The organism is Corallococcus sp. CA049B, assembly GCF_003611685.1.
Classification (GTDB): domain Bacteria; phylum Myxococcota; class Myxococcia; order Myxococcales; family Myxococcaceae; genus Corallococcus; species Corallococcus coralloides.
Window position 1 is genome coordinate 1 of sequence record NZ_RAWC01000002.1, and the last position, 57,671, is coordinate 57,671.

Here is a 57,671-nt window from a genome sequence, read left to right on the forward strand (position 1 = left end):
CAACGACCCCAACCCCATCCCCACGGAGAGCCCGGGCCTGGGTGACTACGCGGCGCGGGCCGAGTGGGAGCTGAAGCTCAACGCCGCGCGCGCCATCCAGGGCGTGCCGGGCGTGCCGCACAACGACATCCCGGACGGCCTGGACACGTACGACCACTTCCTGCACGGCAACGGGGCGGACCGGCACTTCGACTACGAGCGCTTCGTCAGCACGGACCCCGCCGGCCAGGCGGTGCTCACCAACTCCACGCGCGACACGCAGCAGGCGGCGGAGGCGACCTACAACCAGATGATCGCCCAGGACCCGTCGCTCGCGGGCAAGCCGGTGACGTTCCAGATTACCGGCTCGCAGATTGGCGTGGGCTCCAGCGAGCAGTTCCCCTACCCGGAGACGGAGAACTGGCAGAAGGCGATTGGCGGCCACTCCGTCTGGAACAGCGCGACGGTGACGGTCTACCCGCCGGAGACGCCGGGCGGGAAGCCCCGCTTCGAGATGGACATGACGCTCCACGCGGAGGACCGCTACAACTTCAACCCGGGCCAGCAGGACATCAACACCGGCACGCCGGACGCGGCCAACGGCCGGCTGGAGCAGACGGGCCTGGGGCACCAGTACACCAACTACGGCACGCTCCAGCGGCACGTGACGTGGGACCAGGGGAGCCCCGAGAATGCGACGTCGCGGCCCATCGGTGGCCGTTAGGCGCACGCTGGCGACCACCCTGCTCGCGGGGTGTGTTTCGCTGGCCTGCGACAAACCCTCAGGGGGGAATGCATCCATGACGACACAGACGGCCGCGCCTGCGGCGAAGACGGGAACGGACCTGGAGACGCTGGAGAAGACCGTGACGCTGCCGCGCCGCCCCCAGGCGGTGCAGTGGCGCATGTCTCCGCGCGGCGTCCCCGGCGGCCTGGGCCCCACGGACACGCAGTTGCTCGCGGTGCTGGAGTACCCGGCGGCGGAAGCCCAGGCGCTCCAGGCCGGGCTGAAGCCCACGCGGCTGACGGTGAAGCTGGAGGACGGCGGGTGGCTGCCGGAGGCCACCCGGGAGGCCCTGAAGGGCGCCACCGCCTACGACGCGGCGCCCTTCTTCAAGGGCTCGCTGCGCCAGGGCACCGTGTTCCAGCTGCCCCAGTCGAGCACCTTCGTGCTGGTGCTCTTCAGCAGCTGAGAGCCCGCGCGGCGCGCAGGAAACAGCAGGGCCCGGCCGCGGACACCCGCGCCCGGGCCCTTCGCCTCTCGGGGGCTACGTCGTGCCTTCGGGCCGGCCCGTCTTCTGGGGCGTGGCCCCCGTGTGGCGGACGTTGCCCCGCGCGCCGGACTTCCCCCCCGCGCGGCTGTCCGAGCTGTTGATGATGGCGCTCGCGAGCAGGAAGGCGTTGAGGCGCAGCTGCATGAAGTTGTGCTCCACCTTCGGCGGCTGCTGCATGCGCAGGGTGCGGTCCTCCCCCTGCTGGTGCCTGGGCCACTCCGTCGCGGACGCGGGCGCACCGGTGCGGGCGAACTGGAGCATCCAGTTGCTCACCTGGCGCGAGTACGCACGGTCCTCGTCGGTGAGCACGTCCTGGGTGGGCGGGCAGCGGGCCACCGTGTCCAGGAAGTACGGGATGTCCGAGCCGTGCGGGACGCCGTCGGGGTACTCCGGGCGCAGCTCGGCGGCGGTGTACTCGAAGTAGAAGCGCCACGCGTCGGAGACCTTGTTGTGCAGGTCCGCCACCTGCCGGGGGATGAGCGTGAAGACGATGTCGCGGCACACCTGCCGCGCCAGCTCCTCGTCCGGTGACACGCCCGGGTAGAGCAGGCCGATGGGGACGTTGTTGTCCCGGAGCGCCTGGAGGATCTCCATGGGGTCGCGGCCCATGGCGGTCATCACGCTCACGTCATCGCTGGTGCTGCCCAGGATGAGCGGCACGCGCGCCTGCTGCTGCGCCTTGAAGGTGGACAGGATGGACTGGGGCAGCACCGTGTCGCCGCACACGGCCACGGGCGCCAGCGAGTGCTCCGGCGCCTGCTGCCAGAAGGACTCCGCGGACAGCTGGCGCATGCGCTCCGGCGTCGCCTCCGCGTCCGGCACGCCCATGTCGCGGATCAGCGCCTGGCCCTTGAGCAGCGCCTTGTCCAGCGGCATCTCGTCCAGGCCGTACACGCTCATCGCGACGCCCCGGTGGAACAGCGGCTTCGCGGACTCCATGCAGAAGAGGGACAGCACGCTCTTGGCGCCCGCGGACTGGCCCATGAGGGTGACGTTGCCCGCGTCCCCGCCGAACTTCGCGATGTTGCGGTTCACCCACTGGAGCGCGGCGACCTGATCCAACAGGCCGAAGTTGGCGGCGCCGCCGCCCGGCTCCTTCTGGAGCGCCGGGTGGGCCAGGAAGCCCAGGTGGCCCAGGCGGTAGTTGAGCGTGACGAGGATGGCGTCCCGGGACGCCATGGGCACGCCGTCGTACGGGGGCAGGCCGCTGGCGCCAATCACATACGCGCCGCCGTGGATCCACACGATGACGGGCAGCTTCGCCTGGGGGTCCACGCGAGGCGTCCAGACGTTGAGGTAGAGACAATCCTCGCCCATCGGGTACGGGTCGCCGCCGCCGCCCGCGATGCAGCCGTCGCGAGACTGGAGCGAGGACTTGCCGAACGTGGACGCCTGCCGGAGGTGCTTCCAGGGCACGACCGGGGCGGGAGGACGCCACCGCAGCGCGCCCACGGGAGGCTGGGCGTAGGGAATGCCCTTGAAGGCATACACCCCTTCTTCCACGACGCCTTGGAGCTGTCCTTCGACCGTGCTGACGACGGGAGCCGACTGCTGGACCATGTTTGGAACCCCCCACGAGACCCGGCGCCAGGGCCGGGCCGGTGCGAAGTAGAGGTTTCATCCATGCGAGTCAATGCATTGGATTCCAAAGGAAATCACCCGTCCGCCAGCCGACGCGCCCCCCGACTCCAGAGCATCAGGGCAATGCCCTACCGGCTTCCCGTGTCATGGCGGGCCTCCGCGAGGATTCCAACCTGGGAGAATGTCAGACTCAGCACATCCTGTTGGGACCCAAAGGCGATGCTGTAACATCCTGCATGTTGTCCGAGCGCCGACACCCCAGCCAGACGCCAATCCCTGATTCGCCAAGGCTTTCCGGCAGTTCCTGACAAGAGACAGCCCTGTGTCAAAAACAGACAAACTCGCCTTCCCGGACCCACCGGACGTGGGCCCCGTTGCGTCCGCAGTGCGGGAGGAATCGCCGTGGCTCACGGACCGGGTGTCGGCCCGGGCCCTTGAGGCGCCCGAAAGCCTGGCATTGGCCGGGGAGGACGAGCGGCTGACGTATGGCCAGTTGGAGGCGCGAGCGGAGGCCCTGTCGGCCCAGCTCCAGGCGCTGGGCGTGGGGCCGGAGGACCGGGTGGGCGTGTGCGCGCGGCGCGGCTCCGAGCTGCTCATCGCGCTCCTGGGCACGCTCAAGGCGGGCGCCGTCTACGTTCCGCTGGAGGGCGCGTGGCCGGCGGAGCGGCTCTCGAACGTGCTGGAGGACGCGGGCGTCCGGGTGCTCGTGCTCGACTCGCGGCAGGCGTCATTGCCGGGGCAGGGAGAGCGGCGCACCGTCACCGTCGACCGTTCGGTGGCGCTGCCCGTGGGCGACCGGGCCCGCGCGGCGCCGCGAAGGCCCCTCACGCCGGAGCGGCTCGCGTACATCATCTACACGTCCGGGACGACGGGGCGCCCCAAGGGCGTGGCCGTCACCCACGGGGCGGTGCGGCACTTCGCGGAGGCGTTCGGGCGCGAGTTCGCGCTGACGTCCGATGACCGCGTGTCGCTCCTCGCGTCCCCCGCGTTCGACGCCTCCGTGCTGGAGGTGTGGCCCGCGCTGTCCGCCGGCGCCAGCCTCCACGTCGCGGACGACACCGTGCGGCTGGTGCCGGAGCGCCTCCAGCAGTGGCTGGTGCAGCGGGCCATCCACGTCTGCTTCCTCACCACCGCGTTGGGGGAGCAGCTCGCCTCACTGCCCTGGCCCGCAGCTCCAGCCCTGCGCGCGCTGCTCATCGGCGGCGAGTCCCTGCGCGTCCGTCCCCATGCATCCGCGCCCTTCGCGGTCTTCAACTGCTACGGCCCCACGGAGACCGCCGTCTTCGTGACGCGCGAGCGGGTCCTCCCGGAGGGTTCCGGTTCACCCTCCATTGGCAGGCCCCTGGAGGGCGTCTCCATCCACCTGCTCGACACGGCGCTGCGGCCGGTGGCGCCCGGAGCGCCGGGGGCCCTCTTCATCGGAGGGGCGACCCTGGCTCGCGGCTACTGGGGCGACCCGCCCCACACGGCGCGCCAGTTCCTGCCGGATCCCTTCAGCAGCGTGCCGGGAGCGCGGATGTACCGCACGGGCGACCTGGCCCGGCTGCGTGATGACGGCGCGCTGGAGTTCCTGGGCCGCGCGGATCACCAGGTGAAGCTGCGCGGGTTGCGGATCGAGCTGGAGGAGCTCGACACCGCCCTGGCCCGGATTCCGGAGGTGCGCGCGAGCGTGAGTGTCGTGCGTGAGGATCCAGGCACGGAGCGCCGGCTGGTCGCCTACGTCGTCGCCCGCGGAGCCGTCACGCCCGCGACGCTGCGCCAGGGCCTGCGCGCGATGCTGCCCGAGCCGTGGGTTCCCTCCGCGTTCGTGTTCCTGGAGTCCCTGCCACTCACGGCCGCCGGCAAGGTGGACCGCGCCGCCCTCCCCGCTCCAGAAGCCGCGCCACGGCCTGTTTCCTCCGACGCTGGCCTCACGCCCACCGAAGCGCGGCTGCTCCCCGTGTGGCGTCAGGTGCTGCGGCTGGAAGCGATTGGCAGGGACGAGCACTTCATGGACCTGGGCGGGCACTCGCTGCTCGCCGCCCGGCTGGCGACGGAGCTCCACCGGCAGCTGGGCCGGGACGTGCCGCCGCGCGCCGTCCTGGAGGCAGGGACGCTCGCGGGACTGGCCCGCTGGCTGGACGCCGGCCCCGCGTCGCCGCCGCCTCGGGTCCTGCGTGCTCCGGACGCGGACGGCCCGCTGTCGTTCGCGCAGGAGCGGCTGTGGATCATCGACCAGCTCGTCGACGACGCCGCGCTCTACAACACGTCCGTGCGGCTGCACTTCCACGGGCCGCTCGACGTCGCCGTGCTGGAGCGTGCCCTCACCGAGGTGCTGCGCCGCCACGAGGTGCTGCGGACGGGCTTCGTCTCCCGCGACGGCCAACCCCGGCTGCGCGTCGTCCCCCCTGGCCCCTTTCCGCTGACGGTGGTGGACCTGGACGGGGTCGCGGATGCCGCGGCCACCGCGCACGCGCGTGAGCAGGCGCAGGCGCTCCACCCCTTCGACCTGCACCAGCCGCCACTCCTGCGGGGGCTGCTGCTGCGGTGGGACGCCCGCCGCGCCCAGCTGCTGCTGACCGCGCACCATGCGGTCTTCGACGGCGCCTCCGTGGACCTGCTGCTCCGTGAGCTGGAGGCGCTCTACCCCGCCTTCGCGCGGGGGCTCGCGTCGCCGCTGTCGGCCCTCCCCGTCCAGGCGCGCGACGTCGCCGCATGGGAGCGCGAGCAACTCCAGGGCGCCACACGGGAACGGCTGCTGTCGTACTGGACGGAGCACCTGGGCGGCGAGCCGCCGGTGCTGACGCTCCCCACGGACCACCCGCGTCCGCCCGCCCAGACGTTCCGTGGCGCCACGTTGACCCGCGATGTGCCCCGGGGCCTGCTCGCGGACCTGGAGGCGCTGGGACGGCGCGCGCAGGCCACGCCGTTCATGGCCCTGCTCGCGGCGTTCTCCGCATGGCTGTCGCGCTACTCCGGCCAGCGGGACGTGGTGGTGGGCACGCCCTACGAGTCCCGAGCCCCCTCCGAGGCCCGGGGGTTGATGGGCTTCTTCGTCAACACGCTCGCGCTGCGGGTGGACCTCCAGGGCACTCCGTCGTTCCGCGAGCTGCTCGTGCGCGTGCGCAAGGTGGCGCTCGATGGCTATGCGCACGGCGCGCTGCCCTTCAACGACGTCCTGGGGGCCTTCGGCGCGCGGCGCGAGCTGTCCCATGCGCCGCTGTTCCAGGTGATGCTGGTGGTGCAGGACCGCGTCGCGCCGGCCACGCTCCAGCCGGGGCTGACCGCCGCGCCGGGCGGAGAGGTGCACACCGACAAGGCCCGCTTCGACCTCACGCTCGTGGTCGACTTCCCTCCGGGGGGCCCCACCTTCTCGCTCGAGTACAACACCGACCTGTTCGCGCCAGGGACCGCCGCGCGGATGCTGGAGCACTTCACGGCGCTCCTGGGCGCGGCCATCTCCAGGCCGGATGCCCCCTTCGACACGCTGCCCATGCTCTCCATGCAGGAGCGCCAGCGGATGCTGGAGGCCTGGAACGACACCGGCCATCCGCCGCCCTCGGGTTGCAGCCACACCCTCTTCGAGGCCCAGGCGCGCCGTGAGCCCGGGAAGGTCGCCGTGCGGTCCGGGGGCGTGTCCTGGACCTACGGAGCGCTGGAGGCCCGCGCGAACCAGGTCGCCGCCCACCTGCGGAGCCTGGGCGTGGGGCCGGAGGTGCGCGTCGGGCTGTTGATGGAGCGCAGCCCGGAGCTGGTCTGCGCGGTGCTCGGCATCGCGAAGGCGGGCGGCGTCTACGTCCCGTTGGATCCCGCCCATCCCGACGACCGGCTCACGTTCATGATGACCGACTCGCGAATGCGCGTCGTCGTCTCCGGCTCCGGGCTGGGCGCTCGCGCGGACGCCCTGGCCGCGGGCCTCGCTTCCAGGGGAGGCCTTGCGCCGGCGGTGGTGGACGTGGTGCGCGACGCGCAGGTGCTGGCGAGACAGCCGGCGGCGCCCCACGACAGCGGCGTGGGACCGGAGCACCTCGCGTACGTCATCTACACGTCGGGTTCCACGGGACGGCCCAAGGGCGTGGAGGTGGAGCACCGGGCCTTCTACAACCTGGTGCTCGCGAAGATTGACGGCTTCGGCATCTTCCCGGACAGCACCGTGCTGCAGTTCGTGTCGTTCGGGTTCGACGTCTCCGTGTCGGACGTGTTCATGACGCTCGCGGTGGGCGCGACCCTGCTCCTGCGCCCCGCGGACGTGGTGGGCGGCGCGGAGCTGGCCACGCTGCTGCGCGACGAGGCCGTCACCGTCATCGTCCTGCCCGCGTCGGTGCTGGCCACCCTGCCCGCCACGGAGCTGCCCGCGCTCATGTCCGTCATCGCGGGCGGAGAGGCGTGCTCCGCCGGGCTCGTCGACCGCTGGGCGCCGGGCCGCCGCTTCATCAACGCGTATGGCCCCACGGAGACGACCATCTGCACCACCATGGCCCGCTGCCAGCCCGGCGGCGGCGCTCCGCCCATCGGCCGTCCCATCCCGCATGCCCGGGTGTACGTGCTCGACGCGCGGCTGGAGCCCGTGCCGCCCGGCGTCACGGGCGAGCTCTACATCGGGGGCGCGGGGCTCGCGCGCGGCTACCTGGGCCGGGCTGACCTCACCGCGGACCGCTTCATCCCCAACCCCTTCGCGCGCGTGCCCGGCGAGCGGCTGTACCGCACGGGCGACCTCGCGCGCTTCCTGCCGGACGGCTCGCTGATGTTCGTGGTCCGCGTGGACGACCAGGTGAAGCTCCGCGGCTTCCGCATCGAATTGGGCGAGATTGAAGCCACCCTGCGTCAGCACCCTGGCGTGCACGAAGCCCTGGTGACCGTGCACGAGCGGGGCCCGGGCGGCCAGCAGCTCATCGCCTACGTCCTGGGCACTCCCGGCACGCCCGTGGCCCTGGACGGGCTCCCGCGCTTGCTGCGCGAGCGCCTGCCCGAACACATGGTGCCCTCCGCCTTCATCGCCCTGGACGCGTTCCCCCGCACGCCGAACGGCAAGGTGGATCGCCGCGCGCTGCCCGTGCCCGCGCATGACGCCAACGCACGGAGCTCGCCGCCCGTCGCTCCACGCACCCTCACCGAGGAGATCCTCGTGGAGCTCTGGTGTGAGGTGTTGCGCCTGCCCACGGTGGGCGTGGAGGACGACTTTTTCGCGCTGGGCGGCCAGTCCATCCTCGCCGCGCAGGTCATGGCGCGCGTGCGCGAGCGCTTCGAGGTGCCCCTCTCCGTGAGGGCGCTCTTCGAGTCCCCCGTCCTCGCCGCGCTCGCCGAGCGCATCGAGCAGGCGCTGATGGCCGACATTGATGCGCTCAGCGACGAAGAGGTCGCCGAGGCGCTGGCCCCCGGCGCCTCCCGCGCATCCTGAAGCACCGCTCCCTCCTCGCCACCCCCGAGAAGCCATCACGATGAGCGACCCCAATCCGAGTTTGGATGCCCGCAGGGCCTTGCTGGAGAAGCGCCTGGAGAAGGCGCGGGCGAAGGAAGCCCGCGCGCCCGTCATTCCACGCCGTCCCCCGAACGAGGAGCCGCCCATCTCCTCCGTGCAACGGCGGCTGTGGTTCCTGGGTCAGTGGGAAGCGGGCAGCGCCGCGTACAACATCCCGCTCGCGCTGCGCCTCACCGGAGCCCTCCACGCGGAGGCGCTGGAAGCCGCGCTCCAGGAGATCGCGCGCCGCCATGAGGTCCTGCGCACGACCTACGCGACCCGCGACGACGCCCCCGCGTTGGTGACACATCCCGCGGGCCGGGTGACGCTCACCCGGCACGAGGTGACACCGGAGCGCTCCGGCCTCGAACAGGTCCAGGCCGCCGTCGAGGCCCGTGCGCGCCATCCCTTCGCGCTGGAGCACGACCTGCCGCTGCGCGCGGACCTGTGGCGCGTGGGCGACGCGGAGCACGTGCTGCTGCTCACGCTGCACCACATCGCCGCGGACGGCTGGTCCATGGGCGTGCTGCTGAAGGAGCTGGGCGCGCTCTACGCGGCGTTCGTCGCGGGCCAGCCCTCGCCGCTGCCGGAGCCGGCCCTCCAGTACGCGGACTTCGCGCACTGGCAGAACGCGAGCATGTCTGGTGACGCCCTCGCATCCCACCTGGCGGCATACCAGGCCCGGCTCCAGGGTGCGCCCGCGCTGCTGGAGCTGCCCACGGACCGGCCGCGTCCACCGGTGCGCACCTCGAACGGCGCCATCGAGCCCTTCGACCTCACGCCCGCGCTGTCCCAGGCGGTGCGGGCGCTGGCGCAGCGAGAGCGAGTCACCCCGTTCGTCGTCCTGCTCTCCAGCCTGAGCGCCCTGTACCACCGATACACGGGCCAGGAGGACCTCGTCCTGGGCACGACCGTGGCCGGGCGTGACGCCTCCGGACTGGAGGGCCTGGTGGGCTGCTTCGTCAACACGCTGGCCCTGCGCACGCGGCCCGTGGGCAGGGCGAGCACGCGCGAGTTGCTCCAGAAGGTGCGCGAGGAGTTCCTCGCCGTCGCGGACCACCAGGCGCTCCCGTTCGAGAAGCTGGTGGAGGCGACGACGTCCGGGCGCGACCTGGCGCACGGCCCGCTCTTCCAGGTGCTGCTCTCCGTCAACAACATCCCCCGGAGCACACCCACGCTCGCGGACCTGGGCGTGGAGGAGCTGCCGCTCGACACGCGCACGTCCAAGTTCGACCTGAGCTGGTCCGTGGACGACGTGGACTCGGGCCTCACCGGCTCCGTGACGTACAACACCGACCTCTTCGAGCGGGACACCGTCGTGCGCATGGTGGGCCACCTGCGCGAGCTGCTCGCGGGCATGGCGGCGCGGCCGGAAGCGCCCCTGTCCACCCTGCCCCTGCTGCCTCCTGACGAGTACGCCCGCATCGTCCGCGACTGGAACGCGACGCGGGCGGAGTACCCGCCCGCGCTGGACGTGGTGCAGCGCTTCGAAGCCCACGTGGACCGCACGCCGGACGCCCCGGCCGTGGCCTTCGAGGGCCGCCGCTACTCCTACCGGGAGCTGGACGCGCGCGCATCGCGGCTGGCGCACCACCTGCGCGGCCTGGGCGCGGGGCCCGAGTCCCGCGTGGGCCTCTACCTGGAGCGCTCGCTGGACACGCTGGTGGGCGTGCTCGGCATCCTGAAGGCGGGCGCGGCCTACGTGCCCGTCGACCCGTCGTACCCGGCGGACCGCGTGCGCTTCATGCTGGAGGACGCGGGCGCGCGCATCGTCGTCACCGAGGCGCACCTCGCGGATGCGCTCCAGGGCTCGCCTTCACTGGGCGCCGTCTGCCTGGACCGGGACGCGGATGTCCTCGCGCGCCAGCCCGCCACGCGGCCCGCGCGGCGCCACGGGCTGGAGCACCTGATGTACGTGCTCTTCACCTCCGGCTCCACGGGCAAGCCCAAGGGCGTGGCCGTGGAGCACCGCACCTACGGCAACTACCTGGAGGGCATCCTGCGCCGGCTGGACGCGCCGCCCGCCAGCCACTTCGCCATCGTCTCCACCTTCGCGGCGGACCTGGGCACGACCATGGTCTGGGGCGCGCTCACGACGGGCGGCTGCCTGCACGTCCTGTCGCACGACCGCGCGGCGGATCCCGCGGCGTTCGCGGACTCCCTGAAGCACCACCCCATCGACGTGCTGAAGCTGGTCCCCAGCCACTTCGAGACGCTGCGCTCCCTGCGCGCGCTGCCGGACCTGCTGCCCCGCGCGAGGCTCGTCTTCGCGGGCGAGCCGTGCCCGTGGGAGCTGGTCGCCGCCATCCGGCAGGCCGCGCCGGACCTGATCATCCAGAACCACTACGGCCCCACGGAGACGTCCGTGGCCACGCTGACCTACGTGCCGCCGCCCTCGCCGCCCGCGCACCGGGGCCCGTCGCTGCCGCTGGGCAGGCCCCTGGGCAACACGCGCGTGTACGTGCTGGACGCGCGGGGACAGCCCGTCCCCGTCGGCGTCCCGGGCGAGTTGCACGTCGGCGGCGCGGGCGTCACGCGAGGCTACCTGGGGCGTCCGGCCCTCACCGCGGAGCGCTTCATCCCGGACCCCTTCGGCGACACGCCGGGAGGCCGCCTGTACCGCACGGGAGACCTGGCGCGGTTGGGGCCGGACGGCACGGTGACGTTCCTGGGCCGCATCGACCACCAGGTGAAGATCCGCGGCTACCGCATCGAGACGGGTGAAATCGAAGCGCTCATCCAGGTCCACGCGGGCGTCCGGGACGCGGTGGTGCTGCTGCGCGAGGACACCCCCGGAGACAAGCGGCTGGTGGCGTACCTGGTGCTCGAGGAAGCCGGGGCCTCCACGGCGGACGCGGTCCTCACGGCCGTGCGCACGGGCCTGCGGGCCGCGCTGCCGGACTACATGGTGCCTGGCGCCTTCGTGGTCATCCCCACGCTGCCCCTCAACCCCAACGGCAAGCTGGACCGCTTCGCCCTGCCCGCCCCCAGCGCGGAGCGCGCGCCGTCCGCCGGGCCCCGCGTGGCGCCGCGCGACGAGTGGGAGGCCCACATCGCGACCGTCTGGGCCGGCGTGCTCGGCGTGAGCGAGGTGGGCATCGACGACAACTTCTTCGAGCTGGGCGGCGAGTCCTTCAAGGCGGTGCGCGCGGTGCGCGGCATGGGTCGCGACGTGAGCGTGATGGACCTGTTCCGCTTCCCCACCGTGCGCAAGCTGGCGGAGCACCTGTCGCGAGGCACCGCGCGGAAGCAGGGCCTGCTCCACCGGCTGACGAAAGCGGACGCGAAGCCGGACGGCGTCACCTGGGTGTGCGTGCCCTTTGGCGGAGGCAGCGCCATCTCCTATCTCCACCTCGCGGAGCGGATGGCCGCGAAGGACGCGCTCTACGCGGTGGAGCTGCCCGGGCACGACTACGCCCGCCGGGACGACGCGCTCCAGCCCTTCGACACCGTCGCGCGCCAGGTGGCTGAAGAGGTCATCCAGCGCGTTACGGGCCCCATCCTGCTCTATGGCCACTGCCTGGGCGCGGCGATGGCCGTGGCGGTGGCGCGGCACCTGGAGGAGCGCGGGGCACCGCTGCTGGGCATCATGGTGGGCGGCTCGTTCCCGATGCCGCGACTGCCGGGCGCGTTGTTCGACATCATCAGCAGGGTGCTGCCCACGGACGGCCTGGTGTCCACGCGCTCCATCGTGGACGGCCTGCTGGTGACGGGCGGCGCCTCTGGCGGCGAGGACCCGGCGGAGCTGGAGTTCCTGGCGCGCAACATGCGCCACGACGGCCGGGAGGCGGAGGACTTCTACACGCGCGCCTACCGGGGCGAGACAGGCCCGCCCCTGCGCACGCCCCTGGTCTGCGTGGTGGGCGAGCGCGACCGCGCGACGGAGTTCCACCAGGAGGAGTTCCTGGAGTGGAGCCGCTTCAGCCGGGCCATCTCGCTGGAGGTCATCCCCCACGCGGGCCACTTCTTCCAGAAGCACCAGGCGGTGGAACTGGCCACGCTGGGCCAGCGCCAGGCCGCGCGCTGGAGGCAGGGCCCCACGGCGGTCGTCGAGCCCGCGCCTGGCCCCGAGGCCCTCGCCACCGGGCGCACGGTCGCGCCGGGCCTGGGCACGTTCCTCACGGTGACGGTGGGACAGCTCGTGTCCATGGTGGGCACGGGCCTGTCCACGTTCGCGCTGGGCGTCTGGGCGTATCAGCACACGGGCGCGGTGTCCGGCTTCGCGCTGATGTCCACGCTGGGCCTCTTGCCCGGCATCCTCGCGCTGCCCATCGCGGGGGCGCTCGCGGACCGGTGGGACCGGCGGAAGATCATGCTCGCCTGTGACGGGCTGACGCTGGCCACGGCCGCTGTCGCCGCCGCGCTGTCGTGGTCCGGGGCGCTCCAGATGGGGCACTTGTATGTCCTGGCCGTGGTGAGCGCGGTGACGAGCGCCTTCCGGCAGCCCGCGTACACGGCGGCCGTGGCCCAGCTCGCGCCCAAGCGATACCTCGGCCACGCGAACGGCTTCGCGCAGCTGGGCGGCGCCACGGGCGTGATGCTGTCGCAGATGCTGGGCGGCGCGCTGATGCTGGCGCTGGGGCTGCACCGCATCCTGCTGCTGGACGTGGCCACCTACGCCGTCGCGCTGGTGACGCTGCTGGCGGTGCGCTTCCCCTCCGCCCTCTTCCGCAAGCAGGAGGAGCCCTTCCTCCAGGAGGTGACGCAGGGCTGGCGCTATCTCCAGAAGCGCCAGGGCCTGCTGGCGCTGGCCGTGTTCTTCGCGCTGGGCAACTTCCTGGCCAGCGTCGCCAACGTGCTGGTGACGCCGCTGGTGCTGTCCTTCTCCTCGGCGGCGCGGCTGGGCTCGGTGATGGCCATGAATGGCGCCGGCATGCTCCTGGGCAGCCTGGTGATGAGCCTCTGGGGCGGCACCCGGCGGCGCATGGACGGCATGATTGGCTTCATCGCGCTGTTCGGCGTCTCCGCGGTGGGCATGGGCCTCAGGCCCGCGCTCGGCTTCCCCATGGTGGGCATGCTGGGCATCGGCGTGTGCACGGCCTTCATCAACGCGCACTGGCTGTCATTGGTGCAGGTGAAGGTCGGGCTGGAGTTGCAGGGCCGCGTGCTGGCGGCGAACCAGATGCTGGCGCGCTCGCTGATGCCGCTGGGGGCGTTCGCCGCGGGCCGGCTGGTGGATGGCGTCTTCACGCCGCTGCTCGCGGATGCACGCGTGGCGTCCGCGCTCGCGCCGCTGTTGGGCGAAGGGCCGGGGCGTGGCATCGCGCTGCTGGTGGTGCTCACCGGCGTGCTGTCCCTGCTGCTGACCGTCCTGGGCTTCCTCTACGCCCCCCTGCGCCGCGTGGAGGACGCGCTGCCGGACGCCATTCCCGACCCCGTCATCCTGGACAAGGACGCCCTGCAACAACAGGCCGACCTCCAGCTGTCGAAGGCCGCCTAGGCACCGCCCCCTTCGAGGACCCCTCCATGCGCGTTCACCCCGACGACGCTTCCTGCTGGCTGTTCGACCTGTCCGACCTCTCCGGCGACCAAGACGCCCCCCCCGGCACCGACCTGCACGTGGCCCGGCAGGCGGTGCACTGGGCCCGCGCGTACCTCGGCGCGCCACACCCGGAGCTGGGACGGCCGGGGCTGGTGTGTCCCTTCGTGCCCCGCTCCCTGGACCTGGCGCTGTTCTTCCCCACCGTCCGCCGCGGCGCGGACCTCACGCCCGGCGACATCGAAGCGACGGTGCTCCGCTACCGCGACTGGTTTCTCCATTTGGAACCGCGCGAGGGGCGGGACGCGCAGTACAAGTCCATCCTCCTCCTCTTCCCAGACCTGCGGCCGGAGGACTACGCGCGCCTCATCGACGGCCCGCAGGAGCGGCTCAAGCCCGCCTTCGTGGCGGACGGGTTGATGGTGGGCCAGTTCCACGGCGCGCCGCCCGCGAACCCCGGCCTGTGGAACCCGGACTTCCGGCCGCTGAAGAGCCCCATGCCCATGCTCGTCATCCGCCACATGGTGACCAGCGACCTGCCCTTCCTCACTGACGCACGCCCGCTGGTGGAGTCCTACGTGGCCCGCTTCAACGGAAGGCTGTCGGCGAAGCAGCAGGAGCTGATTGCCCGGCTGCACCCGGGCGTCCTCGAGCCGCGCTGAGGGACTCGCCCCTGTGCTGAAAGCACGCATGGGACCCGGGTCCAGGCGGCCCGCTCTTTCACTCCGCGCACTGTCTCAGGCGGCGCCGTGCCGGGCCCTCGCTGGCCCGGTCCCCTCCAGGGTGCGCGAGCCACCCGGGCCTGTCTCATGGCGCGCACAGAGGAGCGCTGAACCCTCAAGGTAGGGTCCAGGGACAGGACCCGTGTCACGCCGGCCGTGAGAACAATTTCATGTTTTACGATTCTATCCGGTCCCTCCGTCTGTGTTGTGAACAGCGCGTGAAACGCAGCGGCCGGAGGCACGGCGGGGAGGCATGAGGGACCCATTTTACTTTTGACCCCCTCACGCTGGAGCATGCGTCTCGAATGCGTCGCTCCCGTGTCTTCGCTCTCGACCTACAGCTCCGGCTCACTTCCTTCCGCGGCCCCCGGAAGCCCCTCGCCTCGTGGTTCACGGCGGTGGGGTCCGCGCTGCTGATGCTCCTCGCGTTCGTGCCCGTGGCGCGAGCAGAAGCGACGGCGGCGGCCCAGCCCGCGCTCGACGGGTGGCGCTATCGGTGGGGCGACTCGCCGCTGGACGCTGACGGCGTTCCCGCGTGGGCGACGGAGCCGGAGGACGCGGCGGGCTGGCAGGCCGTGACCGCGCTCCAGGAGCCGCCGGGCCGGGGGACGAACACCTTCCTCTGGCTGAGCATCCCCGTGCCCCAGGGCCCGTGGCTGGAGCCCGCCCTCTTCCTGGGCAACGTCGCCAACGCCTTCGAGCTCTATGCCGGCGGCCAGCGCGTCTACTCCAGCGGGACGCTGGCCCCCGACGGCCAGGAGCTCATGGAGAACATGGTCTGGCACCTGGTGCCCGTGCCGCCCGCGTCGATGGGCCACCGCGTGCTCCTGCGCATCCAGGCCCACGGGCCCGCCATCGGCGTCACGCGCGACGCGAAGGTGGGCTCGCGCCAGGAGCTGCTCGCGGAGGTGACGCGCCTGGGGCTGGCGCCCTTCGTCATGGGGACGCTGCTGCTCGGCATTGGCGCGGTGTCATTGTTCGCCGCCGTCCTGCGCCGCCAGTGGCGGATGCTCGCCGCCCTGACCGTGTTCTCCGCGGGCTCGGGCGCGCTGATGCTCGGCTCCAGCGGCCTGTTCACGGCGCTCTGGGGCAAGGCGGCCACCGGCAGTGTCCTCACGCTGCTGGGCTCGTACGCCATCCTGCCCGCCCTGGCGTGGTTCATCTCCGATACCGTGGGCACGGACAGGCTGCGCTGGTTCCGCCGGGGCGCGGCGGTCGTCACCGTGCCGGCCATCCTCCAGGCGATCATCGTGGTGATGGATCTGGGCTCCGCGTGGCGGCTGCTCTCCGCCTTCATCCTCTACTCGCTGCCCGGGCTGCTGGTGTGCGTGGGGGTCGCGGTGGTGGAGGCCTTCAAGGGGAACAAGGACGCGCGCATCTTCGTCGCGGGCCTGGGGGTCCTCACCGTCGTGCTGCTGCTCAGCACCCTGCCGATGCTGGGCGTGATGGAGGCCACCGACAGCCAGGTGCACTGGGGCTTCTTCGCGCTCACGCTGTCGCTCGTGGCCATCGTGGCGCGGCGCTCCGCGGAGGTGGTGCGCTCGCTGGCGGAGTACACGCACCAGCTGGACGCGCGCCGCAAGGACGTGCGCCTCCTGGCTGAAGGCATGGGCCGCGGCGCGGACGAGCTCGCCGCCGTCGTGCAGCAGCTGCACACCAGCAGCGAGGAGCAGACGGTGGGCATCAGCCGTCAGGCCGCCGCGCTGCGCGAGCTGGAGGCGACGGTGGAGGAGATCCGCCAGGGCTCGCACCTGACGGCGGACAAGGCGCGCGTGCTCGCGGCGTCCGCGGAGAGCGCGGAGGCGGTGGGGCGCGAGGGCGGCGCCGCCCTGGAGCGCACGCTGGCGGACCTGGCCGCCATCCGCACGGAGGTGTCGGGGATGGCCGCGCGCATCCTCGCGCTCGACGAGCGCACCCGCGAGGTGTCCAGCATCGTCGACGACGTGAAGACGCTGGCGGACCAGTCCAACATGCTGGCCATCAACGCCGCCATCGAAGCGGTGCGCAACGGCGACAGCGGCAAGGGCTTTGGCGTGGTGGCCAAGGAGATGCGCCGGCTGGCGGACCAGTCCATCCGCGCCACCGAGCGGATCCGCGACGTGCTCGACGGCGTGAGCATGAGCATGCGCGAGGCAGCGCAGATGAGCGGACAGGGCGAGGCGCGCGTGCAGGTGAGCCTGGACGCGGTCCGCAACTCCGGCGCGCAGCTGCAGAAGCTGACGAGCATCATCGGCGACACCACGGGCAGCGTGCGGCAGATCACCCAGGCGGTGGCGCAGCAGGACTCGGGCACGCACCAGATTGCCCAGGCCATCCAGGAGCTGTCCGGCCAGATGCAGCGCACGCTCCAGGCCGTGGAGGAGACGCGCACCGTCACGCGCTCCGTGCAGACGCTGGCGGAGGTCATGTCGGGGGCCGCGAGCAAGGCGCTGCGCTCCGGCACGCTGGACGACCAGCAGAAGCCTGCGGCGGCGTGAAGCCCGGGCCCGGCCCGGCTACACTCCGGGCCATGGTGCCCCTGACCGACCACTCCGGGCTGTCCCCCGAGCGGCGAGCCGCCCTGGAGCGGCGGCTCGCGCCGCTCACGCTGCTCCAGGACGTGGTCCGCTGGGGCTTCGCGAGCAGGCCGCCGCGCGACGTGGCGGCGGTGGTGGTCCAGGACGAGTTCACCCACGACGTGGTGCTGCCCTGGGACGAGGAGCGCTACCTCGTCTTTGACACCACCTGACTGGGCGGAGTGACTTCGGTCTCCGTGTGGGACCACTGCCCTACCGCGGATGAGCTGCTGGACGCGAGGCTGCGCGCCGGCTGGACGCCTACGCCGACGAGCACCGTCGACGGGGACGTCGTCCTGGGCCACGCCGCGTGCCGGGTGCCGTCCGGGGCCCCGCGCTGACGTCCGGGCGACACTCGTCCGGGGCGATGCGTGGAGAACGCGACGTCCGGGGCGCGAAGGCGCGAACGCGCTGACGAAGCCATGACGTGCGGGAAGTACGAGCACCGCCATGGAAGAGAGTGTGAAGCCCCGGTTGCGAGGCCTGTCCCACGTCATCGCGTTCGTGGCGGCGATGGTGGGCTGCGTGAGGCTGGCGCAGCTGCCGGTGCACGGCCTGCAGTACGCGGCGAACCTGGTGTTCGGCGGCAGCCTGGTGCTGATGTTCGGCGTGAGCGGCGGCTACCACTGGCCCACCTGGAGCGCGGCGACGTACCAGCGGATCCGCCGGTTCGACCACGCGGCCATCTTCATCCTCATCGCCGGGAGCTTCACGCCGCTGGCGACGCTGGACCCCCTGGGGGGCCTGAGCCAGAGGCTGCTCTGGGTGATGTGGGGCGCGGCGCTGACGGGCGCCACGCTGACGCTCGCGGGCATCTCCGCGTCGCGAGGACTGCGCTCGGGGCTCTACGTGGCGCTGGGCTGCGTGGCGGCCCCGGTGTTCTGGAACCTGCCCGGGGTGATGGGCCAGGGCCGCGTGGGCTGGCTCTTCTTCGGGGCCATGCTCTACGCCGTGGGAGCGGTGGTGTACGCGCGCCGATGGCCGGACCCCATCCCCCACGTCTTCGGCTACCACGAGCTGTTCCACGTCATGGTCGTCGCCGCGGCCGCCACGCACTACGCTGTCCTGCTGGACTTCGTGGGGCGGTAAGAAGAGGCCTTGGCCATGCGTTTCCGCGCGTGCATCGCAATCCTGCTGTTCCTTTCGGGCTGTGCGGCGACGGAGCCCATCACGAAGGAGCCTGCCGCCCGCGACCGGCGGATTGCCAACCTCCAGCGAGCGGCGGCGCTGCCCTGGAGGGACGATGGGCGGTGCGTCGTTCGCGAAGCGTCCCAGCCCTGGCCCGAGCTGGTGGAGAGGTGCTATCCGGCGCTCGACCACGACCGGGTCGAGTTCCATGACACCACGGGAAGGTGCGCGATCGCGTCCACTGGCGCCGCTGCCATGGGGCTCGGGTTCTGCGTGCTGGCGGCCCCTGAAATCGCAGTGGGAGCCGTCATCGTCCTGGGCGTGGTGGTGGTCGCCGTCGCCATCACGGAGGCACTGGATGCGTATGAACTCCGCCACCTCTATCCCGAGGAAGCAGGAACCGCGCGAGGAGCGAAGGCGGCGCCTCGGGAAACCGTAGCGAAGCGCAAGCCCGAGCTGGAACCGGAGCCAGCAGGCCAGGGCAGACAGCCCCCGGTGCCCCCAGTGCCCGTGGACCGGACTGGACGCGCCAGCTGCGAGCCTGTTCCGGTGCCACATGCGGGCGAGGACGACGCGCACAACGAATGCGCCGACACGTTTCCGCCCAACCGATATCCCGGTCACGACGTGCTCGTGAACGGCAAGCGCTTTGATGCGCTGCAAATCGGCGTTCGGGTGCTTTGGGAGATCAAGACCCACCAATTCGACACGTACAGTGACTTTCTGCGGGATCGGGTGATTGAAGAACAAGTGGAAGAGCTTCAGAAGGACCGAGCCATCGCGGAGGCATGCGGGTATGACTTCATCGTGGGAGTGAGCAGTGCTGCACACAAAGCAGCGCTGGTTCTACAGGATCCACGCCTCAACGTTGTTGTCACGGGGTGCAAACGATGACCACGCGAAAGCGCCTCGAATTGACCGTCTACGCCCCTCCACTCGCGAGGCGCGACGGCCGTCCACTCGCTATCGTCCGCGGCATGGAACTGGCGCTACCCGGCTTGCGCCTGGAGTGGGAGGTCGACAAAGAAGGCCGCCCCATCCCGCTACCGCAACGCGAGGCCTGGCTCGCTGAGGCAGCGACACGCGGAAAGCTGCCGCTGCTATGCAACGGCGACGAGAGCTACCCCGTGACCATTTCCGGGATGCACCGCATTGCCAGTGCAAGCGCTGGCCGCCAACCGCAGTTACAAATAAATGCGAAGCTACCGCAGGACGCGACCGTGAGCGCAGCAGCGGCGGATATGCTTGAAGCCGTGTCGGAGGGCGCACGCGCATTCTGGGGGCGTGCGGCGCCAGACGACGCTGCGCTGGACATCGCTTATCAGATCGCCCCCACGCGGGAAGGACCGCCGGCGCCCCCTCGGGGGCTGCCGGCCCTGAAGCTCTTCGAGCACATCCGCTCGCCTGAGATTCCCTACTACCTCGGGTGGCTGAACTACTGGTCGCCCGCTTCCGCAAAAGCCATCGGGTTCCCGGACCCTGCGCGCGACACCGAATTGCTCTCACGGTCGCGGCGCACGGCGACGGGCGGGTGGATCGTGCAACTGACAGAGGCGCCCCTCGACCTGGACGACCCTGCCCACCTGGAAGCGCTCAAGCGGGCCTACGAGCGCTTCCCTGAGATCGGCGGGCGCGCGGCGCCTTGACCCGGGCGCCAAGGGCTCTGGATGAGTCGGACACCGCACGCCGCATCGGCCGCGACTCCAGATGCCGCGCCCCATGGTGGGACGGATCCTTCGTCCGAGGAGGCTCCACCATGGCCGACCCCATGCTCACCACACAGTGCTGCATCGCGGGTGGAGGTCCGGCGGGAATGATGCTCGGGTTGCTCCTCGCCCGGGCCGGCGTGGGGGTGAAGGTGCTGGAGAAGCACGCGGACTTCCTCCGCGACTTCCGGGGCGACACGCTCCACCCGTCCACGCTGGAGCTGATGCACGAGCTGGGCTGGCTGGACGAACTGCTCGCCCTGCCCCACTCGAAGCTCCTCGACCTACGCTTCCAGGTCGGCGAGCACGAAGTCACCGTGGGGGACTTCCGCCACCTCCCCACGCACGCGCGCTACCTGGCCTTCATGCCGCAGTGGGACCTGCTCGACTTCCTCGCGCGCAAGGCCGCCATGTACCCGACCTTCCAGCTGCTTCGCCGCACGGAGGTGACGGACCTCGTGCGCGACCATGGGCAGGTCATCGGAGTCCTCGCGCGGACGCCTGAAGGCCCACTGGAGGTGCGCGCATCGCTGGTGGTGGCGGCGGACGGCCGGAAGTCCACGCTGCGTCGGCAGTCCGGCCTGGAGGTCCAGAACCTGGGCGCCCCCATGGACGTGCTCTGGTTCCGCGTGACGCGCAGGCCCGATGATCCCAGCCCGCCCCTGGGCCACTTCGAGCGCGGAGCACTCTTCCTCCTCATCAACCGGGGCGACCAGTGGCAGTGCGGCCGGGTCATCCCCAAGGGAGGCATCGCGTCCGTCCAGGCACGCGGCCTGGAGTCCTTCCGAACCGAGCTCGTGAAGCAGGCGCCGTTCCTCGCCGACCGCGCCGGTGAGCTCCGAAGCTGGGACGACGTGAAGTTGCTGACCGTGCGCGTGGATCGGCTGCGCACCTGGCATCAGCCCGGCCTGCTGTGCATCGGCGATGCGGCGCACGCGATGTCGCCCGTGGGCGGCGTGGGCATCAACCTGGCGGTGCAGGATGCCGTGGCCACCGCCAACCTGCTCGCGGGTCCCCTGCTCGCCCGGCACGTCACGACCCAGGACCTGCGCCGCGTCCAGCAGCGCCGCGAGCTCCCCACCCGCTTCACCCAACGAGCGCAGGTGCTCATCCAGAACCGCGTGGTGGACCCAGCGCTCCGGAAGCGCGCTTTCAGCAACGGCCGGCTGCCCCTGAGCCTCCGCCTGGTGAAGCGCTTCCCCGCGCTGCGCCGCATCCCCGCGCGCCTGATAGGCCTGGGCGTTCGCCCCGAGCACATCCACACGCCGGCCGCTTCACCCCTGAACTGAGGACCGCCGGAGCGCCGGTTCCTCCGCCCCGGCTCCAGTCACGGTTGTCCCGGCGCATCCCGGCCCAAAGCTTCGCGGGGAGTGCCTGACGCCCATGCATCACCCTCCTGCGCGTCAGGCCAGGAGGAACCATGGCGAGTTCACGAACGACGGCCCTTCAAGAAATCCGCTCCCAGACAACCGAGGCCCGTGAGGAGCTCCGCGCGAGCCAATGGAAGCTCACCGCCGCGGTGGTGGTCGCGGGAACGATGATGTCCGTGGGGCTGAAACGCCGCTCGCCTGGGGGCACGGCGGTGGCCCTGGCCGGCGGCGCCCTGCTCTACCAGGGCCTGCAATCCCAGCGGCGTGCGCTGTCCGCGGTCGCCCGGTCGGCCCGCCGCGCATTGACAGGCGAGGAGGCCCGCCACGGACAGCTCATCGAGGTGGAGCACACCCTCACGGTGGGACGTCCGATCGAGGAGCTCTACCGCCTGTGGCGCGAGCCCTCCACGCTGAGCCGCCTGGTGGAGCACTTCGCGGACGTTACGCCCACAACCGGCGGCGGCCAGCACTGGCGGATCCACGGCCCCCTGGGGCGAGACGTGAGCTGGGATTCACACCTCGTGGAGGAACGCCCGCCGGAGTTCCACGGCTGGGAGTCCACGGAGGACAGCCCCATGAAGACGCGCGGATGGGTGCGCTTCCGGCCCGCTCCGGCGAACGAGGGCACGGAGGTGACGTTGCACCTGGCCTTCCTCCCCCCGGGCGGCGCGCTGGCCGAGGCGCTGGCGCAGCGGATGCGCGGCCTCCCCGCCATGCAGGTGGCGAAGACGCTGCGCCGCTTCAAGAGCCTGGCGGAGACCGGAGAGATTCCCAAGGAGGACGCGCCGAAGGGCTACGAGCTCATCAAGCAGAAGGTGGATGGCTACGTGCGGAACGTGTTCACTTCTTGAGCCGCGGGCGTCCTGCCCCTCCCACGACTCAACGTGTCCGTGGGCTCCGCGAGCAACGTGGCCGAGCACGGCCTGAAGGAAGAGGAGCGCCGCGCCAACATCCTGGAGATCAACCCGGACGGCTCGGGCGAGCGCATCTACGCGGACGGCCTGCGCAACCCCGTGGGCATGGGCTGGGCCCCGGGCACGCGCACGCTGTGGACGGCGGTGAACGAGCGCGACGACCTGGGCGAGGACCTGGTGCCGGACTACCTCACGCACGTGGAGGACGGCGGGTTCTACGGCTGGCCCTACGCGTACTTCGGAGCGAATGAGGATCCGCGCATGGCGGGACAGCGGCCGGACCTGGTGGCGAAGACGCTGGTGCCGGACGTGCCCCTGGGCTCCCACACCGCGTCGCTGGGACTGGCGTTCTACGAGGCCCAGGCGTTCCCGGAGAAGTACCGGGGCGGAGCGTTCATCGGGCAGCACGGCTCATGGAACCGCGCGGAGCTGTCCGGCTACAAGGTCGTGTTCGTGCCGTTCAAGGACGGGAAGCCGTCCGGCCCGCCGGAGGACTTCCTCACGGGCTTCATCGCCGACAAGGACCAGGCCCGGGTGCATGGCCGGCCGGTGGGCGTCACGGTGCTGCCGGACGGCGCGTTGCTGGTCGCGGATGACGCCAGCAACACGCTGTGGAAGGTGGCCGCGAAGCGCTGAAGAGGCAATGACTAGCAGCCCATGCAGACCGGCCGGATGACCTGCCACTGACCGCAGCCGTTGTCGCCGCAGCACGTCTGGTAGAGCGTGCCGCTCCGGCCGTAGGAACCATTCGGCCAGCTGCCGTCACCGCCCACCTCGCGACACGCGCCGCAGGTCTCCGACCAGATGACCTGATCCGCCACGTATTCGCCCATGGCACAGTCGGGCGTCCTGCCGATGCCCTGCTCCACCTGCGCCGCCTCACCGGTGGACGGCGACGCATCCTGCTCCGACGCTGGCCCACAGGCGGAGAGGAGGCCCACGGAGAAGGTCGCCAAGAACAAACCACGGATCATGTTTCGCATGCAGGAGGCTCCAGCGGACGGAGGCGGAGATGCCTCGCGTCCCCGCAGTCCGGCAGAAAGCGATATCCTGCGCAACCGGGACGTTTGACTTTGACCCCCGCTGTTCCTTTACTGCCCTGGTGCTCGCAATGACTCTCTTCCGTCCGTTGGCGGTGTTCCCTTTCCTGGCGCGGTGGAGTCTATGTCTCGCCATGGTCACGACGGCCGGAGCCTGCCGCTCCGAGAACAAGGCCGAAGCACCGCCCGCGCCGGAGCCGACCATGGAGCTCCATGGCGTCGGGGGTGTCGAAGGCGAGAATGCCGCGTATGACCGCGCCCGGCAGCCCGCCCGGTTCGTGGCCGCGCTGGGGCTTGCTCCGGGACAGCGGGTCGCGGACGTCGGTGCGGGGCTGGGGTACTTCACGCAGCGGCTCGCGGAGGCGGTGGGCCCTACTGGCCAGGTGGTCGCCACCGACATCAACGACCAGGCCATCCAGCGGCTGCGCGCGCGGGTCCTCGGACGCAAGAACATCGAGGTGCGGAAGGTGGCCCCGGACGCGCCGGGGCTCGAAGCAGGCGCGTACGATTTGATCCTCCTCTCGGAGGTGGATCACTTCTTCGGGGACCGGGTGGACTACCTCACCCGGCTGCGTCCCGCGCTCACGCCCCAGGGCCGCATCGCGGTGACGCACCTCAGGGCCATGCGTCCCCCGCTCGTCGCCGCCGCGCAGTCAGCGGGCTACGCCATCGCCTCCGAGTACAGCGACCTGCCGGACCACTACCTGCTCTTCCTGCGGCCCGTCGTGAGCCCCTGACGCCCTCAACCGTCCAGAACCCAGGCCTTCGCGCGCGCGAGCGTCCACTCCCCGGCAGAACCCGGCCCCTGTCCGCCAACAGGACCGCCGCGCTCCGGTGAGCGCCCTACCCTTCCGCCGCGCGAACGCAAACGGACGCGGCACGGTGCCGCGCCGCGCATGGGGAGACAGGACGCCATGGGTATCAGCAAGGGCAGTGCGCAGTGGAACGGCGGGTTCAAGGACGGCAAGGGCTCGATGAAGCCCGGTCACGCCGCGGAGGTCCCCTTCTCGCTCGGCACCCGCTTCGAGGGTCAGCAGGGCAGCAACCCGGAGGAGCTCATCGGCGCGGCGCTCTCCGGGTGCTTCTCCATGGCCTTGTCGGTGGGGCTGGAGAAGGCGGGCCTGAAGCCCACGCGCATCCAGACGAACGCGGACGTGCACCTGGACAAGCAGGGTGACGGCTTCGCCATCACCACCATCGACCTCACCACCGAGGCCACCATCCCCGGCGCCAACGACGCCCAGTTCCAGAAGATCGCCGAGGAGACCAAGAAGGGCTGCCCCGTCTCCAAGGCGCTCGGGGGCGTGAACATCACGCTGAAGGCGAAGCTCGCGACCTGACGGGCCTCGCGCCGGCCTTCAGCCGCCGGCACACGCGTCACGGCAGTCCTGCCGGCACGCGACGACCTCGGGCGTGTTGCCCACGCAGGTCGCGTAGCACTGGCTCAGGCACGGCGTGAGCTCATGCTCCGCCGCGCCAGGCTCCTCCCCGGCCGGATCCTTCGCTTCGAACGGAGGGTCCTCCGCCGGGGGGGCCTCCGCGGGGCCGCAGGCCGCCAGGAGCCCTCCCGCCGCGGCCAGTGCCATCATCCATTTCCGCCGCATGTGCCACCCTTCCTGTTGGACGGTGAAGGCTTCACACCCGCCGCGAAAGCCGTGGAAGAATCCCGGACCGTGGCCGATTCGCCCACCAGGAGGTCTTCTGCGCAGGTGGGTGAGACGGACGATGTCACGGACGCGGTTCGGCGCGCGACGAGGGGGGAGTCGTCCGCCTTCAGCGAGCTCTACCGTCGCACCCGCCCCTTGGTGGCCCGGCTGGTCGCGGGTTTCGGCACATTGGATCCCGACGAGGCGGAGGACGTCCTACAGGAGTCCTACGTGCGGGCGTTCCGGGGGTTGGCCCAGCTGAAGTCGGCGGGGGCCTTCACCCCGTGGTTGTTGACCATCGCGCGCAACCGGGCGCGCACGCGGCTGGAGCGCCGCAGCCTGCTCCAGCGGATGGAGGAGGAGCTGACGGACCCGACGCCGGAGACGGTCCCTGCCCTGCCACCCACGCTCCAGGTGGAGCGGGACATCCAGGTGGTGCGGCAGCTCATCGCGGAGCTGCCCGAAGGCGAGGAGAAGAAGACCGTGCAGCTCTTCTACATCGAAGGTCAGCTCTCCGCGCGAGAGATCGCCGAGCAGCTCGGCGTGGGAAAGAGCACGGTCACCATGCGGCTGGAGCGGTTTCGCGGGCGCATCAAGCGCGAGCTCCTCCTACGGGTGCTCGCCGGACGGTGGGATTGAAGCCATGAGACACCTGGATGCCACCGCGATGGCCGAGCTCGCCGGGCGCGACCCCGCCGCCGTCGCCTGGTTCCGCGAGCACCTGGCCTCGCCCTGCGAGGTCTGTGAGGCGTTCCTCGCCACACACGCGGATCCGCTCGACGGGCAGACGGACGCGCTGCTCCTGGCGCTGGCGCCCGAGAGGAAGACCGAAGCGGAAGTCATCCCGCTGCGCGCCCCGCCCCGCGCCCGCCGCTTCGCCCCGCCGCCAGTCCGGTACCTGGGATGGATGGCCGGCGCCATCGCGGCCTCCGTGCTGATGGTGGTGCTGGTGCCGCTGGTGAAGGGGCCCGCGAACGGTGCCAACGGGTGGACCGGTGAGAAGGGCACGGGCCGGATCTCCCTGGAGCTGGCCGTGGTCGCGCGGAGCACCGACGGCGTCCTGCGCCGGCTGGACTCCGGGGCGGACGTCACCCGCGACGAGGTGCTGCTCCTGCGCTACCACGCCACGGAGTCCGGCACCGCGCTGCTCTACCAGCAGCAGGAGCAGCAGGGGCCGGAGCTGCTTGGCCGCTTCCCCCTGACCGCGGGGACCCACGACCTGGAGGGCCCGGACGGCCTCGCGGGCGTGAGCCTGGAGTCGGACCAGGGCCTGCTGTCGCTGGCGCTGGTGGCCTTCGCTCCCGGTGAGCCCGCCTCGGAGCAGGACGCACTCGCCGCGCTCGCCGCGGACGGAAGCCCGGAGGCACGCCCGGGGACCGTGGTGAGGTTCGACGTGCGGGTCCAATCCGGTCAGACTCTGGCCCCGTGAGGCGCCTCCTTCCCCTGCTGCTCGTCCTCCTCTGCGCCTGCGCGGGCCCGTCCGCCACGGCCGGAGACAAGGGCGGGCTCGTGCCGCTGCGGCTCGACGCCGCGGACCTGTCGCGTGCGTACACCCCCCGGCGGCTCGCGCTGCTCGTGGGCGTGTCGTCCTTCGATGATCCGCAGTGGCGAGCCCTGCGCTTCTCTTCCAAGGACGCCAGCGACCTGGCCGCGGCGCTGAAGGACCCCGCGCGGGGACACTTCGACCAGGTGCGCGTCCTCACGCGCCCGGAGGAGACGACCCGCGACGCCATCCTCGCGGCGCTGCGGCAGCTGCGGCGTGAAGCCACCCGGCCCGACGACGTGGTGATGGTGTACCTGTCCGCGCACGGCACGCTCGCGCGCGACGGCCGCGGGGAGCTCACGCGCTACCTCGTCACGCGAGACGCGTCCTACCGCGCCATCCCGCAGACGGCGCTCTCCATGGACGCGCTGAAGGCGGAGTTCGAACAGCTGCCCAGCCGGCGGCGGCTGCTGGTGCTGGCCACCTGCCACAGCGGCAGCGGCAAGTCGCTCTTGCCCCTCGAGCTGGAGGTGGAGCTCGCGGGCATCAAGTCCGGCTTCTACGCGAGGCCCCTGGAGGAGTCGTCCCGGGCCTCCATGGTGTTCGCCGCCAGCGACTGGGGCGAGACGGCGCGCGAGGACGAGGGCCTGCGCAACGACATCTACACGTACTTCCTCATCGAGGGACTGGGAGGAGCGGCGGACCGCAACGCGGACGGCGCCGTCACGGCCACGGAGGCGCACGACTACTCGCGCCGCCGCACCTTCACCTTCACGGAGGGACGCCAGCGGCCGTCCGCGGAAATCATGGAGGTGGGCGCGGATCCGGTCATCCTCGCCGGCCGCATCGACCGCACGGGCCAGCCGGAGCTCTTCTCCTACAACCCGCGCCTGGATGGCTTCCTGCTCAAGGTGGACGGAGAGCCGCGCCTGGAGCTGCCGGGAGGCGCCGCGGTGGGCCCGGGCCGGCGCACGGTGGAGCTCACCAAGGGCGACGCCGTCCTCGTGCGGCGTGAAGTGGACGTGGCCCGGGGCGAGCGCCTGCCGCTGGAGCGCCTGCTGTCGGACGCCATCCCGCGCCGCGCGCTGTCGCTCGTGGGCGGGATGATGTCCTTCGCGGACGGCAGGAGCCGGCGCGAGCTGTTGCCCGCCTCGCCCCAGGTGGGCGTGGTGCTGCGGCTGGAGGACCTGCCGCTCCAGGACCTGGGCCTGATGCTGGACCTGGGGCTGGGGCGTGGGCGCCAGAAGCTCCAGGTGGCGCCCGGCAGCGAGGTGCCCTTCGGCTACACCACGTTCACGCTTGGCGCGGCGGTGCCGTACCTGTGGCGCTGGGAGCGGCTGACGCTGTTCGCGGGCCCGCGTGTGGCCGCGCTGTACCTGGGCAGGTCTTTCGACGTGGAGGCCTATTCGGGAGGCCAGCGCTACTTCACCGTCAGCCCCGGTGTGGTGGGTGGACTGGCGTTGCGCCTGGGGGAGCGGTTGGAGCTCACCGCCCAGGGCCACGGGATGCTGACGTACGTGGTGGTGGACGGGCAGGGACAGGCCGTGGGCTTCATCGGCGGAAACGCCGGCGTGGGGTACCGCTTCTGATGCGCCGCCAATGCCTGATCCTGACGCTGTCGTCGCTCGGCCTGGGCCTGGGCGCGTGCGGAAGCCTGGACAACGAGCCATTCCGCGCGGGCACCGTGCGCGGCCGGCTCACGGAGTTCGACCCCGCCGTCGCGCTGGTGACCGTGCTGGGCGCGCCCGGCGTGCGCAGCGGCGTGGACGTGCAGGGCCGCTTCACGCTGGAGGACGTGCCCGCGGGTCCGGCGGAGCTCTTCGTCCTGGCCACCTCGGACAAGGCCGCGCGCGTGCCGCTCACCGTGCAGGGCGGCCAGTCCGTGGACGTCGCGGACGTCTCGCCGCGCGCTGGCGGCACCTTCTTCGTGAAGCTCCACGCCCGGGGCAACCGGAGGGTGGCGGAGGCGACCGTGACCGTGGAGGGCACCCCCATCGAAGCGTCCGGGCTCGATGACAATGCCCCCCGGCACGTGGGGCCGCTGCCAACGGGCTGCTACGGCCTCAGCTTCTCCGCGCGCGGCTTCATCTCCACGTCCGTGCAGGACTGCGTGGACGCGGGCAAGCAGACGGTGCTGAACGTGGAGCTCGTCCCCGACGGCTCCTCCGCCGAGGAGCGCTGCGCGTTGACGGGCTGTGGCGGTGACGGCCGTTCCGCGATGGAGGGCCGCGGCGTGAAGAGCCCTGAAGACAGCCATTGAAAGTCGTCGCCGGTTCGCGACGGCTTCCGCTGTGAAGAGAGCTTTCCGCAAAGCCACACATATCCAGACCGTCCGTCGCCTCACACTTCGCGGCCCGTCTGGAGTTGTGGCCACCTCGCGAGCACCCGGGTCTTCCTGACAACGAGGCACTCCGCTCCCCGAGCGGCCCCCCACCGCCTCGTCACACAGGAGGATGACCATGCGTATCCCGACCGCTCGCTCTTCCGCGGCATGGCTGGTGTTGTGCGCGACGATGCTGTCCCTGGGCTGCGGAGGCCCCACGGAGTCGGAGGATCCGTCGCTCGTCACGGGCGATGACAACCTGGGCGGCGCCGCCGGAGAAGCGCCCGCCGCGGATGGCGGCACCGCTCCCGGTGACCTGGGCCGCGTCACGCTCTGCCACATTCCGCCCGGCAATCCCGCCAACGCGCACTCCATCACGGTGGGCCTGCCCGCGGTGGCCGCGCACCTGCGCCATGGCGACACGGTGGGCCCGTGCGACGACGAAGGCGAAACGCCCACGGATGGTGGCACCAGCGAGCCCGACGCGGGCACGACGGACGGCGGCTCGGGCGGCGACGTCGACGCCGGTCCCCAGTGCATCCCCGAAGGCAATGAGTGCTCCGTCGAGGGTGATGACACCTGCTGCGATTCGCTGTCGTGCCAGGAAGGCCGCTGCTGGCCGGCCATCGGCTGAGCCAACGTCGTGGCCGGTCCGGACGCGGGAGGGTCTCCTCCCGCGTTCTTCCCTGAATCCAACAAAGGCTGACCCATGAAGACCCTGCGACACCTGACTTCAAACCTGCTCCTGGCCACGGGACTCCTGTTCCTCGCGGCCTGCGGCGACAGCAACGCCCGCGTCACCCTGAAGCTGACGGACGCCCCCGGCGACGGCATCGAGAAGGCCGTCGTGACCATCTCGAAGGTCTACCTGAAGGGCAGCGTGGACGGAGACAAGGACGGCAAGGGAGACGTGGTGCTCCTGAGCGAGCCTGTCACCACCGACCTGCTCACGCTGGCCAACGACACCGCGGACCTGGTGAAGGACGCGGAGGTGCCGGCGGGCACGTACAAGGAGCTGCGCTTCGTCATCACCGGCGGCTACATCCAGGTGAAGCAGGACGGCACCAGCCGCATCTTCGCCACCTCCGCCAACTACGAGGGCCTGCCCGAGGGGGCCCAGGTGGACGGCGACCTGCACATGCCGAGCGCCAGCAGCTCCGGCCTCAAGGTGAAGTTCGACAAGGACGCGGACGTCACCATCACCAGCGATGACGACCAGAAGGTCATCCTGGTGGACTTCGACGTGGCGCAGAGCTTCGGCAAGGAGGCCGGCAACTCCGGCAAGTGGGTCATGCGTCCCGTCATCAAGGGCGCGGACCTGGAGTTCTCCGGCAACGTGGAGGTGACGCTGGAGGCGGGCAGCGTGTCCGTGCCCCTGGGCATCACGCAGCTGGGCAGCTTCTCCGCGGTGCTCATCAACGCCGACGGCAGCCGCGAGACGCTGGCCTTCAGCGCCAGCACGGCCACCACCTACGTGGCGGACTTCAAGTACCTGTTGCCCGGCACCTACCAGGTGGACCTGGTGGGGCCGGAGGGCGTGACCTTCAGCACGGACATCACGCGCCCGGCGACCGCCACGGTCGGCTCAGGCGCGGAGTCCAACGTGGACTTCGTCCTGACGTCCTTCGACGTCGTCGAGTAGCACTCCGGGGTTCAGGCCGCCTTCTCGCCCGGCTGCGCCTGGGCGGCCTGGACCTCGAGGGCGATTTCGATCTTCTCGCCCACCAGCACGCCGCCCGCCTCCAGGGCCTGGTTCCACGTCAGGCCGAAGTCGCTGCGGTTGATGGACGTCTTGGCCTCGAACGCGGCCTTGGTGTTGCCCCAGGGGTCCTTGGCGATGCCCAGCTGCTCGGCCTCCAGGACGACCTCGCGGCTGATGCCGCGAATGGACAGCTGGCCCGTCACCTTCAGGTGCTTGCCGGAGGGCTCCACCTTCGTGCTCTGGAAGGTGATGGCCGGGAACTTCTCCACGTCGAAGAAGTCCGGCGAGCGCAGGTGGTTGTCGCGCTGGTCGACGCCGGTGCTGATGCTCGCCGCCTCGATGGAGACGGTGACGGCCGACGCCGTGGGGTTCGCGTCATCCAGGGTAATGGTGCCGCCGAACTTCGTGAAGCTGCCGCGCACCTTCGCCACGACCATGTGGCGGACGCTGAAGTGGATGCCGGTGTGCGTGGTGTCGATGTTCCAGGAGGTGGTGGCCATGGTCGTCTTCCTCGTCGTGAGCGCCGCGTTGGCGGCGGTGTGTTTCAACGAGGCGTAAGGTAGCGGCCCCCCACGTTCCGGATTAGACGGGACGAACAGGATGCACTGTTCCACGGCTGGAACAGTCCTGCGCCTGCACGAGGGAAGGGCCATGGACCTCAACGAACTCCTCGTCTTCGCCCGGGTGGTGCAAGCGGGCAGCTTCACGGCGGCGGCGAAGGCGCTGCGCATGCCCAAGTCCACCGTGAGCCGCAAGGTGTCCGAGCTGGAGGAGCGAGTGGGAGCGCAGCTGCTTCAGCGCACCACGCGCACGCTGCACCTGACGGAGGTGGGCCGCGCGTACTACGCGCACTGTGAGCGCATCGTCGCGGAAGCGGAGGCCGCGGAGCTGGCGGTGACGCGGCTTCAAGCGGGCCCACACGGGCTCCTGCGCGTGACGACGCCCCTGTCGGTCAACTTCCTGGCGCCGCTGGTGGCGCGCTTCATGGAGCAGTACCCGGAGGTGCAGCTGGAGCTGCTCTGCACGGACCGCGCGGTGGACCTGATGGAGGAAGGCTTCGACCTGGCGGTGCGGGCCGGAAAGCTGCCGGACTCATCGCTGATGGCGCGGAGGCTGGGGGACATCGAGCGCGTGGTGGTGGCCTCGCCCGAGTACCTGGAGGCGCGGGGCGCGCCGCGTGTGCCCTCGGACCTGGCGAAGCACGACTGCCTCTTCTTCGGCAAGGCGCTGGAGGGCAACGTCTGGACGCTGCACGCGCCCGGGCGTGCGGTCGAGGTCAAGGTCGCCGGGAGGCTGGCGGTGAACGAGCCGGACATGCTGCATGCGATTGCGCTGTCGGGCTCTGGCATCGCGTTGCTGCCCGGATTGAACTGCATGGAGGACCTGGGCACGGGCCGGCTCCAGCGCGTGCTGCCGGACTGGAGCTCCACGGGAGCGCCGGTGCACGCCGTCTACCCGCCCACGCGCCACCACGTGCCCAAGGTGATGGCCTTCGTGGACTTCCTGCGCGAGCACTGGCCCGCGAACGTGGGGACGAGCAAGCGGGCGAAGCGCTGAGACAGTGCGGGCGTTTCGTTCCGTGGATGGAACGATGTGTCCCGAGGTTCGCGTCTGGCCAGGGGGCGTTCCGGAGCGCATGTTGTGCCTCGAAAGGAAACACACACCATGATGAACGTTCGCCCTTCCGAAGCACGCGGTCACGCCAACCACGGCTGGCTGGATTCGCATCACACCTTCTCGTTCGCGAGCTACTTCGACCCCGACAACATGGGCTTCCGCTCCCTGCGCGTCATCAACGAGGACCGCGTGCAGGCCGGCGAGGGCTTCGACACGCACCCGCACCGGGACATGGAGATCATCACCTACCCGCTGAGCGGCGCCATCGCGCACCGTGACAGCACGGGAGGCCAGGGGCTCCTGCGAGCCGGTGAGGTGCAACGCATGACGGCCGGCACGGGCGTGATGCACAGCGAGATGAACGGCTCCAACGAGGACGTCCACTTCCTGCAGATCTGGATCATCCCGGAGAAGAAGGGCCTGAAGCCCGAGTATGAGCAGAAGTTCTTCCCGGAGAAGGACCGGCAGGGACGCTGGCGCGTGGTGGCCAGCCCCGACGCCCGAGACGGCAGCCTCACGGTGCACCAGGACGTGGTGCTCAACAGCACGCTGCTGAGCCCGGGAGAGAAGGCGGAGTACACGCTGCCCAAGGGGCGTCACGCCTGGGTGCAGATTGCACGCGGCAGCGGCACGCTCAACGGAGTGGCCCTGAAGGCCGGTGACGGAGTCGCCGTGTCCGACGAGTCGAGCCTCGTGCTCACCGCCTCCGAGCCGCTGGAGGCCCTGCTGTTCGACCTGGCCTGATGCGCCGGCCACGAAGAAGGCCCCTGGATCTCTGAGAGGATCCGGGGGCCTTGTCGTTTCCAGGAATGCAGGTGGCCGGGGTTCAGTCTCAGCCGCCCCACCGGATGCGGTACGAGCAGGCGTGGCCGTCGAAGTCGAAGGGCTCCACGCGAAGGTTCTTCGCGCCGGCCTTGGCCAGCCCCGCTTCGATGAGACCGCGCAGGTAGCCCGGGTTCCCGTTGCACTCGTTGACGCGGATGATGTGGTGCCCGGGGCCCTGGGTGAGCAGCTCCGACCGCATGTAGTTGTTGACGGTGGAGAAGCTCTCCTGGATGCGCACCACGACGCGCTCCGGCCCGAAGATGGGCCACATGGACACGAGCGACTTACCGAGCACGGTCTGCTCCATCCCCTGGATGATGCCGATGCCCAGGCGCCGGAAGCCCTCGCCCACATCGAGCTGCGGGTACAGGTGCTCGACGGTGACGCGAAGGGCCTCCGCGAAGGTCTTCCGAGGGGTGTGGTGCGGAGACTGAGCGTCCAGGTCCAGGCCCACGTCCTTCAGCTTCGTCCGGAGCTCCAGAGTGAGCCGGTCACCAATGGAGCGGAACACCCCCTCCACCGTGTGGCGATACACGATCTCTTCTTCCACGAAACACCCCGGCCCAGCCCGGCGGTCCCATTCCGCCGTGTCGCAAAGAAGCCTACCCCATCCCCCCGACAAATCCGAAGCCCCCAGCCGGGACGAGACGTTCTACCGATGTCTCACGACCGGTTCCGATGCTTAATCATGGATTACTCGAACTTGATGACTCGGCGGGTCTGAGCAGCCCCGGTGAGCCCCGCCACGGAGACGTGGAACACGGCGAAATGAACGACCTCCCCAGTCGGGGGCACCTAGTCATCCATGAAACCATACGGCACATTGGCCTTCGCCAATAACACACAAACCAAAATGGACACATCCGGCACCAGTGGCACCCGGATGCTTATATTTCGATGAACTCCGCAACGATGGCCGGGCCCAATTCGCCTATTGCCGGATCCTGGTGCCAAGCGGCCATGGACCGGCGTCGCCACCGACAGCCTCCCCGGTGTTCGTGGACACACCCAGGGTCAATGGCCACCACATTGGCCTGAAAGGGCTAGCGGTTTTCCCTGACAACGGCCTTCGACCCGCCGTGACATGACAGGAATTGACGGCATTTGGTAGACCCTCCCGCCGGGGGCCATGGACAAACAGTCCTGCTCGCGCCCAACCTTGGAGACGCCGAATGCGTACGCCGTCAGTCCTTGCAGCCGAGCACCATTCCGCGAAGTCGTTGTCCACGCAGAAGGGAAACCAGCTCAGCCATGAACTCTGGTCGCTCGTCCAGCGAGGCCTGGTCTACCCTTCCCCCTACGCCGTGTTCGCCACGTTCTGGCGCACGCCTGCCGGGACCGGCGAGCCACTGACCCGGGCGCTCCTCCAGGCGCTGATGCGCGACGTCCGGGAGGAGATCCACACCCACTACGGGAGCGCCAACACCACGGCTATCGTCGGAGTCGGCTTCCGGCTGTGGCAGGAGTGGTGCGCCGAGGACGGAACGGACCTTCCCGAAGGCATGAAGCTGGCCTTCCCGGAGGAGTCCTCGCCGGACTGGCGCTCCAACGTGTTCCCCCGCTCGAACGGGACGTTCGTCGACTCACAGGGCGACCTGTGGTTCCACATCAAGTCCGATGAGGAGTCCTACTGTGACGCGGTCTTCGAGTTCATCCGCGCGCGGCTGCAGGACCAGGCGCGCTGCGTGCGCTCCGGCCCGAGTGACCATCAGAAGGCGGCCACCAAGTCCACACGTCCCGACAAGCGCGGCGGCAAGGTGCTGGGCTGCCGCTTCTCGGAGAACCTCAACAACCCGTCGGACCCGGTCTCCATCCAGGAGCAGACCCTCGTCGGGTTCGAGGACCCCGCGCACCTGGGCGCCTCGTTCGTGCTCGCGCAGCGCTTCGAGATCAACTGGGAGCACCTGCTGGACATGAGCCCCCAGCAGGTCGAGGACCTGGTGGGACGCACCACCGAGGACATCCTCATCCCCAGCCAGGACCAGCGCAGCCACATCAAGAGCGCCCGGGTGCAGGACGCCCAGGGCAACACGCTGCAGGTGCTCCGGCTGGGATTGCCCTTCGGGCAGGCGAACACGGTCCACAACAACGAACTGCGCGCCAAGGGCGCCAGCCTCCGGGACGAGGCGGGCATCTACTTCGCGGGCTATGCCCGGAGCGTCCGCGCGCTCGAAGCCGTCATGAACCAACAGATTGGCGACCAGCGCGGCTTCATGCGGGACCGGCTGCTCTCCGAGGTCCGCTCCAACCTGGGTGGCTTCTATTACATCCCCAGCCAGGCGGACCTGGGGCTGGAGCCAGTGAAGCTCCAGAGCGCGGAGCAGCAGGACTGGAAGCGCTTCCCCGGCGTGGACTGGAGCCGGCTGGACCGGCACTTCGACGTGTCGTCGTCGAACGGGTACATGCATTACAACCACAAGAACTACCTGTTCCAGATGGCGACGATGTCTGGAGACAAGCGCCGGACGCACCAGCCTCCGTCCAACCGGGTGCTGCAATTGCTGTCGGATGCCTTCTCCCGCTGGCAGGACAACTGGTACGTCAACCGGTCGCAGCAGGAACTGGAGCACCTGTGCGCCTACGTGGCGCGCCAGTACGGCCCCGCGAAGGCCCGGGAGGTGATGGGTCTCTCCGTCGTGGAGCGCATGGGATGGGCCATCAAGGTCAGCCTGGGACAGGTCTTCGCCAGCGACGCCTACGGCTTCCGGGGCCGCCGTCAGGACGCACAGGGCAACTGGTACAACGGCGCGGACACATATCGCATCCACCCGGTGGAACTCATTGTCGGGGCCCTGCCCAACCTGGGGCTCGGTCAGGGGCGGTATGTCATTGACTACGCGCGCAAGGACGAGGAACTGGGCAACTTCTTCGCGGGGCTGAGCTCCGCGTCGGGCGTGGGCCACCTGGTGCCGGGCTTCCAGCGCGCCCTGGACCGGGGCCTGGGCGGGCTGATGGAGGACGTCCAGGCACGGCACGACGCGACCCAGGATGAGAGCAAGCGCCAGTTCTACCGAGGCGTCGTGCTGTCCCTGGAGGGCGTGCGCGACAGCTGCCTGGCCTACGCGGCGCTCGCGGGCAAGATGGCCGCGGAGCTTCCCCTGGGGCAGCACGCCGAGCGCGACAACCTGCTGAAGATCCAGGAGCGGATGCAGCGGCTGGCCACGGAGCGGCCCCAGACGATGCTCGAGGCCACCCAGCTGCTCTTCACGCTGCACGCGGGCCTGCACCTGATTGGCGAGCCCACGGCGGTGGGCCGGCTGGATCAGATGCTCTTCCCCTTCTACGAGCGCGACGTGGCGGCGGGCGTGCTGGACGATGAGCAGGCGCAGGAGATCATCGACTGCTTCTGGGTGAAGCTGGGGGAGAAGGTCCTGCTCAACCGCCAGTTCGTGGAGGACCACCAGCCCTTCGGAAACCTGGCCATGGGCGGGATGAGCGGCAACTACCCGCAGGGCGCCGCGAACAACCAGTGGATCCAGCAGGTGACCGTGGGCGGGACGATCGCGGACGAGACGCCCGGAGAGGGCCGGCCCGCGTACAACCGCGTCACCCTCTTCTGCCTGCGCGCGGCCCGGCGGCTGCCGCTCAACGCGCCGTGCCTGTCATTGCGCGTGCGCAAGGACATCCCGCCCGAGTACCTGCACGAGGCGGCGCTGGCGATCCTCAGCGGAGGCGCCCACCCCATCCTCCTCAGCGACGAGAAGATAATCCCCGGGCTGCTGCACAGCGGTGACGGCGTGGGCCAGGGCACGCAGCCCACCGTGGCCACACCGGTGGCCCAGAAGGCAGGCAGCGCGTGGAGCAGCGAGGTGGTGCTCCGGGCCGCGCGCGACTACGCCTGCGATGGCTGCTACGAGCCGCAGATCGTCGGGCAGAACTGGTTCACGCTGGGCGGCATGACGGCCCTGTCACCGCTGGAGGCCGCGCTCAACCAGGGCAAGAGCTGGAGCACGGCGGGCCCCATGTACTTCCGGGGCCAGCGCGTGTCCTTCACGTCGCCTCCGCCCTCGGCCATCCAGTCCTTCGAGCAGCTCCAGGACCTGTTCTTCCAGCACCTGAGCTGGATGTACGCGAAGCAGGCGGACGGCATGGTGGGCGTCTTCGGCAGCATGAGTGCCGTGTGCCCGTCGCCGTTGCTGTCGGTGTTCGTGGACGACTGCATCGACAAGGGGTTGGACCTCTACGGGGGCGGCGCCCGCTACAACATGGTGGCCCCGTGCATCACGGCCCTCTCCACGGTCATCAACTCGCTGTACGCCATCCGGAAGATGGTGTTCGAGCAGGACACGGCGGTGACGTCCCTGCCGGAGCTGGTGGAGGCGCTGCTGTGCGACTGGGGCCACCAGATGAACGAGCCCTTCATCAGCACCTTCGCGGGCCCCGCGCGCATCGAGGCGAAGGCGCAGCGCTTCCGGGACCTGCGCCAGGTGGCGCTGGCCCAGCCGCGCTACGGCCGCGGCAACGAAGAGGTGGACCGCTTCGGCAACGCCTTCATCCAGCGCGTGGCGGAGACGGTGGTGCGCGTCTTCACCGAGCCCGCCGAGCCCACGGCCCAGAAGATGGTGGACCTGGCGAAGAAGTTCGGGACGCCGGAGAAGCCGTTCGGCGGCTTCCAGGTTCAGCCCGGCGCGGGCACCTTCGAGAACTACGTGGAGTTCGGCGCGACCTGCGGCGCCTCCGCGGATGGACGGAGGCTCGGGGAGACGCTGGCCTCGGACCTGAGCCCGTCGCCCAGCATCGCGGATCAGCCGGTGGATCATCAGGAGGAGGGCTTCGTGCGAGCGCTGTCCGGCTACACCGGAGCGGGAGCCGAGGGCTTCACGAGCGGAGCGCCCACGGACTTCAACATCCGCGAGGACTTCCCCGTGGGCTCACTGGAGCGCGTGCTTCACGCGTTCGCCCAGGGCCAGGGCTCCAACATCCTGACCATCACCTGCGCCAACCCGGAGACCTTCGAGCGCGCGTCGAAGGACCCGGAGAAGTACGACGTGCTCCGGGTGCGCATGGGCGGCTGGTCGGAGTTCTTCGTCTCCATGTTCCCGGCCCACCAGGAACAGCACCAGCGCCGGCCGCTCAGCACGCCTGACGTGGAGCGCTGAGCCGCGGACCGCTGAAACAACAAGAGCCCACGGAGGAGATTCGAATCTCCCTCCGTGGGGCGGATGCGCCTGTCTCAGAGCGTGTTGAATTGGTCCGTCACGCGAGTCGGCGCAGCATGAGGCCGGTCATCGCGATGTGGATGAAGGTCTCGGACGAGTGCTCGTGACGCTCGTAGTCGCGAGCCAGGCGCCGATGGCGCGTCAGCCACGCGTTGGTGCGCTCCACCACCCAGCGGCGCTTTTGCACGACGAAGCCCGTGTCCTCCTCGGCGCGCCGGACAATCTCCACTTCGAGTCCCGCCTGTTTCGCGGCGTCCGCCACGACGGGCCCCTGGTAGCCAGCATCCGCCCAGACCTTGTTCAGCGAGGGGAAATCCTCGGAGGCACGTGGCAGGACCGCACCGGCCGCGGCATCCCGGTCTTGCACGTCAGCGGTCGTCACCCAGGCCACCAGCACCAGGCCCAGCACATCCACGAGCAGGTGGCGCTTGCGGCCCTTCACCTGCTTACCCGCGTCGTAGCCCCGGCTGTCGGCCTCCTCGGACGCCTTCACGGATTGGCTATCCATGATTCCAGCGGTGGGCTCATACCCCCGACCCTGCGCCTGGCGCACCTTGCCTCGCAGCGCATCGTGCACGCGCTTCCAAGTGCCGTCCTTCTTCCACAGGCGGAAGTAGTGGTAGACGCTTTGCCAGTCGGGCAGGTCGTGCGGCAGGAAGCGCCACTGCACGCCCGTCCGCGTCACGTAGAGGATGGCATTCACCACCTCGCGGCGCGGATGCACCTGCTCCTTGGGGCCGCCTCCCACAGCTCCAACGAATGGCTCGATGAGGGCCCACTGCTCGTCTGTCAGGTCACTCGGGTACCGCGTGCGCTCGGGCATTGCGAGGTCAGGCATCTTGTTCGTTCAACGAACCGGCCCCCTCGCTCCATTTCAACAAGCTCTCAGACCCGGGCCAGGCGCTGGCGGTACAGCCGCGTGAGGAAGTCGTACAGGACGAGTTCGGGGGCCCGCGCGTCCTCCGGCAGCACGCGGTTGACGTACATGTGCATCAGGCTCGTGGCCAGCGCCTCCACGGGGAGGGAGAGCCGGCCTTCGCGCTAGGCGGCCTGGAGCTCGCGGTCCACGGTGGCGAGCCGTGCACTGCGTCGCTGGAGCACGGTGAGCCCTGCTTGCCGCAGGCCCTCGGTGGCGGGCGTCGCGTCCAGCTTCGGGCGCTCGGCGCGGAAGCGCGCGCTCAGCCAGCCATGCAGCGAGTTGTGAACGGAACCCCTGATCCCCCCGCTCGGCAACCTCGCCGCCCTGCGTCCAGTTCCACCGGCGGCCACCCTCCGTAGAGGTGACCTCCTCCAGAGGCCCTTGACGCGCACCAGCCCCCAGGACTCGGGGCGGGCATGGTGTGCCAGGGCTTCCTGCCGGAATGAGCCCTCATCCCACACAAAATCCGGTCGGAGGAGGTAACAAACCGGGTGCTCCGCGTCTGGAGGGCAGGACCGTGCCATGTCCCCACCCGATGCATTCCCAGACCTGGAGTCCCTTTTCCCCCCCCCTCGCGCCGACACGCCGCCTCTCCCTATTGTGGAGCCCGAGGCACGGCGCCGGGAGGGGCGCCCACCAGCTATGAGCATTTCAAGCCGCGGGCATCGCCTGGGAGAGCTTGCCATGCAGCACCGCGGCTGGCTGATGGGCCAGGCACTGAAGCTGTGTAGGAACGAGACCGACGCGGAAGACCTGGTGCAGGAGACGCTCTTGCGCTTCGTCAAGACATTCGAGGACCGCGAACCACTGCCTGAGCGGAGCACCTGCGTCTCCTGGCTCACCAACACCCTCTCCCACCTCTTCTACAGTCAGTGCCGCAAGCAGCAGGTCCGGAAGCAGCACGCCAACGATCCGGTCTTGGCGGAGCGGGCCGGGCTTGCGCCGGAGCAAGGCGTGGCGTCCGAGTTCAACGTCCCTCCCGAGCAGCTCGCCCGGGCCGTCTCCCAACTGAGCCCTGAAAAGCAGGCCACGTTCGAGCTGTATGGCAAGGGCAAGAAGTACCGGGAGATTGCCAGCGCGCTCGGTATCCAGGTGGGGACCGTCTCCAAGCGCCTGCATGACATCCGCGTGCAGTTGGGCAAGCTGCTGCGCACCAACGACAAGGTGAACTGATGGCGCGCCCCTGTGACAATGTCGAGTTGTTCGTCGACGGGGAACTCCCACCCGCCGAAGCCGAAGTCTTCCGTCAGCACTTGCCGGACTGCGCGGGGTGTCAGCGCGCAATCCCCAACCTGATTCAGTTCAGGTACCAGGCCAGCGAGCACGTCAGACTCGTCGGCGAGCGACCCTCGGGGTCCGCTCCGCTGCCCGCCCCGTGGAGGCGTCCCGCAGCCTGGGCCACCGCCGCGCTTCTGGGGGTGCTGCTGGCCGTGCTGGCCGTGCTGCAGCGCCCCGGCTCCGCGCCGGGGACGGACGAGTTCTTGGCGCAGGGGTCCGAGCGCCGGATGGAACAGCGATTCAGCCTTCGCGAACTGGACCAGTACCGGCCTCTCGCCGGCACTCACATGTCCGGAGAGCCCCAGGCTTCCGCCAGCGGCGCGTCATATGAGGCGCTGAGCGCGCTGGAGCGGACCCAGGACTTTCAAAAGCTGGCCATTGCCGACGTCCTCCACAACGGCCGCGACGCGGCGAAGCGGGCCCTGGAGGCGCTGGACAAGCTTGCGCCCTCCCCCGAGCGGGAATCCGACCGGGCCGCCATCCTGCTTGAGCAGGGGGATTTCATCGCGGCCCTCCACGCCGCCGACGCGGCCCTGACCGGTCGCCCGCGTATGCCCCAGGCCCTGTGGAACCGGGGTTTGGCGCTTCGAGAGCTACAGCTACCGGGAATGGCAGCCCAGGTCTTCTCCGAGATCGCCAGCCTGCGAGAGCCCGGCTGGGCGGACGAAGCCGCCGGGAAGGTGGTCGAGCTGCGCCGCGCGATGCCGGACAGAAGGGGGGCGGAGGCACTGAAGGAGCTGGGCACATCTCTGATTGATGTGCCCGCCTCGTCCATTCCCAGCGACTTCCACCTGCGGCCGAGCGCCCGGCTCTACTTCTATGATGCCATCCGCACGGCCCCCAATGCCGAGCGCGTCAGCAACCTGGAGCCCCTGGCCCGCAAGCTGGATGCACGGGACGGAGGCCGGGTGCTCCAAGACTATGTGGAGCGGGTCGCCCGGGCGGACTTCAAGCGCCGGGGCCCGCTGGCCCGGGACTACAAGAAGCTGGTCCAGGGGCGGCTGTCCCGGTCCCAACAGGAACAGCTCCTCGCCCAGGTTCGCGCGTCCGGAGAGGACGACCTGCTACTGGGCACGCTGGTCCTCATGCGCGCGGTCCCCGAACACCTGGAGCTCTTCGAGGCAAAGGCCACGGCGAGCAGGGACCCCTGGTTCGTCCTGACGGCGGCCTGGTTCCGGGCGCAGAAGGACTGGGCTCAGGCCCAGCAGGGGAGCTCCCCCGCGGGCACGGAGCGGGCCGGGGAGCACGCCGAGCGCGCGCTCCGGACGCTGGCGGGGGCGCTGCCCCTGTGCCACACGCCGGGCCTGGACTACCGCTGCACTCAGCTCCGCATCGACCTGTCCACCTACTCCACCCATCTGCACCGGCTGGAAGAGGCGCGGGCGTACGCGGAGGAAGGGCTGACGCTGGCACGCAGGGGAGGCGAATGGTTCCTGGAGCGGGCCCTGCTCCAGAACCTGGCGCAGGTGGCCCGCATGGTGAACGACGGCTCGCTGGCACGGGCCTACTACGGAGAGGTGCTGGCACGGGACGCGGAGGACCCCGACCTCCAGCGCCGCCTGCACCAGCACCTTGCGGACGTGGCGTGGCACGAGCTGCGCGTGGACGAGGCGCGGCGGGAGCTGGACGCGGCGCTGGCCACCGGCCTGGCCCTCTCCCCGAGCGGTGCCTTCACGCTCGCGGATCTCGCGCGGCTCAAGAGCGCGCCCGGAGATGAGAGCCACCTCCAACGGGTGCTGGACGAGGCCCCCAAGACGAGCAACCCCTGGGTGGCCAGGCACGCGCTGGGGCGCTTCGTCATCGAGCGAGACCCGGCGCGAGGACGCGCGCTGCTGGGCGACCTCCTCCAGCAGGTGGAGGGTCCCGCGAAGGAGGGCAACTCCACCGCGCGGCGGGTGCGCGCCTATAACTTCACCTCGCTCCTCTTCGAGGCGGGCCAACGTGGCGCCCATGCCGAGGCGTTGAATCTGCTGGAGCGGGAACGAGGCTCCCCGCTCCCCTCCGCGTGCCTGCTGGCGGCCACCGTGGATTCCGAGCGCACGCTCCTGCTCGTCCTGGACGCACAAGGCGCACTGACGGGGTATTTCGACGCGTCCCGGCGCCAGCCCCTGAAACAGCGAGTCGACGGGCTGGTGCCGGAGACGGTGCTGACGCCGCTGCGCGGCTGCCGTCAGGTAGAGGTGCTCGCACGGCCCCCACTCCATGGCCGCGCGGGCCTGCTGCCTTCGGAGTTCGCCTGGAGCTACCTGACGCGCGGTGGGGAACGCCCGCCTCCGCCCGCGGGCCGCCCGCGCCACCTCGTGGTCTCCGAGGTGCAATTGCCGAAGGACCGCGAGCTGGAACGACTCAACGCCTGGACGCCCGGGTTCGGCGCGGACGAGGAACAGGTGTTGCTCTCGGGCGCCCAGGCGACACCGGCCCGCGTGCTCGCCGCCATGGAGGACGCCACCGAGGTGGACCTGGTGACGCATGGGGAAATCACCCCCCACTCCAGCGCCTCCTACCTGGTGCTGGCTCCCGATGTGGGCGGCCCGGAGCTGCGCGGCCCGAGAGTGCGGCAAACCTCCTTGAAGCGGGCGCCCTTCGTGGTTCTGGCGGCGTGCAAGGCGGCGCATACCACCTATGCGGTGCATGAGCCGCTCAGCCTTCCCGCCGAGCTGCTCGCAGCGGGCGCTCGAGGGGTCCTGGCGTCAACGGAGAAGCTGCTCGACAAGGAAGTGAATGTCTTCTTCAACCGGGTGCGTGAACACATGCGCTCCGGCCTGCCTCCCGCAGTGGCGCTCCGTGACGAGCGGGAGGCATGGCGTCGGGCAGGACGCACCCGGGACTGGCTCGACACCATCTTGTTGTTTGAATGAAGTGAGGTAACAAAACGGTCCAAGGGCGTCCTTGAGCGCGGGTGAATTTTCAGCACCTGCGCCCGCAGGAAAGGGAGCCAGCCTTGGACAAACCAGACCTACCGTTCCACGACCTCGAGTTCTCCACGGAGGACCACTTCTGGACGGGAGGAGACGCGACCACGCGACGCGTCTACCTCATGCCAGTCTCACCGCCCTCGGAGTTCGTGGCCTTCGGAGCGCTCGTCCCTTCAGAGCCCTGCTTCGTGGCCCGGGGCCGGGTGGAGCAGCACCTGGGGCCCTTCATCGAGCGCATGGCGCGGGACGACGCGAAGGTGGAGCTGCATGAGTGGCCACCGCTGCCGGACTGGCTCGTCAAGGAGTACGCCTCCAACCCGCCGTGGGAAGGCCATGAGGTGGAGAACCCAACGGGCACCCCGGTGCGCGGCATGGTGCGGTCCAGCGTGGACACCTATGAGCCGGTGCCGGGCACGCCGCTGTGGACGCCGGGCGAAGCAATACGGCGGAGCATCTTCATCACCCCGGTGAAGGACGCTTCGGAGCTCCTCGCGCTCGGGGTCCTTACGGGCACTGACACGGTGGTGTTCTCGAAGAAGGGCACGGTGCAGGGGGCGCTCGGGGCGCTCATCGCGCAGGCGGTGAATGAAGGGGCCCGCGTGGAGTTGCACACCTGGCCTCCGCTGCCAAAGGACGTGCTTCACCTCTACCTCGAGCCCGTCCTCGACACTCCCCCGCGCTGAGGCCGCCATGACCTTCGAACTCCTGTTGGCTCATGCCGATACGTGCCGACCCGCGCTCCACCCGGGGCTCGACGAATCGGCACTGCATTCCTCCCCGCTCACGCAGTCCAACCCCAAACCCAAACGTCTGTGGGACGCGCTGGGAGACCTGGATGACTTGCGTGCGCAGCGTTGGGGTGTCGTGTACCCGGCGACGCCCGCGGGAAAGCGGCTCCTGGAACTCATCGAGCCGCTGCGGGAGCTGCGCCAGCAGGAGCAGGGGGGCGCCCCGGTGCGGACCTATGCCGTCACTCCCGGAATGGACTGGGAGGAGGCGCACCGTTGGAAGGCGCGAGTGCTGGGCAGCGAGCAGGTGGAGGAGCCGGACCGGCCTCGCTACCTGCTGGTGCTGGGAGACCTGGACGAGGTGTCGCTGGAGTTGCAGCAGGTGCTGGCCACCGATGCGCTGGTGGGGCGGCTGGCGTTTGCCAATGAGGAGGGCTACCGCGCATACGTCGCCAAGGTGCTGCAACGGGCGGAAGCGCCCTCACCCGCGGACCGGGCCCGCCTGCTCTTCTACACCTCGCGCGACGGCACGGACGCGACGGAACTGGGCTACCGGAAGCTGGTGGAGCCATGCCTTGCCACGTGCGCACGGCACCAGCGCACGGGTGCGCTCCGGGTCGAGCCACCCCGAAGCCTGGCGGACGACGGTACCGCGGAGGGGTCCAGCATCGGCCGGTTCCTCGCCCATGCCGCCGGAGCGGAGCCGGCCGTTCTGCTCTCGGTCAGCCACGGGCTGGGCATGCGCGAGGGTGGCTGGCTGTCGGCGGAAGACCAGCGCGCCTCGCAGGGAGCGCTCCTTCTGCCGGGCCATGAGCGGCTCACCGCGGCGGAGGTCGCGGCGCGGCCCTTCTTGCCGGGAGGCCTGTGGTTCTGCTTCGCCTGCTTCAGCGGGGGCACGCCCGCGCTGAGCGCCTATGCGCCATGGCTGGGAGACCTCCACCGGGACGGAGCCGGGCGCGTCACGCGCCTTCTGCCCCGGCCCGGAGAGCGCCCGTTCATCGCCGCCCTTCCCCAGGCCGCGCTGGCCAATCCGGAGGGCCCCCTGGCAGTGGTGGGTCACGTGGACCTGGCGTGGAGTTCGAGCTTCAACGATCAGGGGCGGAGCCGCCACGAGCGCTTCCTGGGCGTCATCAAGGCCCTCGCCAGCGGGAGGCGGGCCGGCGCGGCGCTGTCGAGCCTGCTCCGGTTCGCCAACGAGACGAGTGCCTCGCTGGCATCGAGCTACCACCAGGAGAAGGCCGCGCTCACCGCCGGCCGGCAGTACAGCGCATCCCTTGCTGAGAGGGCGCACCTCTGGATGCTGTACCACGACCTCGCCAGCCATGTGCTGCTGGGAGACCCGGCCGTCCGGCTTCCGCTGAAGCATGGGGGCATGAGGTAACAAACTTCTCCGAGCGCGTCTGTCTTCGCACCGGCCTCACGACACCGGAAAGCACACATGCCTCCCAACCAAGCCCCCCTGGAAATCACGCTGGAACTCTGTGGAACGCAGTCACCGGAGACGCTGTATCCCTTTCCATGGAAGAAGCAGCGGTACCTGGCGCGCTGCACTCCCGGGAGAAGCATCCCAGTGGAGCTTCGCTGGTCCACGCTCCGAGAGCAGTTGAAGACACTGCTGCGGGTAACGCCCGGGTCACGCGATCTCAAGCGGCTGTCGGAAACCTTGCGAGGCTTCCTCCAACCGGCGGAATGGATTCTCGCGGAAGAGAAGATTCGATACGCGCTCAAAATCGGGCAGCCGGTCCACATCACTGTCTGCTCTAACAACGCTGACGAACTGTACTACCTGCCCTGGGAGTTGCTGCCCACGAACTTCAATGGGCAGCCCCTGGTGGGAGAGAAGAATTACCTCCTCCGATATGAGTGCAAGGACAGACCCATCCGTGATCCGGTTGCCTCAACCCAGGGGCGCATCCTCTTCGCTTGGTCGGAAGCCGGTGGTGGAGTGCCCAAGGACGGCCATCTTGATGAGCTCCGCGCTGCTTGTGCCGCCGCTCGATTTCCTTTCATCGAAGAGGAGGACGTCCTCGAGCACGTGTCTCCGCGGCGGCTCGCGGAGAAGCTGTCGGAGACAGCTCGTCCCGTGACGGCACTGCACCTGCTCTGCCACGGGTCCAAAGTGGACGATGACGCCTATGGGCTCGTCTTCGACCCATCCGAAGAGGGCGATGAGCCAGAGCGTTTGGACCAATGGCAGCTGGCCAACCTGCTCTTCTTATCCAGCAACGGCAGCCCCCTGCGGCTCGTCACCTTGTGCGCCTGCCAGGGCGGGGACTCCGGCATGCCCGCGCATCCCCTGGGAAGCATTGCCCGGATGTTCCATGTCCAGGGAGTCCCGGCGGTCATCGCATCGCGGATGCCGCTGACATGCGCGGGCTCCACCACGCTGACGAGGGCGCTCTACCAGAGCCTGCTCGTTCAGCAGGAGGACTTGTGTACGGCCCTCTCGAGTGCGCGAAAACAGCTGCAGCGGGAGCACTCCAGCTCGAGCGACTGGCTCTCCCTGCAGTTCTACGCGCCCGCCGAAAGCCCGGCCGCGCTCACGCCATTCAGCGCCCTCCCCGCGATTCCCACCGCCCCGGCGGCCCGAGGTGACCTGGTCCTCATCTGTCACGAGTCGCTCAAGCAGACGCACGTGACGCCGACGGATGCGGACGCACCGGAGCTCTTCGCCCAGCGCCACGTCCGGCCGAAGATCCTCATCGACCAGTATCAGGCCATCGGCGAGCGCCGCTGGGAGAACCTGGAGCAGGAGGTGGCACGGCTCGCGGCAAGGAACGGGGCCCTCTGGACCGCCTTCGCCGAGCGCGACACCGAGATCCTCTACTACGGGTTTCCTTATGTCCCGCTGGCCATGCTCGCGGGCTACCTCGCCGACTCCCGCCCGGTCCACGTGCTCGAGCACGACCGGATGCGGCAGCGCTTCACCTGGCAGACGGACACAGTGGCGGCTCACCCGCCGCTGGAGGTGGTGACCCGGCACGGCGAGACAGGTTCCGCGGCCCGTGTGAGGGTTTCCATCTCCAACGAGGTCAGGCCCGAGGACTGCGCGCAGGTGCTCCCGGACTCCGACATCCGGCTGGACCTGCACTTCCAGCTGACGGCACCCGAGCGAGGCGTCGTGAGGAGGGAGGCGCAGCTGCTGGAGTACGCCCAGACCATTCGCCAGATCATCGACCGGAACATCGGTGGCAAGCCTGAGTTCACCAGCATTCATGTCTTTGCCGCCGTGCCCGTGAGCATCGCGTTCCACCTCGGTCGGGCCCTCGCCTACACCGGGCTGCCCGAGTGCTTTGCCTACAACTACAACGCCGACGACGCGCCCCGGTACAAGTGGTGCCTGAGCCTCAAGGCAGCCAAGGCAGCCAACCCGGAGCAGCCGAGCATCACCCTCTTCCCTTCACCCTCCCAAGGGAGCAATGCCAACCATGGCTGACATCCAGACATACCTTGAGCAATTCGACGACAAGATCCGCCTCAAGCGCTTGAAGGAAAACAAGGAGCTCATCGAGAAACGAGACATCATCCTGAACAAGCTCCGTGAGCGCTTCGAGTTGATGCGCGAGGGCGAAGACGGCGAAGACGGCGAAGAGGGCATGGACATCCCCTTCTTCGCGTTCATCAACCAAGGCAGCTACGAGATGGGCACGGGCATCCATCCGGCCGAGGGGCAGGACTATGACATCGACGTGGGGCTGACGTTCAACGCCGCCAAGGCGGACTACCCCAACCCCGTCACGCTCAAGTCCCTGGTGGCCGACGCACTGGAGGACCACACGGACCTCGGCACCGAGGTCCGGCGCTCCTGCGTCACCATCAAATACAAGCGCGACGGCGAGCAGGCCTTCCACGTCGACCTCGCCGTCTACACCTACGACGACCCCAAGAGCGCCGCGAAGCGCCTCCACATCGCCAAGGGAAAGGTCGGCTCGGGCGACAAGGATCGGTACTGGGAGGAGTCGGACCCGGAGGGCCTCGCGCTGTGGGTGGAGCAGCGCTTCAAGGACCGGGAGCAGGAGCAGTTCCTGCGGGTGATTCGTGCGCTGAAGCGGTGGAAGACGGAGAAGTTCAAGACGGATGGCCAGAACGCGCCATCGGGCATCGGGCTCACGGTGGCCGCGGGCCAGTGGTTCCAGCCGAACATCATCACCAGTGACGCTTTTGCCGCCAGGAGGAAGCCCGATGACCTGACGGCGATGCGGGGCTTCGTCGCGAAGCTGGTGAATGCGTTTTATCATGTGGGGTCGAAGCAAGACGGGACGCCGCTCTACCGACTCGATGTGAAGGTGCCCGTCGCGCCCTGGAAGGACATCTTCGTGAAGATGACGGACGGGCAGATGACGACGTTCCGAGACCGGCTCATCCAGCTCCGTGACCAGCTCGACAAGGCAATGCAGCAGCCGGATCCTGTCGAAGCCTGCAAGCTGATGCGAGACCAGTTCGGCCCGGAGTTCCCCGTCCCTGACAAGTCGAGCACGGGGAGTAAAGCCTCGCCGGCCATCATCTCCGCCGCCACCTCGGCCTGAACGCATGTCCGCCGCGATCATCGCCCAGCAGGAAATGCACATCCGGGTGCTCCAGCAGCTTGCCCACAGCGGGCTGCTGGAGGACTGCGGCCGGCCGATCCGTCTCCCCGAAAAGTGGCCGGGCACCCGCACCGAGGCGACGTGCACGGGGAAGATGACCGTGGAGGGACAGACCTTCTGGCTCCGCGTCCGTCTGCCCTGGGAGTTTCCCCTGTGCCTTCCCATCGTCTCAGTGGAGAAAACAGAGTCAGAGGCCGCCCTGCCACACTTCATCAATGACGGTGAGGTGTGCTTCGCGTCGGATGTGGGCCTGCTCGACAGGCGCCGCCCCGAGGCCATCCTGCATGAGTCGATTGAGCGGGTCCGCACCCTGCTCCGCGACATGCTCCGGGGGGACCGTGGGGGGGAGTTCCTCCGGGAAGTCCAAGCCTACTGGTCCGCCATTTCCAGAGGACCCAGTATCGACTGCACTGTCACCGCGGACAACCGTCCGCGCTTCATCTCGGCTCTGTACCGGGGACCGAAGTTGCAGGCGTTGGCAGATGACGCCGACGCCTATGCACACTCATTGCCAGACAGGAGGGCCGGAGGCCTGAGCGCGAAGAAGGCCCTCTACCTGCCGCTGTCCCCTGGTGACGGCAACCCTTCCTTCCTGCCGAAAGAGCTCGCGACGCCCGAGGGCCTCCGCAAGTACGTACGACGAATGCCCGACGGAATTCAGGGTGCCCTGGCCGGTCTGATCCGTCGCTTCGACGTGAGCGAGCACCTGGTAGTGCTGGGCTTGAAGAGGCCTCAGGGAGAGCGGGCCGTTGTCTGCGTGCACCTCAAGCAACTGGAGCACGGGCACCCCTTGGTGCAAGACCGTACCGGCGCGCGGGTCGAACCTATCGCGCTGATGCGGAGGGATCCGGGCTACCTGATTCCCAGGGGCGGCGCGGAGCACGGGCTCCGGGAGCGCCGTGTGCTCATCGCCGGCTGTGGCTCCGTCGGAGGCCACATCGCGCTCGCCCTCGCGCGAGCAGGTGTCGGGGGACTTACGCTCGTGGATCCGGACCGTTTCATGCCGGAGAACACCTTCCGGCACGTGTGTGGAATGCGCTGGCTTTTCGAGTCCAAGGGCATCGGGCTCAAGAAGGAGATCGAGAGCCGCACACCCTATGTCTCCGTGCAGCCGATAGCCGGCCGGCTCGAAAAGCTCCTCCAGGACGCGCCGGACACGGTCCGTGGCCACGACCTGGTGATTGCCGCGCTGGGCCAGCCCACCCTCGAGCTCCATCTGAACGAGTGGGCTTGGTCGAACGCCGAGCACCCACCCGCCCTTTTGACCTGGCTGGAGCCCTACGGCCTGGGCGGGCATGCCCTGCTGACCCACGTGCGGGGCCAGGACGCAATGCAACGCGGCTGTCTGGAGTGCCTCTACGACCGCGACCTGGGAAACCGCGCGGCATTCGCCGCCCCGGGAGGCACGTACACTCAGGACGTGCTCGGCTGTGGAAGCCGGTTCATGCCCTTCGCGGACCTTGATGCACAACGCACCGCCGAGTTGGCCACGCGGCTGGCGCTGCGAGCGCTCCGGCGGGAGGCCCATGAAGCGCCGCTGCAGTCCTGGAAGGGAGATGCCCGCCAGTTCCGACAGAAAGGGTTCACTGTCACGCCGCGCTATGAGCAGGAACCGGACAAGCTGGAAGCCACCTGGCTCGACTACAGGCGCGACGAATGCCCCATCTGCGCGCCTAGCCCCACCTCATGAGTGGGCGCCTGTTCCGCCGCGCGGGCGGTGCCGTGGTGAAGATTGACGCGGCGGCGCTCATGGACCTGCTCCGCTTCAGGCAGTCAGGGTTCCAGAGCGCGGAGGCCGGCGGTGTGCTGCTCGGCCGCCGCATCCTGGGCAGTGCGGACGTGGTCATCGACGAGGTGACCACCCCCCTGGAGGGAGACCGCCGGACCCGCACCACCTTTTACCGAGCCCAGGAGCGGCACCAGGAGGTCATTGACGCTCGCTGGAGCGAGTCCGGAGGAACGTGTCAGTACCTCGGCGAGTGGCACACGCATCCGGAGCCACTGCCGGGACCATCGCTCATCGACGTGCGGGACTGGTGCCGCCGCCTGGATGAGGACCGCTTCGACGGCGAGTCCCTCTTCTTCCTCATCGTCGGCATCGACGAGGTCCGCGCCTGGGAGGGCTTCCGCCAGCCACGGATCATCATCCCGCTGAACCCGATACCCGCGGAGTCCTCTGGAGGCGGCACACCTGCCTCTTGAGCACGTTCTTCAGGCCTCTAAAGACCTTCTCGACGACACGGCTGACACGGAGTTCATCTCATCGCTCCACCAGCGATGGGGTGGGACTGAAGACGGGCCTTGCGCGGGAGGATTTATCAGAGGCCGGTCAATGGCTCGCGTCGGGGCCGGCTGAACGGACGCATTCGCTGCTCTTGCAGAACTGGCCGCTGGCGGCCGGTTGCTCTGCGCCTACGCGGATGGATGGCCCAAGAGCGCAGAACGACGCGGCGCGCACTCTTGATATGCGCCCGAGGGGCACGCTGGGGCGCTTAACCAAGCGACCATCGCTTGAAACGACAAGAGCCCCCGAGTCTTTCGACTCGGAGGCTCTTGTTCGGAGTGCCCAGGGCGGGATTCGAACCCGCACACCTTTCGGCGCCACCCCCTCAAGATGGTGTGTCTACCAGTTCCACCACCTGGGCGTTTCGGCGGGGTCCATGTACCGGACCCCGTGGATTCACGCAACAACCATTTCAACGGTCGCGTGAATCCGATGCTTCCTGACAGCTACTGCGCGGGCGCCGGAGCGGGCGTCGTCGGCGCGGGAGCCTGCTGGCCCTCCGCCGGCGGCGTCGCGGACCGCTCCTGCTCCACCGCTCCCGGCGCCGCAGAAGGCGGCGTCGTGGCTCCCGGGGTCGCCGGGGCCGTCTTCGCCGGCGGCGCCGCCACCGAGCCACCCGCAGCCACCGAACCGCGCAGGCCCACGAGCGACAGGCCCAGCGAGGTCAGGAAGAACAAGCCGGCGCAGACGCCCGTGAGCTTGCTCAAGAAGGTCACCGCGCCGCGGCCACCGAAGGCGCTCGTCGCGGCGCCGCCACCGAGGGCGGAACCCATGCCGGCGTCCTTCCCCGGCTGCAGCAAGATGACGAAGATCATGAACACGCAGAGCAGGACGTGCACGATCGTGAAGAAGGTCAGCATGGGTGTTCCCAACGCTCCGTGAAAAGAGGGCGCAACCTACACAAAGTGGTCAACGGGTGACAACTTCTAACGGGGATAACGGCTTCAGCCAGCCGCCTTCACGATGGCCACGAAGTCCGCCGCCTTGAGGCTCGCTCCCCCCACGAGCGCCCCGTCCACGTCCGGCTGACCCAGCAATTCCGCCGCGTTGTCCGGCTTCACGCTGCCGCCGTACTGGATGCGCACCCGCTCGGCCGTCCCCTCGTCGTACATCCGGGTCAGCAGCCCCCGGATGGCCGCGTGGACCTCCTGCGCCTGCGCCGTCGTCGCCGTCCGGCCCGTCCCAATCGCCCAGACGGGCTCGTACGCCAGCACGAACGCCGCCACGTCCGCCCCGGAGAAGCCCTCCAGCGCGCCCCGCACCTGGCGCTCCACCACCGCCAGCGTCTGGTTCGACTCGCGCTCGGCCAGCGTCTCTCCCACGCAGACGATGGGCGTCATCCCAGCGGCCTTCACCGCCTTCGCCCGCTTGTTCACCGTGGCGTCCGTCTCCCCGAAGAACTGCCGGCGCTCCGAGTGCCCCACGATGACGTAGGCACACCCCAGCTCCGCCAGCATCGGCGCGCTGATTTCGCCCGTGAAGGCGCCCGAGGACTCCCAGTGACAGTTCTGCGCCGCCAGCTGCAGGGGCGCCCCCTCCAGCGCGACGTGCAGGGGCTGCAACGCCACGAACGGGGGCGCGATGGCCACCTCCACCTTGTCGCCCAACGCCGCCACCGCTCCGCGAAGCTCCCGCACCAGCGCGAGCGCTTCCGGCACCGTCTTGTTCATCTTCCAGTTGCCAGCGACGATCTTCCGACGAGCCATCGAGGTGTCTCCCCCGGTGCGTACCGCGTGGGTGCCCTACTTCGTCTCCAGCGCCTTGATGCCCGGCAGCGGCTGGCCTTCCAGGAACTCCAGCGACGCGCCACCACCCGTGGACACGTGGCTCATCTTGTCCGCGTAGCCCATCTGCTCCACCGCCGCCGCGCTGTCGCCGCCGCCAATCACCGTGACGGCGTCCTTGTTGATGGACATCGCCGCGGCCACCGAGCGCGTGCCCTCCGCGAACTTGTCGACCTCGAAGCGGCCCATGGGCCCGTTCCAGATCACCGTCTTCGCGTCGCGGATGCGCTGCGTGTACATCGCGCGCGTCTTGGGACCGATGTCCAGGCCCATCATGTCCGCCGGCACCACCTGATCCGGCGTCTCCTTCACCGGGCCCTTGCCGTCGATGTCCGCGCACACGATGTGGTCGATGGGCAGCACCAGCGGCGTCTTCAGGCGCTTGGCCGTGTCCAGCAGCTTCGCCGCCAGCGCCAGCTTGTCGCCCTCCTCCACCCGGCTCTTGCCCACCTCGATGCCCTGCGCCTTCAGGAAGGTGTACGCCATGGCGCCGCCCACGAGCAGCGCGTCCACCTTGGGCAGCAGGCTCTCGATGACCTTGATCTTGTCGCTCACCTTGGAGCCGCCCAGGATGGCCACGAAGGGCTTCTGCGGATTGCGCAGGACCTTGTCGCCCAGGTACTCGATCTCCTTGCGCATCAGGAAGCCGGCCGCCTTCTCCTTCACGAAGGGCACCATGCCGGCCGTGGACGCGTGCGCGCGGTGCGCCGTGCCGAACGCGTCGTTGACGTAGACGTCCGCCAGCGCCGCCAGCTCGCGCGAGAAGGCCTCGTCGTTCGCCTCCTCCTCCTTGTGGAAGCGCAGGTTCTCCAAGAGGAGCACCTGCCCTGCCTTCAGGTCATTCACCTGCTTCTTCACGTTGTCACCCACGCAGTCGTCGGCGTGGATGACCTCGTGCTTGCCGCCCAGGAGCTCCGCCAGCTTCTCCGCGACGAGCACCGTGGACAGCTTGGGGTCCGCCCCCTTGGGCCGGCCGAGGTGGGACGCCAGGATGACCTTGCCGCCCATCTCCAGCGCGCGCCGGATGGTGGGCAGCGCCTCACGGATGCGGGTGTCGTCGGTGACGCGGCGCCCCTCCAGCGGGACGTTGAAGTCCACGCGGATGAAGACGCGCTTGCCGGTCAACTGCAGGTCATCGATGTAGCGGATCATCTTGGGTGTCCCTTGTGCCTGTCTTGGGTCAGCCTGGGGTGCCGGTGCGGGGAGGCTTTACGCCACGCCCTTGGACACGAGGAACTTCGCCGTGTCGACCATGCGGTTGGAGAAGCCCCACTCGTTGTCGTACCAGGCCATGACCTTGAGCATGTTGTCGCCCATCACGAAGCAGTTGGTCGCGTCGAAGATGGCCGAGTGCGGGTTGCCGTTGTAGTCCACCGACACCGTCTGCGCGTCGCTGAACTCGAGCACGCCCTTGAGCGCGCCGTTGGCGGCGGCCTTCATCGCGGCGATGACCTCTTCGGCCGTGACCTTCTTGGTGGTGTTCACCGTCAGGTCCACCAGGGACACGTTCGGGGTGGGGACGCGGACGGAGATGCCGTGCATCTTGCCCTTGAGCGACGGGATGACCTCACCGATGGCCTTCGCGGCGCCGGTGCTGGTGGGGATCATGGAGAGCGCGGCGGCGCGGGCGCGGCGCATGTCCTCGTGGGTGAGGTCCAGGATGCGCTGGTCGTTGGTGTAGCTGTGCACCGTCGTCATCAGGCCCTTCTCGACGCCGAAGTTGTCCACCAGCACCTTGGCGATGGGCGCCAGGCAGTTGGTGGTGCACGAGGCGTTGGAGATGATGTGGTGCTTGGCCGGATCGTACTCGTGGTGGTTGATGCCGTACGCGATGGTCATGTCCGGGCCCTTGGCCGGCGCGGAGATGATGACCTTCTTGGCGCCCGCGGCCAGGTGCTTGGCGGCGGCGTCGCGCGCGGTGAAGCGGCCGGTGCACTCCAGCACCACGTCCACGTTCATGCTCTTCCACGGCAGCACGGAGGGGTCCTTCTCCGCGGTGACGGCGATCTCCTTGCCGTTCACGACGATGCCCTTGTCCGTGTGGCTCACCTCGCCCGGCCACGTGCGGTGCACGGAGTCGTACTTGAACAGGTGGGCCAGCGCCGACGGCTTGTCGAGGTCGTTGATGGCGACGATCTCGAGGTCTTCCTTGCGGCTGAGCGCGGCGCGCAGGATGCAGCGACCGATACGACCGAAGCCGTTGATGGCGAGCTTGATGGCCATGGTGTTTCGTTCTCCTTGAAGGAGTGGGCCTTCGCGGCCCACCGTCATGAATCTCGTAAAGAAGGCGGGCGACCGTAGGCAGGCGCCCCCGCCGAGTCAACGCTTCGCGTGGGCCGCTTTCGCGCGTGCACGCCGGAGCTGAACAATCACCCCGACCAACAGCCAGAGCCCGGAGGCCGTTCCCGCGCCGGCCCCGCAGCCGCAGCCGCTGTCCGCCTTGGGGGAATAGTCGTTGGGGAGCGTTGGAACGACCGTGGGCTCCGGCGGCGGAGGCGGCGGTGGCGGCTGCACGGGCGGATGCGGATCCACCTCCCGCACCGCTACGCAGGACGACAGCGGCCGAGGGCTGACCGCGGGCGTCACGTCCGCGTCGGGCAAAGCCGGCGCCTGGGCGACGATTCCCGAGCGCACCAGGAACGCGCCCACCAGCCGCGAACGCTCACGATTGGACGCAAGGCCCTCGAACGGGAAGCCCAGCACCAGCACCTGGCCCGCGGGGGCCGTGCCCGCGGAGAGCACGCCCGCGCCCAGCGACGTGCCGGTGTAGCGCAGCACGTCCGCGCCGCCGCCCGTGGGCGCCAGCACGTCCGTCACCCCCACCGGGTAGGCGCCGAGCGTCCCATCCGCCAGCGGCGTGGCCGACAGGTCCGCGAGGAGCCCGCCCGCCGAGCCCTCCACCCGGGCCGCCGGCGCCCCCGCCGCGATGGACGCCCGGAGGATGTCCGTGAGGAACAGCTTGTCGTCCGCGCTCCCGGCCGCGAGCGTGGACACCGTACGGCCGCCCGACAGCATCAAGTGCCCGCCCCCGGTGACGAACGCGCGCAGGGCGTCCTGCTCCGCCCGCGCCAGGCCCGCGCCCCCCACGCCTCCGCGCCCGGTGGACCAGTCCACCAGCCGGTAACCCGTAGGAGACACCAGCCCCGCCGCCACCGCGTTGCCCGTCGCGCTGTCGAAGGCCACCGCCGACCGCGCGAACGCCGCGCCGTGCTGGCGCAGGTAGCTGCCGTCGTTCATCGCCTCCAGGTAGACGCGCAGCGGGGCCTCCAGGTCGTACGGCGTCTCCAGCTCCTCGCCGCACGCCACCGTCGCGTCCAGCCGCTCGTACGCGTTGACCATCAGCACCGGCGCGGTGTCCCCCACCCGCACGCCCACCGTGGCGGACGGGAAGGACTCGCCGCCCGCGTTCACCGCCGCCACCCGGAAGTAGCGCAGCGTGCCGGGCGACAGCGTGACGGTGGCCGACGTGCTCTGGACCTCCGTGCCCTCGTCCCAGCCGAAGCCGTCCGCGCTCTGGTAGAGCCGGTAGGCCGTGGGGGCGTCGCGGCCCTCCTCCGACGCGACCTGCGGGGGCGCGGTCCACTTCACCTCCACCGCGCCGGGCGTCGCGTTGCGCGCCACCACCGCTCCGGGCGTCTCCGGCGGCAAGTGCACCGCCGCGCCGTCGCGGGTCGCGAAGTACTTGATGAGCCCCTGCACGATGGCGCGCGCGGCCACGTGGCGGACGCGGGCCTCCTTGAGGTTCGCCGCGTCCGTCGTGTTGTCGTGGTACGCCATCTCCAGGAGCACGCTGGGCATCTCCGGGTTGTGTGTGGGGTTCACCTCGCCCAGGTTCGCCGAGCGCAGGGCGCGCACCCGCCAGTTCGGATCCACCTCGCGCTTCAGGTCCGTTTCAAGCTGCGACAAGAGAGCGCGCGCCATCACGTCACCGCCCGCCACGCCGGTGAAGTTGAGCGTGCCGTCCACCGGGTTGGGCCCGTAGACGTAGGCCTCCGTCCCCCGAATCGTGCCGGACGTGCCCGCGTTGGTGTGCCACGCGACGTAGACGGCGTCCTCGCCCTCCTCGTGCAGCCACGCGGCGAAGCGCGGCCGGGACGTCACGTCCGCGTTGCGCTCGTTGGACAGCGCGTTGGCTCCCGACGGCGCGTACACGCTGAAGGGCGCCCCGCTGTACTGCACGTGGTAGCGCCCGCTCTCCTCGAAGCGCGGACGCAGGAGCGGCCCCTGCGCCGCGTCGCCCAGGAGCCCCCGCCCACCGCCCAGCCGCACCGCGTCCACGGACAGCGTCGCGCCCGTGCCCTGCGCCGAGTCATTCTCCAGCACCACCGCGCCGGACTCCGGGTGCTGGCCCGCCTTGAAGTAGAAGCGCCCCAGCAGCACCCACGTCCCGCCGTGGCGCTGCTGGTTCACCCGGAAGTGGCTCTCCCCGCCCGCGTGCTTCACCACGTAGTGCGCGTCCGTCGCGCGCGTGGGGTCGGAGCCGTAGGAGACGTAGACGTTGTAGGCCGCGTCCGCCGGCACGTCCGGCGTCCACGTCGCCTTCGCGGTGGAGGTGGCCGCCGTGTCCAGCGTGCGCGTGGTGCCCAGCGTGAAGGGCTCCACCCCGTTGCCCATGGGAACGGGCGGAGGCGCCCAGCCCTTCTGGGTGGAGGCGTGGAAGCGCGCGGCGTCGCCGTCCTCCACGTAGCCCGTGCCGCCGTTGTCCACGGTGGCGATGAGCGGGTTCAGGTCCGTCTCACGCACGGACACCACCGTGGCGCCCGCCGCCATCAGCATGGGTTGCAGCTCCTGCGCCACCACCTCCACGGAGATGAAGTCCTCCACCACGCCCCAGGTGTTGGGCCGCTGCGTCGCCCAGCGCTTCAGCCCGTTGTCGCGGTAGAAGCCGTGGCCCGGGCTCAGGTAGATGACCTTGCCGGACAGCGCGCCCTCGCCCCTGCGCGTCTGCGGCACGCCCGCGGCCTTCACGTTGGACTTCGCGGCCCGCGTCTCACGCCGCACCACGGCGGGCGCGTCCGGCGACAGGCGGCGCTGCTCGTGCGCCCGGGGGGCCGGAGCTGGCAGGTATTGAACACCCGGCGGCTCCAACCCCAGGTCGTCGCCTTCGAACGCTTCGGGGGTGCCCTGCGCGTGAGCGAGGACGGAGGTGCATAGCAGGGTCAGCGCCAGCGAGCGCGACCAGGACGGAAGGGACGTTCGCATCACGCGGCCGACCTTACCCCTTCACTCCCCCGCTT

At 69.9% G+C, this 57,671-nt stretch carries 45 protein-coding genes, 1 tRNA gene and 2 pseudogenes; 34 read left to right on the plus strand and 14 right to left on the minus strand.

What is annotated here, in order from left to right; genetic code table 11:
• Positions 1-703, plus strand: a 703-nt coding sequence (locus tag D7W82_RS00545) for a hypothetical protein (RefSeq protein ID WP_120616424.1), incomplete at its 5' end; no start/stop codon positions are given.
• A 76-nt stretch (positions 704-779) separates the two neighbouring features.
• Positions 780-1,172 (plus strand): hypothetical protein, encoded by a 393-nt coding sequence (locus tag D7W82_RS00550; RefSeq protein ID WP_120616425.1) that lies wholly within the window; start codon positions 780-782, stop codon positions 1,170-1,172.
• Between the two features lie 75 nt (positions 1,173-1,247).
• On the opposite strand, the gene D7W82_RS00555 is transcribed toward D7W82_RS00550, so the two are convergent.
• Positions 1,248-2,813, minus strand: a complete 1,566-nt coding sequence (locus tag D7W82_RS00555; RefSeq protein WP_120616426.1) for a carboxylesterase/lipase family protein — start codon at positions 2,811-2,813, stop codon at positions 1,248-1,250.
• A 406-nt stretch (positions 2,814-3,219) separates the two neighbouring features.
• Here D7W82_RS00555 and D7W82_RS00560 point away from each other — a divergent pair, with 406 nt between their 5' ends.
• The 12 genes and pseudogenes from D7W82_RS00560 to D7W82_RS00610 form a co-directional block, all read left to right on the plus strand.
• Positions 3,220-8,211, plus strand: a complete 4,992-nt coding sequence (locus D7W82_RS00560) for a non-ribosomal peptide synthetase (protein ID WP_147439168.1) — start codon at positions 3,220-3,222, stop codon at positions 8,209-8,211.
• Between the two features lie 40 nt (positions 8,212-8,251).
• Positions 8,252-13,711 (plus strand): non-ribosomal peptide synthetase/MFS transporter, encoded by a 5,460-nt coding sequence (locus D7W82_RS00565; RefSeq protein ID WP_158617546.1) that lies wholly within the window; start codon positions 8,252-8,254, stop codon positions 13,709-13,711.
• A 26-nt stretch (positions 13,712-13,737) separates the two neighbouring features.
• Positions 13,738-14,412, plus strand: a complete 675-nt coding sequence (locus tag D7W82_RS00570) for a DUF6875 domain-containing protein (RefSeq protein WP_120616429.1) — start codon at positions 13,738-13,740, stop codon at positions 14,410-14,412.
• A gap of 365 nt (positions 14,413-14,777) precedes the next feature.
• A complete protein-coding gene (locus D7W82_RS00575) occupies positions 14,778-16,949 on the plus strand; it encodes a methyl-accepting chemotaxis protein (protein ID WP_120616430.1) in 2,172 nt (723 codons plus the stop codon).
• A 32-nt stretch (positions 16,950-16,981) separates the two neighbouring features.
• Complete coding sequence (locus tag D7W82_RS00580; protein WP_120616431.1) at positions 16,982-17,200, plus strand: hypothetical protein; 219 nt, start codon at positions 16,982-16,984, stop codon at positions 17,198-17,200.
• Between the two features lie 9 nt (positions 17,201-17,209).
• Positions 17,210-17,368, plus strand: coding sequence for a hypothetical protein (locus D7W82_RS40350; protein ID WP_158617547.1), 159 nt, complete (start codon positions 17,210-17,212; stop codon positions 17,366-17,368).
• Positions 17,369-17,477: 109 nt separating this feature from the next.
• Entirely contained in the window at positions 17,478-18,116 is a 639-nt protein-coding gene (locus D7W82_RS00585) for a hemolysin III family protein (RefSeq protein WP_120616432.1), read from the plus strand.
• Positions 18,117-18,131: 15 nt separating this feature from the next.
• Positions 18,132-19,049, plus strand: a complete 918-nt coding sequence (locus tag D7W82_RS00590) for a DUF6310 domain-containing protein (RefSeq protein ID WP_120616433.1) — start codon at positions 18,132-18,134, stop codon at positions 19,047-19,049.
• Complete coding sequence (locus tag D7W82_RS00595) at positions 19,046-19,801, plus strand: DUF5953 family protein (protein ID WP_120616504.1); 756 nt, start codon at positions 19,046-19,048, stop codon at positions 19,799-19,801. The genes D7W82_RS00590 and D7W82_RS00595 overlap by 4 nt, the downstream gene beginning before the upstream one ends.
• Before the next feature lie 110 nt (positions 19,802-19,911).
• A complete protein-coding gene (locus tag D7W82_RS00600) occupies positions 19,912-21,150 on the plus strand; it encodes an FAD-dependent oxidoreductase (RefSeq protein ID WP_120616434.1) in 1,239 nt (412 codons plus the stop codon).
• 131 nt (positions 21,151-21,281) lie between these two features.
• Positions 21,282-22,082 (plus strand): SRPBCC family protein, encoded by an 801-nt coding sequence (locus D7W82_RS00605; RefSeq protein ID WP_120616435.1) that lies wholly within the window; start codon positions 21,282-21,284, stop codon positions 22,080-22,082.
• A 24-nt stretch (positions 22,083-22,106) separates the two neighbouring features.
• A pseudogene (locus tag D7W82_RS00610) lies at positions 22,107-22,781 on the plus strand (sorbosone dehydrogenase family protein); the annotation flags it as partial.
• Positions 22,782-22,792: 11 nt separating this feature from the next.
• Here the strand turns inward: D7W82_RS00610 and D7W82_RS00615 are convergent.
• Positions 22,793-23,128 (minus strand): hypothetical protein, encoded by a 336-nt coding sequence (locus D7W82_RS00615; RefSeq protein WP_147439169.1) that lies wholly within the window; start codon positions 23,126-23,128, stop codon positions 22,793-22,795.
• Positions 23,129-23,319: 191 nt separating this feature from the next.
• On the opposite strand from D7W82_RS00615, the gene D7W82_RS00620 reads away from it, so the two are divergent.
• Both D7W82_RS00620 and D7W82_RS00625 read left to right on the plus strand, forming a co-directional pair.
• Entirely contained in the window at positions 23,320-23,922 is a 603-nt protein-coding gene (locus D7W82_RS00620) for a class I SAM-dependent methyltransferase (protein WP_233587209.1), read from the plus strand.
• A 177-nt stretch (positions 23,923-24,099) separates the two neighbouring features.
• Positions 24,100-24,525 (plus strand): OsmC family protein, encoded by a 426-nt coding sequence (locus D7W82_RS00625; RefSeq protein WP_120616437.1) that lies wholly within the window; start codon positions 24,100-24,102, stop codon positions 24,523-24,525.
• Between the two features lie 18 nt (positions 24,526-24,543).
• On the opposite strand, the gene D7W82_RS00630 is transcribed toward D7W82_RS00625, so the two are convergent.
• Positions 24,544-24,789, minus strand: coding sequence for a hypothetical protein (locus D7W82_RS00630; protein ID WP_120616438.1), 246 nt, complete (start codon positions 24,787-24,789; stop codon positions 24,544-24,546).
• 105 nt (positions 24,790-24,894) lie between these two features.
• Here D7W82_RS00630 and D7W82_RS00635 point away from each other — a divergent pair, with 105 nt between their 5' ends.
• The 6 genes from D7W82_RS00635 (at position 24,895) to D7W82_RS00660 (ending at position 30,279) form a co-directional block, all read left to right on the plus strand.
• Entirely contained in the window at positions 24,895-25,470 is a 576-nt protein-coding gene (locus tag D7W82_RS00635; protein WP_171422615.1) for an RNA polymerase sigma factor, read from the plus strand.
• 4 nt (positions 25,471-25,474) lie between these two features.
• Complete coding sequence (locus D7W82_RS00640; RefSeq protein WP_120616440.1) at positions 25,475-26,260, plus strand: hypothetical protein; 786 nt, start codon at positions 25,475-25,477, stop codon at positions 26,258-26,260.
• A complete protein-coding gene (locus D7W82_RS00645) occupies positions 26,257-27,903 on the plus strand; it encodes a caspase family protein (protein ID WP_120616441.1) in 1,647 nt (548 codons plus the stop codon). The genes D7W82_RS00640 and D7W82_RS00645 overlap by 4 nt, the downstream gene beginning before the upstream one ends.
• On the plus strand, positions 27,903-28,574 hold the full coding sequence (locus D7W82_RS00650; RefSeq protein WP_120616442.1) for a hypothetical protein: 672 nt from the start codon (positions 27,903-27,905) through the stop codon (positions 28,572-28,574). The genes D7W82_RS00645 and D7W82_RS00650 overlap by 1 nt, the downstream gene beginning before the upstream one ends.
• 199 nt (positions 28,575-28,773) lie before the next feature.
• Positions 28,774-29,271 carry a hypothetical protein gene (locus D7W82_RS00655; protein ID WP_120616506.1) on the plus strand — a complete coding sequence of 166 codons (498 nt, stop codon included), beginning with the start codon at positions 28,774-28,776 and terminating at the stop codon, positions 29,269-29,271.
• Between the two features lie 75 nt (positions 29,272-29,346).
• Complete coding sequence (locus D7W82_RS00660; RefSeq protein WP_120616443.1) at positions 29,347-30,279, plus strand: DUF4382 domain-containing protein; 933 nt, start codon at positions 29,347-29,349, stop codon at positions 30,277-30,279.
• 11 nt (positions 30,280-30,290) lie between these two features.
• On the opposite strand, the gene D7W82_RS00665 is transcribed toward D7W82_RS00660, so the two are convergent.
• Entirely contained in the window at positions 30,291-30,839 is a 549-nt protein-coding gene (locus tag D7W82_RS00665; protein ID WP_120616444.1) for a YceI family protein, read from the minus strand.
• A 151-nt stretch (positions 30,840-30,990) separates the two neighbouring features.
• Between D7W82_RS00665 and D7W82_RS00670 the strand changes: the two genes are divergently transcribed.
• Both D7W82_RS00670 and D7W82_RS00675 read left to right on the plus strand, forming a co-directional pair.
• The gene (locus D7W82_RS00670; protein WP_120616445.1) at positions 30,991-31,896 is read left to right on the plus strand and encodes a LysR family transcriptional regulator; all 906 of its coding nucleotides are present in this window, start codon (positions 30,991-30,993) and stop codon (positions 31,894-31,896) included.
• Positions 31,897-32,004: 108 nt separating this feature from the next.
• Positions 32,005-32,700, plus strand: coding sequence for a pirin family protein (locus D7W82_RS00675; RefSeq protein WP_120616446.1), 696 nt, complete (start codon positions 32,005-32,007; stop codon positions 32,698-32,700).
• Positions 32,701-32,788: 88 nt separating this feature from the next.
• Here D7W82_RS00675 and D7W82_RS00680 read toward each other — a convergent pair whose 3' ends face one another.
• The gene (locus D7W82_RS00680; protein WP_120616447.1) at positions 32,789-33,331 is read right to left on the minus strand and encodes a DUF2378 family protein; all 543 of its coding nucleotides are present in this window, start codon (positions 33,329-33,331) and stop codon (positions 32,789-32,791) included.
• A gap of 622 nt (positions 33,332-33,953) precedes the next feature.
• Between D7W82_RS00680 and D7W82_RS00685 the strand changes: the two genes are divergently transcribed.
• Positions 33,954-37,880, plus strand: coding sequence for a Dyp-type peroxidase (locus D7W82_RS00685; protein WP_120616448.1), 3,927 nt, complete (start codon positions 33,954-33,956; stop codon positions 37,878-37,880).
• A gap of 97 nt (positions 37,881-37,977) precedes the next feature.
• Here the strand turns inward: D7W82_RS00685 and D7W82_RS00690 are convergent, their stop codons facing one another.
• The 3 genes from D7W82_RS00690 to D7W82_RS00695 form a co-directional block, all read right to left on the minus strand.
• Complete coding sequence (locus tag D7W82_RS00690; protein ID WP_120616449.1) at positions 37,978-38,763, minus strand: IS5 family transposase; 786 nt, start codon at positions 38,761-38,763, stop codon at positions 37,978-37,980.
• A gap of 62 nt (positions 38,764-38,825) precedes the next feature.
• Positions 38,826-38,957: a lantibiotic dehydratase C-terminal domain-containing protein gene (locus D7W82_RS41180; RefSeq protein WP_370450920.1), complete on the minus strand. Its 132-nt coding sequence runs from the start codon at positions 38,955-38,957 to the stop codon at positions 38,826-38,828.
• 24 nt (positions 38,958-38,981) lie between these two features.
• Complete coding sequence (locus tag D7W82_RS00695) at positions 38,982-39,173, minus strand: hypothetical protein (protein WP_120616450.1); 192 nt, start codon at positions 39,171-39,173, stop codon at positions 38,982-38,984.
• A 328-nt stretch (positions 39,174-39,501) separates the two neighbouring features.
• Between D7W82_RS00695 and D7W82_RS00700 the strand changes: the two genes are divergently transcribed.
• From D7W82_RS00700 to D7W82_RS00735, 9 genes and pseudogenes are all read left to right on the plus strand, one after another.
• Positions 39,502-40,032, plus strand: coding sequence for an RNA polymerase sigma factor (locus tag D7W82_RS00700; protein WP_255417077.1), 531 nt, complete (start codon positions 39,502-39,504; stop codon positions 40,030-40,032).
• A pseudogene (locus D7W82_RS42480) lies at positions 40,032-40,124 on the plus strand (zf-HC2 domain-containing protein); the annotation flags it as partial. The gene D7W82_RS00700 and the pseudogene D7W82_RS42480, both read left to right, overlap by 1 nt.
• Positions 40,125-40,364: 240 nt before the next feature.
• Positions 40,365-42,995, plus strand: a complete 2,631-nt coding sequence (locus tag D7W82_RS00705) for a CHAT domain-containing protein (protein WP_233587211.1) — start codon at positions 40,365-40,367, stop codon at positions 42,993-42,995.
• Positions 42,996-43,078: 83 nt separating this feature from the next.
• Positions 43,079-43,735: a hypothetical protein gene (locus tag D7W82_RS00710; RefSeq protein WP_120616453.1), complete on the plus strand. Its 657-nt coding sequence runs from the start codon at positions 43,079-43,081 to the stop codon at positions 43,733-43,735.
• Between the two features lie 7 nt (positions 43,736-43,742).
• Positions 43,743-45,161, plus strand: coding sequence for a hypothetical protein (locus D7W82_RS00715; RefSeq protein ID WP_120616454.1), 1,419 nt, complete (start codon positions 43,743-43,745; stop codon positions 45,159-45,161).
• Positions 45,162-45,383: 222 nt separating this feature from the next.
• Complete coding sequence (locus tag D7W82_RS00720) at positions 45,384-47,216, plus strand: SAVED domain-containing protein (RefSeq protein WP_158617549.1); 1,833 nt, start codon at positions 45,384-45,386, stop codon at positions 47,214-47,216.
• Entirely contained in the window at positions 47,209-48,306 is a 1,098-nt protein-coding gene (locus D7W82_RS00725; protein WP_120616456.1) for a cyclic GMP-AMP synthase DncV-like nucleotidyltransferase, read from the plus strand. The genes D7W82_RS00720 and D7W82_RS00725 overlap by 8 nt, the downstream gene beginning before the upstream one ends.
• Positions 48,307-48,310: 4 nt before the next feature.
• Positions 48,311-50,056, plus strand: coding sequence for a ThiF family adenylyltransferase (locus D7W82_RS00730; protein WP_120616457.1), 1,746 nt, complete (start codon positions 48,311-48,313; stop codon positions 50,054-50,056).
• A complete protein-coding gene (locus D7W82_RS00735; protein WP_120616458.1) occupies positions 50,053-50,568 on the plus strand; it encodes a Mov34/MPN/PAD-1 family protein in 516 nt (171 codons plus the stop codon). The genes D7W82_RS00730 and D7W82_RS00735 overlap by 4 nt, the downstream gene beginning before the upstream one ends.
• A 361-nt stretch (positions 50,569-50,929) precedes the next feature.
• Here the strand turns inward: D7W82_RS00735 and D7W82_RS00740 are convergent.
• The 6 genes from D7W82_RS00740 to D7W82_RS00765 all read right to left on the minus strand — a co-directional run bounded on the left by D7W82_RS00740 (position 50,930) and on the right by D7W82_RS00765 (position 57,636).
• Positions 50,930-51,011, minus strand: a tRNA-Leu gene (locus D7W82_RS00740).
• An 85-nt stretch (positions 51,012-51,096) separates the two neighbouring features.
• Positions 51,097-51,510, minus strand: a complete 414-nt coding sequence (secG, locus tag D7W82_RS00745) for a preprotein translocase subunit SecG (protein ID WP_120616459.1) — start codon at positions 51,508-51,510, stop codon at positions 51,097-51,099.
• 84 nt (positions 51,511-51,594) lie between these two features.
• The gene (gene tpiA / locus D7W82_RS00750) at positions 51,595-52,356 is read right to left on the minus strand and encodes a triose-phosphate isomerase (RefSeq protein ID WP_120616460.1); all 762 of its coding nucleotides are present in this window, start codon (positions 52,354-52,356) and stop codon (positions 51,595-51,597) included.
• Positions 52,357-52,392: 36 nt separating this feature from the next.
• Positions 52,393-53,586, minus strand: coding sequence for a phosphoglycerate kinase (gene pgk, locus D7W82_RS00755; protein ID WP_120616461.1), 1,194 nt, complete (start codon positions 53,584-53,586; stop codon positions 52,393-52,395).
• A gap of 57 nt (positions 53,587-53,643) precedes the next feature.
• A complete protein-coding gene (gene gap, locus D7W82_RS00760; protein ID WP_120616462.1) occupies positions 53,644-54,657 on the minus strand; it encodes a type I glyceraldehyde-3-phosphate dehydrogenase in 1,014 nt (337 codons plus the stop codon).
• 96 nt (positions 54,658-54,753) lie between these two features.
• The gene (locus D7W82_RS00765) at positions 54,754-57,636 is read right to left on the minus strand and encodes an N-acetylmuramoyl-L-alanine amidase (RefSeq protein ID WP_120616463.1); all 2,883 of its coding nucleotides are present in this window, start codon (positions 57,634-57,636) and stop codon (positions 54,754-54,756) included.
• Positions 57,637-57,671: the final 35 nt, after the last annotated feature.

Bases quoted from the DNA above. Each gene is read 5' to 3' on its own strand.
- D7W82_RS00765 (WP_120616463.1), bottom strand. From the start codon at position 57,636: ATGCGAACGTCCCTTCCGTCCTGGTCGCGCTCGCTGGCGCTGACCCTG.
- D7W82_RS00725 (WP_120616456.1), top strand. From the start codon at position 47,209: ATGGCTGACATCCAGACATACCTTGAGCAATTCGACGACAAGATCCGC.
- D7W82_RS00690 (WP_120616449.1), bottom strand. From the start codon at position 38,763: ATGCCCGAGCGCACGCGGTACCCGAGTGACCTGACAGACGAGCAGTGG.
- tpiA (WP_120616460.1), bottom strand. From the start codon at position 52,356: ATGGCTCGTCGGAAGATCGTCGCTGGCAACTGGAAGATGAACAAGACG.
- D7W82_RS00625 (WP_120616437.1), top strand. From the start codon at position 24,100: ATGGGTATCAGCAAGGGCAGTGCGCAGTGGAACGGCGGGTTCAAGGAC.
- D7W82_RS00685 (WP_120616448.1), top strand. From the start codon at position 33,954: ATGCGTACGCCGTCAGTCCTTGCAGCCGAGCACCATTCCGCGAAGTCG.
- D7W82_RS00590 (WP_120616433.1), top strand. From the start codon at position 18,132: ATGCGTTTCCGCGCGTGCATCGCAATCCTGCTGTTCCTTTCGGGCTGT.
- D7W82_RS00550 (WP_120616425.1), top strand. From the start codon at position 780: ATGACGACACAGACGGCCGCGCCTGCGGCGAAGACGGGAACGGACCTG.
- D7W82_RS00670 (WP_120616445.1), top strand. From the start codon at position 30,991: ATGGACCTCAACGAACTCCTCGTCTTCGCCCGGGTGGTGCAAGCGGGC.
- D7W82_RS00615 (WP_147439169.1), bottom strand. From the start codon at position 23,128: ATGCGAAACATGATCCGTGGTTTGTTCTTGGCGACCTTCTCCGTGGGC.
- D7W82_RS00655 (WP_120616506.1), top strand. From the start codon at position 28,774: ATGCGTATCCCGACCGCTCGCTCTTCCGCGGCATGGCTGGTGTTGTGC.
- D7W82_RS00650 (WP_120616442.1), top strand. From the start codon at position 27,903: ATGCGCCGCCAATGCCTGATCCTGACGCTGTCGTCGCTCGGCCTGGGC.
- D7W82_RS00705 (WP_233587211.1), top strand. From the start codon at position 40,365: ATGGAACAGCGATTCAGCCTTCGCGAACTGGACCAGTACCGGCCTCTC.
- D7W82_RS00665 (WP_120616444.1), bottom strand. From the start codon at position 30,839: ATGGCCACCACCTCCTGGAACATCGACACCACGCACACCGGCATCCAC.
- pgk (WP_120616461.1), bottom strand. From the start codon at position 53,586: ATGATCCGCTACATCGATGACCTGCAGTTGACCGGCAAGCGCGTCTTC.
- D7W82_RS00630 (WP_120616438.1), bottom strand. From the start codon at position 24,789: ATGCGGCGGAAATGGATGATGGCACTGGCCGCGGCGGGAGGGCTCCTG.
- D7W82_RS00580 (WP_120616431.1), top strand. From the start codon at position 16,982: ATGGTGCCCCTGACCGACCACTCCGGGCTGTCCCCCGAGCGGCGAGCC.
- D7W82_RS00595 (WP_120616504.1), top strand. From the start codon at position 19,046: ATGACCACGCGAAAGCGCCTCGAATTGACCGTCTACGCCCCTCCACTC.
- secG (WP_120616459.1), bottom strand. From the start codon at position 51,510: ATGCTGACCTTCTTCACGATCGTGCACGTCCTGCTCTGCGTGTTCATG.
- D7W82_RS00570 (WP_120616429.1), top strand. From the start codon at position 13,738: ATGCGCGTTCACCCCGACGACGCTTCCTGCTGGCTGTTCGACCTGTCC.
- D7W82_RS00575 (WP_120616430.1), top strand. From the start codon at position 14,778: ATGCGTCGCTCCCGTGTCTTCGCTCTCGACCTACAGCTCCGGCTCACT.
- D7W82_RS00600 (WP_120616434.1), top strand. From the start codon at position 19,912: ATGGCCGACCCCATGCTCACCACACAGTGCTGCATCGCGGGTGGAGGT.
- D7W82_RS00735 (WP_120616458.1), top strand. From the start codon at position 50,053: ATGAGTGGGCGCCTGTTCCGCCGCGCGGGCGGTGCCGTGGTGAAGATT.
- D7W82_RS00660 (WP_120616443.1), top strand. From the start codon at position 29,347: ATGAAGACCCTGCGACACCTGACTTCAAACCTGCTCCTGGCCACGGGA.
- D7W82_RS00605 (WP_120616435.1), top strand. From the start codon at position 21,282: ATGGCGAGTTCACGAACGACGGCCCTTCAAGAAATCCGCTCCCAGACA.
- D7W82_RS00620 (WP_233587209.1), top strand. From the start codon at position 23,320: ATGGTCACGACGGCCGGAGCCTGCCGCTCCGAGAACAAGGCCGAAGCA.
- gap (WP_120616462.1), bottom strand. From the start codon at position 54,657: ATGGCCATCAAGCTCGCCATCAACGGCTTCGGTCGTATCGGTCGCTGC.
- D7W82_RS00700 (WP_255417077.1), top strand. From the start codon at position 39,502: ATGAGCATTTCAAGCCGCGGGCATCGCCTGGGAGAGCTTGCCATGCAG.
- D7W82_RS00585 (WP_120616432.1), top strand. From the start codon at position 17,478: ATGGAAGAGAGTGTGAAGCCCCGGTTGCGAGGCCTGTCCCACGTCATC.
- D7W82_RS00730 (WP_120616457.1), top strand. From the start codon at position 48,311: ATGTCCGCCGCGATCATCGCCCAGCAGGAAATGCACATCCGGGTGCTC.
- D7W82_RS00675 (WP_120616446.1), top strand. From the start codon at position 32,005: ATGATGAACGTTCGCCCTTCCGAAGCACGCGGTCACGCCAACCACGGC.
- D7W82_RS00555 (WP_120616426.1), bottom strand. From the start codon at position 2,813: ATGGTCCAGCAGTCGGCTCCCGTCGTCAGCACGGTCGAAGGACAGCTC.
- D7W82_RS00640 (WP_120616440.1), top strand. From the start codon at position 25,475: ATGAGACACCTGGATGCCACCGCGATGGCCGAGCTCGCCGGGCGCGAC.
- D7W82_RS00565 (WP_158617546.1), top strand. From the start codon at position 8,252: ATGAGCGACCCCAATCCGAGTTTGGATGCCCGCAGGGCCTTGCTGGAG.
- D7W82_RS00715 (WP_120616454.1), top strand. From the start codon at position 43,743: ATGACCTTCGAACTCCTGTTGGCTCATGCCGATACGTGCCGACCCGCG.